This window comes from Rheinheimera sp. SA_1 (assembly GCF_001669775.1).
In the GTDB taxonomy this organism is placed as follows: Bacteria; Pseudomonadota; Gammaproteobacteria; order Enterobacterales; family Alteromonadaceae; genus Pararheinheimera.
Genome location: NZ_LXWK01000015.1, coordinates 461,167 through 518,837, shown reverse-complemented (window position 1 = coordinate 518,837; position 57,671 = coordinate 461,167). Strand labels below are relative to the sequence as shown.

The 57,671-nt window shown below is 45.4% G+C and carries 55 protein-coding genes and 1 pseudogene (2 of these 56 only partly in view); 51 read left to right on the top strand and 5 right to left on the bottom strand.

The annotated features are described in order from the left end of the window. The 44 genes from A5320_RS09600 to A5320_RS09385 all read left to right on the top strand — a co-directional run. On the top strand, positions 1 to 207 hold the end of the coding sequence (locus tag A5320_RS09600) for a protein-glutamate methylesterase/protein-glutamine glutaminase (protein ID WP_068063816.1). It extends 933 nt beyond the left edge of the window; only the last 207 of its 1,140 coding nucleotides appear in the window; the start codon falls outside the window, past its left edge; the stop codon is at positions 205 to 207. After that, positions 200 to 943 (top strand): flagellar motor protein, encoded by a 744-nt coding sequence (locus tag A5320_RS09595; protein WP_068063814.1) that lies wholly within the window; start codon positions 200 to 202, stop codon positions 941 to 943. Before A5320_RS09600 ends, A5320_RS09595 begins: the two co-directional genes overlap by 8 nt. A gap of 4 nt (positions 944 to 947) precedes the next feature. Next, the gene (locus tag A5320_RS09590; RefSeq protein WP_068063812.1) at positions 948 to 1,937 is read left to right on the top strand and encodes an OmpA family protein; all 990 of its coding nucleotides are present in this window, start codon (positions 948 to 950) and stop codon (positions 1,935 to 1,937) included. Next, positions 1,938 to 2,726 (top strand): ParA family protein, encoded by a 789-nt coding sequence (locus A5320_RS09585; RefSeq protein ID WP_068063811.1) that lies wholly within the window; start codon positions 1,938 to 1,940, stop codon positions 2,724 to 2,726. It begins immediately after the preceding gene. Beyond that, entirely contained in the window at positions 2,719 to 3,516 is a 798-nt protein-coding gene (locus A5320_RS09580) for a chemotaxis protein CheW (protein ID WP_068063808.1), read from the top strand. Before A5320_RS09585 ends, A5320_RS09580 begins: the two co-directional genes overlap by 8 nt. Positions 3,517 to 3,550: 34 nt before the next feature. Beyond that, the gene (locus A5320_RS09575) at positions 3,551 to 4,045 is read left to right on the top strand and encodes a chemotaxis protein CheW (protein WP_068063806.1); all 495 of its coding nucleotides are present in this window, start codon (positions 3,551 to 3,553) and stop codon (positions 4,043 to 4,045) included. A gap of 13 nt (positions 4,046 to 4,058) precedes the next feature. Further along, positions 4,059 to 4,511 (top strand): DUF2802 domain-containing protein, encoded by a 453-nt coding sequence (locus tag A5320_RS09570; RefSeq protein WP_269454635.1) that lies wholly within the window; start codon positions 4,059 to 4,061, stop codon positions 4,509 to 4,511. 177 nt (positions 4,512 to 4,688) lie between these two features. After that, positions 4,689 to 5,819 carry a non-hydrolyzing UDP-N-acetylglucosamine 2-epimerase gene (gene wecB, locus A5320_RS09565; protein ID WP_068063803.1) on the top strand — a complete coding sequence of 377 codons (1,131 nt, stop codon included), beginning with the start codon at positions 4,689 to 4,691 and terminating at the stop codon, positions 5,817 to 5,819. Positions 5,820 to 5,882: 63 nt separating this feature from the next. Next, positions 5,883 to 6,896: an SDR family oxidoreductase gene (locus tag A5320_RS09560; RefSeq protein ID WP_068063801.1), complete on the top strand. Its 1,014-nt coding sequence runs from the start codon at positions 5,883 to 5,885 to the stop codon at positions 6,894 to 6,896. A 35-nt stretch (positions 6,897 to 6,931) separates the two neighbouring features. Next, positions 6,932 to 8,272, top strand: coding sequence for a UDP-glucose dehydrogenase family protein (locus tag A5320_RS09555; protein ID WP_068063800.1), 1,341 nt, complete (start codon positions 6,932 to 6,934; stop codon positions 8,270 to 8,272). 269 nt (positions 8,273 to 8,541) lie between these two features. Then, positions 8,542 to 11,331, top strand: a complete 2,790-nt coding sequence (locus A5320_RS09550; protein WP_068063798.1) for an SLBB domain-containing protein — start codon at positions 8,542 to 8,544, stop codon at positions 11,329 to 11,331. 8 nt (positions 11,332 to 11,339) lie between these two features. Next, on the top strand, positions 11,340 to 12,299 hold the full coding sequence (locus tag A5320_RS09545; RefSeq protein ID WP_231916721.1) for a Wzz/FepE/Etk N-terminal domain-containing protein: 960 nt from the start codon (positions 11,340 to 11,342) through the stop codon (positions 12,297 to 12,299). Position 12,300: 1 nt separating this feature from the next. Further along, entirely contained in the window at positions 12,301 to 13,578 is a 1,278-nt protein-coding gene (gene tviB / locus A5320_RS09540; protein ID WP_068063797.1) for a Vi polysaccharide biosynthesis UDP-N-acetylglucosamine C-6 dehydrogenase TviB, read from the top strand. 54 nt (positions 13,579 to 13,632) lie between these two features. Continuing rightward, entirely contained in the window at positions 13,633 to 14,703 is a 1,071-nt protein-coding gene (gene rfbB / locus A5320_RS09535) for a dTDP-glucose 4,6-dehydratase (protein ID WP_068063795.1), read from the top strand. Then, a complete protein-coding gene (gene rfbA, locus A5320_RS09530; RefSeq protein ID WP_068063793.1) occupies positions 14,700 to 15,563 on the top strand; it encodes a glucose-1-phosphate thymidylyltransferase RfbA in 864 nt (287 codons plus the stop codon). The genes rfbB and rfbA overlap by 4 nt, the downstream gene beginning before the upstream one ends. After that, a complete protein-coding gene (locus A5320_RS09525) occupies positions 15,563 to 16,648 on the top strand; it encodes a DegT/DnrJ/EryC1/StrS family aminotransferase (protein WP_068063791.1) in 1,086 nt (361 codons plus the stop codon). The genes rfbA and A5320_RS09525 overlap by 1 nt, the downstream gene beginning before the upstream one ends. A gap of 1 nt (position 16,649) precedes the next feature. Next, positions 16,650 to 17,069 (top strand): hypothetical protein, encoded by a 420-nt coding sequence (locus A5320_RS09520; RefSeq protein ID WP_068063790.1) that lies wholly within the window; start codon positions 16,650 to 16,652, stop codon positions 17,067 to 17,069. A gap of 16 nt (positions 17,070 to 17,085) precedes the next feature. Then, a complete protein-coding gene (locus A5320_RS09515; RefSeq protein ID WP_082971653.1) occupies positions 17,086 to 18,603 on the top strand; it encodes a lipopolysaccharide biosynthesis protein in 1,518 nt (505 codons plus the stop codon). Continuing rightward, positions 18,596 to 19,546, top strand: a complete 951-nt coding sequence (locus A5320_RS09510) for a glycosyltransferase family 2 protein (protein WP_068063787.1) — start codon at positions 18,596 to 18,598, stop codon at positions 19,544 to 19,546. The genes A5320_RS09515 and A5320_RS09510 overlap by 8 nt, the downstream gene beginning before the upstream one ends. Further along, positions 19,539 to 20,510, top strand: coding sequence for a hypothetical protein (locus tag A5320_RS09505; RefSeq protein WP_068063785.1), 972 nt, complete (start codon positions 19,539 to 19,541; stop codon positions 20,508 to 20,510). Before A5320_RS09510 ends, A5320_RS09505 begins: the two co-directional genes overlap by 8 nt. Next, positions 20,511 to 21,605, top strand: a complete 1,095-nt coding sequence (locus tag A5320_RS09500) for a glycosyltransferase family 4 protein (RefSeq protein WP_068063784.1) — start codon at positions 20,511 to 20,513, stop codon at positions 21,603 to 21,605. A gap of 96 nt (positions 21,606 to 21,701) precedes the next feature. Then, positions 21,702 to 23,642: an asparagine synthase (glutamine-hydrolyzing) gene (gene asnB, locus A5320_RS09495; RefSeq protein WP_068063783.1), complete on the top strand. Its 1,941-nt coding sequence runs from the start codon at positions 21,702 to 21,704 to the stop codon at positions 23,640 to 23,642. A gap of 41 nt (positions 23,643 to 23,683) precedes the next feature. After that, on the top strand, positions 23,684 to 24,838 hold the full coding sequence (locus A5320_RS09490; protein WP_068063781.1) for a glycosyltransferase family 4 protein: 1,155 nt from the start codon (positions 23,684 to 23,686) through the stop codon (positions 24,836 to 24,838). Beyond that, positions 24,839 to 25,975: a glycosyltransferase family 4 protein gene (locus tag A5320_RS09485; protein WP_068063780.1), complete on the top strand. Its 1,137-nt coding sequence runs from the start codon at positions 24,839 to 24,841 to the stop codon at positions 25,973 to 25,975. After that, a complete protein-coding gene (locus A5320_RS09480) occupies positions 25,965 to 26,933 on the top strand; it encodes a UDP-glucose 4-epimerase family protein (RefSeq protein WP_068063779.1) in 969 nt (322 codons plus the stop codon). Before A5320_RS09485 ends, A5320_RS09480 begins: the two co-directional genes overlap by 11 nt. Further along, entirely contained in the window at positions 26,927 to 27,943 is a 1,017-nt protein-coding gene (locus tag A5320_RS09475) for an MraY family glycosyltransferase (protein ID WP_068063778.1), read from the top strand. The genes A5320_RS09480 and A5320_RS09475 overlap by 7 nt, the downstream gene beginning before the upstream one ends. 222 nt (positions 27,944 to 28,165) lie before the next feature. Further along, positions 28,166 to 29,005, top strand: coding sequence for a glycosyltransferase (locus A5320_RS09470; RefSeq protein ID WP_068063776.1), 840 nt, complete (start codon positions 28,166 to 28,168; stop codon positions 29,003 to 29,005). Positions 29,006 to 29,042: 37 nt separating this feature from the next. Next, entirely contained in the window at positions 29,043 to 29,444 is a 402-nt protein-coding gene (gspG, locus tag A5320_RS09465; protein WP_068063775.1) for a type II secretion system major pseudopilin GspG, read from the top strand. Next, positions 29,441 to 31,099 (top strand): GspE/PulE family protein, encoded by a 1,659-nt coding sequence (locus A5320_RS09460; protein WP_197490052.1) that lies wholly within the window; start codon positions 29,441 to 29,443, stop codon positions 31,097 to 31,099. Before gspG ends, A5320_RS09460 begins: the two co-directional genes overlap by 4 nt. Beyond that, positions 31,099 to 32,301, top strand: coding sequence for a type II secretion system F family protein (locus A5320_RS09455; RefSeq protein ID WP_068063773.1), 1,203 nt, complete (start codon positions 31,099 to 31,101; stop codon positions 32,299 to 32,301). Before A5320_RS09460 ends, A5320_RS09455 begins: the two co-directional genes overlap by 1 nt. Before the next feature lie 2 nt (positions 32,302 to 32,303). After that, positions 32,304 to 32,756 (top strand): type II secretion system protein, encoded by a 453-nt coding sequence (locus tag A5320_RS09450; protein WP_068063772.1) that lies wholly within the window; start codon positions 32,304 to 32,306, stop codon positions 32,754 to 32,756. Next, positions 32,753 to 33,187 (top strand): PilW family protein, encoded by a 435-nt coding sequence (locus A5320_RS09445; protein ID WP_068063771.1) that lies wholly within the window; start codon positions 32,753 to 32,755, stop codon positions 33,185 to 33,187. Before A5320_RS09450 ends, A5320_RS09445 begins: the two co-directional genes overlap by 4 nt. Then, positions 33,180 to 33,857: a PulJ/GspJ family protein gene (locus A5320_RS09440; protein ID WP_068063769.1), complete on the top strand. Its 678-nt coding sequence runs from the start codon at positions 33,180 to 33,182 to the stop codon at positions 33,855 to 33,857. Before A5320_RS09445 ends, A5320_RS09440 begins: the two co-directional genes overlap by 8 nt. Then, positions 33,854 to 34,747 (top strand): type II secretion system protein GspK, encoded by an 894-nt coding sequence (locus tag A5320_RS09435; RefSeq protein ID WP_157605758.1) that lies wholly within the window; start codon positions 33,854 to 33,856, stop codon positions 34,745 to 34,747. Before A5320_RS09440 ends, A5320_RS09435 begins: the two co-directional genes overlap by 4 nt. Continuing rightward, entirely contained in the window at positions 34,737 to 35,885 is a 1,149-nt protein-coding gene (locus A5320_RS09430; protein WP_157605757.1) for a hypothetical protein, read from the top strand. The genes A5320_RS09435 and A5320_RS09430 overlap by 11 nt, the downstream gene beginning before the upstream one ends. Continuing rightward, positions 35,872 to 36,417, top strand: coding sequence for a hypothetical protein (locus tag A5320_RS09425; RefSeq protein WP_068063766.1), 546 nt, complete (start codon positions 35,872 to 35,874; stop codon positions 36,415 to 36,417). Before A5320_RS09430 ends, A5320_RS09425 begins: the two co-directional genes overlap by 14 nt. Beyond that, a complete protein-coding gene (locus tag A5320_RS09420) occupies positions 36,414 to 36,896 on the top strand; it encodes a hypothetical protein (protein ID WP_157605755.1) in 483 nt (160 codons plus the stop codon). The genes A5320_RS09425 and A5320_RS09420 overlap by 4 nt, the downstream gene beginning before the upstream one ends. After that, positions 36,893 to 38,992 carry a secretin N-terminal domain-containing protein gene (locus tag A5320_RS09415; protein ID WP_068063762.1) on the top strand — a complete coding sequence of 700 codons (2,100 nt, stop codon included), beginning with the start codon at positions 36,893 to 36,895 and terminating at the stop codon, positions 38,990 to 38,992. Before A5320_RS09420 ends, A5320_RS09415 begins: the two co-directional genes overlap by 4 nt. A gap of 176 nt (positions 38,993 to 39,168) precedes the next feature. Further along, positions 39,169 to 40,533, top strand: coding sequence for a hypothetical protein (locus A5320_RS09410; protein ID WP_157605753.1), 1,365 nt, complete (start codon positions 39,169 to 39,171; stop codon positions 40,531 to 40,533). 314 nt (positions 40,534 to 40,847) lie between these two features. Further along, positions 40,848 to 42,113: a lipopolysaccharide biosynthesis protein gene (locus tag A5320_RS09405; protein WP_157605751.1), complete on the top strand. Its 1,266-nt coding sequence runs from the start codon at positions 40,848 to 40,850 to the stop codon at positions 42,111 to 42,113. Then, positions 42,100 to 43,695 carry an asparagine synthase-related protein gene (locus tag A5320_RS09400; RefSeq protein WP_068063758.1) on the top strand — a complete coding sequence of 532 codons (1,596 nt, stop codon included), beginning with the start codon at positions 42,100 to 42,102 and terminating at the stop codon, positions 43,693 to 43,695. The genes A5320_RS09405 and A5320_RS09400 overlap by 14 nt, the downstream gene beginning before the upstream one ends. Beyond that, positions 43,652 to 44,803, top strand: a complete 1,152-nt coding sequence (locus A5320_RS09395) for a nitroreductase family protein (protein ID WP_231916700.1) — start codon at positions 43,652 to 43,654, stop codon at positions 44,801 to 44,803. Before A5320_RS09400 ends, A5320_RS09395 begins: the two co-directional genes overlap by 44 nt. After that, positions 44,793 to 45,965 (top strand): polysaccharide pyruvyl transferase family protein, encoded by a 1,173-nt coding sequence (locus A5320_RS09390; protein ID WP_068063755.1) that lies wholly within the window; start codon positions 44,793 to 44,795, stop codon positions 45,963 to 45,965. The genes A5320_RS09395 and A5320_RS09390 overlap by 11 nt, the downstream gene beginning before the upstream one ends. Before the next feature lie 105 nt (positions 45,966 to 46,070). After that, positions 46,071 to 48,044 carry a polysaccharide biosynthesis protein gene (locus tag A5320_RS09385; RefSeq protein ID WP_082971650.1) on the top strand — a complete coding sequence of 658 codons (1,974 nt, stop codon included), beginning with the start codon at positions 46,071 to 46,073 and terminating at the stop codon, positions 48,042 to 48,044. Between the two features lie 127 nt (positions 48,045 to 48,171). Here the strand turns inward: A5320_RS09385 and A5320_RS09380 are convergent, their stop codons facing one another. After that, complete coding sequence (locus A5320_RS09380; protein WP_068063753.1) at positions 48,172 to 48,762, bottom strand: thymidine kinase; 591 nt, start codon at positions 48,760 to 48,762, stop codon at positions 48,172 to 48,174. 165 nt (positions 48,763 to 48,927) lie between these two features. On the opposite strand from A5320_RS09380, the gene A5320_RS09375 reads away from it, so the two are divergent. From A5320_RS09375 to A5320_RS09345, 7 genes are all read left to right on the top strand, one after another. Then, positions 48,928 to 49,344, top strand: coding sequence for an MAPEG family protein (locus A5320_RS09375; protein ID WP_068063751.1), 417 nt, complete (start codon positions 48,928 to 48,930; stop codon positions 49,342 to 49,344). Positions 49,345 to 49,347: 3 nt separating this feature from the next. Continuing rightward, complete coding sequence (locus tag A5320_RS09370) at positions 49,348 to 49,803, top strand: YqaA family protein (RefSeq protein ID WP_231916699.1); 456 nt, start codon at positions 49,348 to 49,350, stop codon at positions 49,801 to 49,803. A gap of 48 nt (positions 49,804 to 49,851) precedes the next feature. Continuing rightward, the gene (locus A5320_RS09365) at positions 49,852 to 50,742 is read left to right on the top strand and encodes a peptidylprolyl isomerase (protein ID WP_082971649.1); all 891 of its coding nucleotides are present in this window, start codon (positions 49,852 to 49,854) and stop codon (positions 50,740 to 50,742) included. A 206-nt stretch (positions 50,743 to 50,948) separates the two neighbouring features. Continuing rightward, on the top strand, positions 50,949 to 51,347 hold the full coding sequence (locus A5320_RS09360) for a DUF2750 domain-containing protein (RefSeq protein ID WP_068063749.1): 399 nt from the start codon (positions 50,949 to 50,951) through the stop codon (positions 51,345 to 51,347). Positions 51,348 to 51,534: 187 nt separating this feature from the next. Beyond that, positions 51,535 to 51,747 (top strand): bacterioferritin-associated ferredoxin, encoded by a 213-nt coding sequence (locus A5320_RS09355; RefSeq protein WP_068063747.1) that lies wholly within the window; start codon positions 51,535 to 51,537, stop codon positions 51,745 to 51,747. A 168-nt stretch (positions 51,748 to 51,915) separates the two neighbouring features. After that, positions 51,916 to 52,842: an aspartoacylase gene (locus A5320_RS09350; RefSeq protein WP_068063745.1), complete on the top strand. Its 927-nt coding sequence runs from the start codon at positions 51,916 to 51,918 to the stop codon at positions 52,840 to 52,842. A gap of 338 nt (positions 52,843 to 53,180) precedes the next feature. After that, entirely contained in the window at positions 53,181 to 55,463 is a 2,283-nt protein-coding gene (locus A5320_RS09345) for a putative bifunctional diguanylate cyclase/phosphodiesterase (protein WP_068063743.1), read from the top strand. A 62-nt stretch (positions 55,464 to 55,525) separates the two neighbouring features. Here A5320_RS09345 and gloA read toward each other — a convergent pair whose 3' ends face one another. The 4 genes and pseudogenes from gloA to darT all read right to left on the bottom strand — a co-directional run. Beyond that, positions 55,526 to 55,927, bottom strand: coding sequence for a lactoylglutathione lyase (gene gloA, locus A5320_RS09340; RefSeq protein WP_068063742.1), 402 nt, complete (start codon positions 55,925 to 55,927; stop codon positions 55,526 to 55,528). A 61-nt stretch (positions 55,928 to 55,988) separates the two neighbouring features. Next, a pseudogene (locus A5320_RS09335) lies at positions 55,989 to 56,234 on the bottom strand (endonuclease III); the annotation flags it as partial. Between the two features lie 58 nt (positions 56,235 to 56,292). Beyond that, positions 56,293 to 57,357, bottom strand: a complete 1,065-nt coding sequence (darG, locus tag A5320_RS09330) for a type II toxin-antitoxin system antitoxin DNA ADP-ribosyl glycohydrolase DarG (protein ID WP_068063740.1) — start codon at positions 57,355 to 57,357, stop codon at positions 56,293 to 56,295. 14 nt (positions 57,358 to 57,371) lie between these two features. Then, on the bottom strand, positions 57,372 to 57,671 hold the final stretch of the coding sequence (darT, locus tag A5320_RS09325; protein ID WP_068063738.1) for a type II toxin-antitoxin system toxin DNA ADP-ribosyl transferase DarT. 306 nt of this gene lie beyond the right edge of the window; 300 of the gene's 606 nt are visible here — the last part of the coding sequence; its start codon lies off the right edge, out of view; the stop codon is at positions 57,372 to 57,374.

Sequence of the window (57,671 nt, the reverse complement as noted above, 5' to 3'; positions counted from 1 at the left end):
GCTATTGTGCTTACGGGCATGGGGTCGGACGGGCGGGATGGTTGTCGGTTACTGAAACAATTTGGCTCTAAAATCTGGTCACAGGACGAAGCAAGTTGTGTGGTGTACGGCATGCCCCAAGCTGTCACCAGTGCCGGATTAGCCGATGCTGAGATAAATCTGGCCGATGTTGCCAGCAGATTGATCGCGGAAGTCGGGCATGGATAAGCTTGCATTTGCCGGGTTAATTCTTGGTTTGTTTTCAGTTGCCAGTGGTTACACTTTACATGGTGGCTTGTTGTCGACCTTGTTTGATTTACCGGCCTTGGTGATAGTGTTAGGTGGTACCTTTGGTGCGGTGATCTTTCAAACGCCGTTACCGCAATTTACCGTCGGCATCAAAATGTTGGGCTGGGTGTTTAAAGCGCAATATGTGCCGCTGAACGCCACAGTTGAACGTTTGATCAACTGGGGCACTGCAGCGCGCACCAACGGCTTTTTATCGCTGGAAGCCGAAGCGTTACAGGAAACTGATCCGTTTTTGCATAATGCATTGAATTTGTTAGTGGATGGTGTTGAACCCGCAATTTTGCAGGATGCGCTGGACGCGGAACTGACACTCGAACGCGAGCGGTTATTACGTTCTGCCAGAATTTATGAAGCAATGGGCGGCTACAGCCCGACGATTGGCATTATCGGTGCCGTGCTTGGCCTGATCCAGGCAATGCAGAATATCGACAAACCTGAACTGCTGGGGCACGGTATCGCCACCGCTTTTGTTGCGACAGTGTACGGCGTTGGTTTTGCAAATCTGGTGTTTATCCCGATTTCCAATAAGCTGAAAAGTATTGTGATCCAACGCACCTTGTACCAGGAATTAATTGTTGAAGGTGTTGTTTCTATCGCCAATGGCGAAAACCCGCGGGTGATTGAACGTAAACTTGCGGCTTACCGGGTCGGGTGATCTGATGTATCGCAGCAGAGATCGTTTTCAGGAGCATCAGGACAAAGATCCTTTGGATCGGTGGCTGGTGTCTTATGCTGATTATGTGACGCTGATGTTTGCGTTGTTCGTGGTGTTATATTCGTTGGCGATTGCCAAAGAAGAAAAATTTAAAACAATTTCCAGTACCTTATCGCAAGTATTTGAAAAACCAGTGAAGCCCGAGACTGGGGTCAAAGGCGATGATGTGTTAACTGACAATCAGCCCCGCAGCGATTACCAAAAGTTCGGCTCTTCTCTGGAGACGCCAACCGGCCCGGAAATTATGGCCGATGCCACCGAGCAGCCTGTACTTAAACAACCAGAATACGGTAACCCATTGGTTTCGTTGCAGGAGCAACTGACGCAGTCACTGGCTAATTTGATTGAGGAAGGCGTCGCGAAAGTTGAAAACGATGAAGACTGGCTCACTATTCAATTAAACAGTGGTCTGTTATTTCCAAGTGGCAGTGGCGTGCAAACTTCGTCAGCCTCGGTGTTGCTGGCCGAAATCGTGACTATCCTTAACCAGACCAATAACATTGTACGGGTACGTGGTTACACCGATAACCAGCCGATGAGCAATGAAATTTATGCGTCGAACTGGGAGTTGTCGATGGCAAGAGCCACGGCAATTTTAAGGGATTTACAACGGCTTGGAGTCCGGCCTGAACGACTGGCGGCGGAAGGTTACGGCGAATTTGCACCTTTTGCCGACAATGCCACCGCACAAGGTCGTGCCGAAAACCGCAAAGTGGTAATCGCTATTTCGAAATTTGCAGCCAGACCACTGCATGCGGCAAATTCTGTATCAGAAGTAACCACTATGCAGCAGGCGGCGGAAATTCTACAGGCTCCAGCTCAGACCGACGATGGCACTATCAAAGTCATCCGGCTGCCGCATGGCGGTATTAAGATTACTTCAGCAGCAGATGCTGAAGTTGATGCTACGAAGAAAAATAACGGGAATAATTAATTGGTCGTTTGGACTATTGCAAATCAAAAAGGTGGCGTCGGTAAGACGACCACAACGGTCACACTGGGTGCTCTGCTGGCAGGGCGCGGTCATCGGGTATTGCTTATTGATACCGATCCACATGCGTCATTGACCTACTACTTTGGCATCGATGCTGAAGAGCTGGAGAACAGTGTTTACGACATTTTCATCCGTGGCAAAAGTATTAGCAAAGAAGAGATCATGCAGTCGTTGTGTCCGAGTGGCATGACCGATTTGGATATTCTACCTTCATCAATGGCGTTGGCCACGTTAGACCGTTCCCTCGGTGATAAAGGCGGGATGGGGCTCATCCTGAAAAAAGCGCTGGCGAAAATCAGTGATGAATATGATTATGTGTTGATTGATTGTCCGCCGGTGATTGGCGTACTGATGGTGAATGCAATGGCGGCGTGCGACCGAATCCTGATCCCGGTGCAAACCGAATTTCTGGCGTTAAAAGGTTTAGATCGGATGCTGGCAACAATGCAATTAATGCAAAGTAATACCCAGCCTGGTTATCAGTTTACGATAGTGCCGACCATGTACGACAAAAGAACCAAAGCATCGCTGGAAGCCTATAAAGAGCTGAAAAGTAAATATCAGGATTTAGTCTGGTCGGCGGTGATCCCTATCGATACCAAAATGCGTGATGCCAGTCTGGCGCAGACGCCACCACCGGTATTCGCCCCGAAATCACGTGGGGTGTTTGCATACAATACATTGCTCACTTATTTATTGCAGTTGAACCCGGAGTCAGGCAATGAGTGAACTGGTCGCCAGTCAAAAAGTGATGCGGAATTATTTAAACGCATTGCTGACGGAAGAACAGGAACCCGAAGTCAGTGTGGTGGCTGAGGTTAAGAAGCAGCAGTTAAATCAGTTGCTTGCTACGGTTCAGCCAGAAAAACCAACAGTCGTGACCAAGGTCGCAGCGCCAGCATCGGTCAAAACTGAGCCGGTTCGGGCGAAAGTAATACCTGAAACCATTGTGGCAAAACCGGTTGTAGTTGTACCTTCGCCAGTACCTAAAGTTGTAGCTCCAGTGAGCACAGCAGCGGTGATTACGACGCCACCGCCAAAGGCCCCGGCGGCGACTGTGGTCAAAGAATACCGCTCCGGCCGCTTTCAGGCGCTGTTTTTCTCAGTGGCTGGATTAAAAGTAGCGTTGCCGTTAAAAGAACTGGGTGGCATTCATAAAATAACCACCTTAAACACCTTGCCTGGTAAACCAGCCTGGTACAAAGGTGTCATGTTATATCGGGAACAAAAGATTAATGTCGTCAACACGGCGATGTGGGTCATGCCAGAAAAATATGACCAAAATCTGGCAGAAACACTAAACTATCAATATGTTATTATGTTGGGTAAGAGTTCATGGGGCCTGGCCTGCGAATCATTGGTCAACACCGTAGCGTTAGAACAAGATGATGTGAAGTGGCGGGCCACTGAAGGGAAAAGACCCTGGTTAGCCGGATTGATAAAACAGCATATGTGTGCTTTGTTAGATGTAGAAGCGATGATTGCGTTGTTAGCGCAAGGCGCTGGCAGTTCTGACTGAGCATGGACCAAGGTTTGAGGTAGAGGAGCGATACATGAGTAATTTATTGGCGCAATCAGTAAAGACCAAAGAACAAAATGATCTGGTTTTACAATGGGTCACTTTTAAACTGCAGGAAGAAACGTACGGCATCAACGTGATGCAGGTACAGGAAGTACTGCGTTACACCGATATCGCCCCGGTGCCAGGCGCGCCGATGTATGTGATGGGTATTATCAATCTGCGTGGTAACGTTGTTACTGTCATTGATACCCGCGCCCGTTTTGGTTTACCGCCAACCGACGTTACTGAGAACAGCCGGATTGTCATTATCGAAGCTGATAAACAAGTGATCGGTATTCTGGTTGATAGCGTTGCTGAAGTGGTTTACTTGCGTGGTTCAGAAATTGATACGGCGCCAAACGTCGGTACTGACGAAAGTGCTAAGTTTATTCAGGGTGTATCAAACCGCGATGGCGAATTGTTGATTCTGGTTGATTTGAACAAACTACTCAGTGACGAAGAGTGGGACGAAATTACCAATATTTAACCGGTCGTATCCTGTGCCTCTGACGTTTGAATGGTTAACCATGGTTGTGATCCCGGCAGTAGCGATACTGCTGGTTGTTTTTGTTGTCTGGCAGCATAAATTGCAGCAGCGGCAAATTAGACAGCTGGCAGAACGTATTGCCAGTGTCAGTGCCCAGCAGCCCAATCAAAGTGCTGAACTCGATGAATTGCGCAGCGGGGTGATTGGCGTTGGCCAGCGTATTCTGCAATTAGAACAAGCTCTTCAAACCATTGAGTTTAATCAGCAAGCTCTGGCCAGTGAGCTGGAACAACTAACTGAACATCAGCAAAAAATCCAGTTATTTGACCCCGATTCCAGGCTCTACAGCCGTGCAGTGAAGATGGTGCAATTAGGTGCTGGTCTCGAAGAAGTGATGCGCGAATGTGAATTACCGCGCGCCGAAGCCGAACTTTTGATCAATCTGCATCGCCAGCAAACCAGTTAGCTCAAAGATCTCCGGTGAACCCTAATGAATAATGTTCAAATAGCAGAATTTTGATCTGAATCCTTCGATATTTTGACTCGCCTCCCAGTTACCCCAGAGTTCATCGGCAATGCTGTTACTTTTAACCGAGGTTTGATAAGCTGCAGGCTGTTGCAAGCTAAGCTATGGAATCTGCTTATGTTAAAAGTGCTGAGTGTGTTCGGAACCCGTCCTGAAGCAATTAAAATGGCCCCTTTGGTCAATTTGTTAAAACAAGATCCTGCGATAGAGAGCAGGGTCTGTGTGACAGGCCAGCATCGTGAAATGTTAGATCAGGTGCTGAAATTATTTCATATCGTCCCCGAATATGATTTGGCCATTATGAAAGCTGGCCAGGATTTATATGATGTTTCCACCAGTATCCTATTGAATATCAAGCCGGTACTCCGTGATTTCCAACCCGACATCGTGTTGGTGCATGGTGACACCAGCACCACTTTTGCTGCGGCACTGGCTTGTTATTATGAAAAAACCGCGGTTGGGCATGTAGAAGCAGGTCTGCGTACCGGCAATATCTACAGTCCATGGCCAGAAGAAGCCAACCGTCGTTTAACCGGTGCTATCACCACACTCCATTTCGCACCGACTTCAACTTCTGAACAAAATCTGTTATCTGAAAATGTCGACCCGGCCAAAGTGTTTGTCACGGGTAATACCGTCATCGATGCACTGCATCAGGTGGTTGCAAAAATTGATGCTGACAAAGCATTGTCTGCTGAATTTGCCAGCCGTTTCCCTTATGGTGCAGACGGCCGTCGGTTAATCCTGGTCACTGGCCATCGCCGCGAAAGTTTTGGTTCAGGTTTTGAAAACATCTGCGCCGCGCTTAAAACCATCGCCGAACGTTTCCCGGATGCTGATGTGGTGTATCCGGTACATTTGAACCCGAATGTGCGTGAGCCGGTATTCCGTTTATTAAGCAACTCGCCAAACGTGCATTTAATTGAGCCACAGGATTACCTGCCGTTTGTCTACTTGATGAGCCGCAGTTATCTGGTTTTAACCGATTCTGGCGGCATTCAGGAAGAGGCTCCATCTCTGGGCAAGCCGGTGCTGGTGATGCGTGATACCACAGAGCGGCCGGAAGCCGTCGCTGCTGGCACAGTGAAACTGGTTGGTACCGATGAAGCCGTGATTGTCAGTGAAGTCAGTAAATTGATGACCGACAGCCAATATTATCAAAGCATGAGTTTCGCCCATAACCCATATGGCGATGGCCAGGCTTGTCTTCGGATTACGGACGCCATTAAGCAGTATTTTAAACGTTAATCACCGATTGTTTCTGAACCGCACCGGCCTGGCCGGTGTTTTGGGTTTTTCTGGAAGGATTGTATGAAATATCAACAACAACAGCAGCTGTTACAAGCATCACCAAAAACTTGGTTGGTGACAGGCTGTGCCGGCTTTATCGGTTCAAATTTATTAGAAACTTTGTTAAAGCTGGATCAGACGGTCGTTGGACTCGACAATTTCGCTACCGGCCATCGGCATAATCTGGCTGAAGTGCAGAGTTTAGTCAGTGCTGCACAATGGCAACGTTTTACCTTGATTGAAGGCGATATCCGCGACTTATCTGCGTGTCAGCAAGCAGTGCAGGGTGTCGATTACGTGCTGCATCAGGCCGCTTTAGGATCGGTTCCACGGTCCATTAATGACCCTATTACCAGTAATGCCACCAATATCAGTGGTTTTCTGAACGTGTTACAAGCTGCCAAAGAAGCCGGTGTGAAAGGTTTTGTCTACGCAGCTTCCAGCTCCACTTATGGCGACCATCCGGCATTACCTAAAGTCGAAGCCAACATTGGCAAGCCGTTGTCTCCATATGCGGTGACCAAGTACGTTAACGAACTGTATGCTGATGTATTCTCGCGTTGTTATGGCTTTCACAGCACCGGCCTGCGCTATTTTAATGTGTTCGGACCGCGCCAGGATCCAAATGGCGCCTATGCGGCGGTGATCCCGAAATGGACAGCGGCGATGATCGCAGGCGAAGACGTTGCCATTAATGGTGACGGTGAAACCAGCCGTGATTTTTGTTTCGTTGCAAATGCGGTACAAGCCAATATTCTGGCAGCGACCACGCAACTGGACCAAAGTGAAGTGTTTAATGTAGCAGTTGGTGATCGCACAACGCTTAATGACCTGTTCCGATCCATTCAGCAAACGCTCAGCAAAAATGGTGTGTCATACGCGTCTTTGCCGGTTTACCGCGAATTCCGCGCCGGCGATGTCCGTCATTCGCAAGCTGATGTCAGTAAAGCAGGGCAGTTGCTTGGATACGTGCCAAGTCATACTTTAAGTGCCGGTTTAGACATCGCAATGCCGTGGTATATTAGCCACAATTGATTTATAGGCGTAGGCCTTCATACACAGGAAAGTTCATGAAAGTTACTGTTTTTGGGATTGGTTATGTTGGACTAGTGCAAGCCGCAGTGCTGGCTGAAGCTGGTCATCAGGTCTGTTGTGTTGACGTCAATCCCAAGCGGGTCGCTGATTTACAAGCCGGTATTATTCCGATTTATGAACCCGGCTTATCGGCTCTGGTGCAACAAGGTGTCGCGCAAGGTTTGCTGCAATTCACCACCGATGGCGCCGCCGGCGTCGCTTTTGGCGAATTGCAGTTTATAGCCGTGGGTACGCCGCCTGACGAAGACGGTTCTGCCGATTTAAAATATGTGTTAGCGGTTGCCAGTACCATTGCCACTCATATGGCCAGCCCGAAAGTGGTGATTAATAAGTCGACAGTACCAGTTGGCACCGGCGATAAAGTCAAAGCAGTGCTGACAACGACGCTTAAAGCCCGGCAGCAGGATATTCAGTTTGCGGTAGTTTCTAACCCGGAATTTCTCAAAGAAGGGGCGGCTGTCGCCGACTGCCAACGTCCGGATCGGATTATTCTGGGTACCGATAATCCTTGGGCAGAAAAACTGCTACGTGAGCTTTATATGCCGTTTAACCGCAATCACGATAAAATTATTGTGATGGATATCCGCAGTGCTGAACTGACCAAATACGCCGCTAACTGTATGCTGGCGACAAAAATCAGCTTTATGAACGAGATGTCGAATTTAGCCGAATTGCTGGGTGCTGACATCGAACAAGTCCGCCATGGTATCGGTTCTGATCCACGGATTGGTTATCATTTTATCTATCCTGGTTGTGGTTATGGTGGTTCCTGTTTCCCGAAAGACGTCCAGGCGCTGATTAAAACCGCAGAGCAAACTGGTTACAACACCCAACTGCTTAAATCAGTTGAAGCAGTCAACAACCAGCAAAAACACAAGCTGTTTGGCTTTTTACAGCAGCATTTCGCCGGTGATTTGCAAGGTAAAACTGTTGCTATCTGGGGTTTAAGTTTTAAACCCAATACCGACGATATGCGGGAAGCTTCCAGCCGGGTACTGATGGAAAGTTTATGGCAAGCCGGTGCAACAGTGCAGGCATTTGACCCGGAAGCGATGGAAGAAACGCAGCGTATTTACGGTTCCCGTGCTGACTTAAAGTTGGTTGGAACTAAAGAAGCTGCCTTGCAAAATGCCGATGTACTGGTTATTTGTACCGAATGGAAAAGTTTCCGTTCACCTGATTTTTCTGTGTTAAAACAACAGTTAAAGCAACCTGTGATCGTCGACGGCCGTAATTTGTTCGAACCATCGCGCTTAAAAGAGCAGGGGTTTATCTATTATGCGATTGGCCGTGGCGATAGTGTGATGCAGTTCTGAGCCCAATTTGATAAAAAAGCATGACGCTGTTAAGCGCATTACAATTAGCGCTGAATCTCATTGTAATAATTTAGTGTTTTTGTTGTTGAGTAATCTTTAACCGATAACAAAAGGTAACATGGAAAAGGCTCGCCTATCACTCGCTAAGGCGTGTAGAATGGCGGTCCTTTCTGAAATGGCAGGTATAGCCGTGATGCGCTGTGAAGCAGTGTGTTCAATATTTTGGCTGTGACTTTTCGGGAAAATGAAGATAGATTCTGGAGTAAAGCGTGTTGGATTTAGTTAAAAAGTTGATGCTGGTATTGGTTTTGCTTGGTTTTACGGTTCCTTCATATGCAGCCACACCGTCGCCGGCCATGATTGCGCAGTTGAAAAAACTGCCAAAATCTGAACAGATGAAAATCGCCAAACAATATGGTTTTGATCTTAATCAACTGGACGACAAAGCTAACGGCATTAAAGACGAAATAACGCCTGAACAAGAGTTGCCTGATCAACTTGAACCTGCCAACAAGTCTGACGACGAAAAAGAAGAGAAAGAAGAAAAAGACCCGACCATACCAGTGCGGTATGGCCTGAGTTTATTTGATTCAAGTATCAGTACATTTGCTCCTGTTGGCAATATACCTGTACCAGACTCCTATTTACTCGGTGCTGATGACGAACTTCTGATTCAAATTTTTGGTAAAGAAAATGCCGAAGAAAAGTTGGTGATTAACCGCGACGGTAGCATTCAAATCCCTGGGTACAATCCAATTCAAATTGCTGGTCTTTCATTTGCAAAAGCCAAATCATTGATTATCGACCGTGTTTCCAAACAAAATATCGGTGTTGATGTCGCGGTGAGTATGGGTAAACTCCGTACAATCACGGTGTTTATTGCCGGTGAAGCCAAATTCCCAGGAAGCTATACCGTATCTGCATTGGCTACATTGACGCAGACGTTGTTTGTCGCGGGTGGCGTTAGTGATATTGGCTCGTTGCGGGAGATTTCCGTGAAGCGAGCAGGGCAGGAAGTGGCAGCATTTGATTTGTACAAGCTGTTACTTAAAGGCGATTCAACTGCAGATATTCACCTGAAGCATGGTGATGTCGTATTCATCCCAGCTATAAAATCAATGGCTGAAGTGAATGGTGAAGTGCAACGACCGGCCTTGTATGAACTAAAATCGGGTGAGACCGTCGCTGATTTAGTTGAAATGGCAGGCGGCAGCAAAGCCGGCGCCTTTCCACGAAATGTGGTTATTGAAAGATTCAATGAACAAAACGTTCGCAGTTTGTTGAATCTGGATTTAACGAAGACAGCCGACAGACAGGCCTCTGTCCGTAATGGTGATGTATTGCGGATCGGTCAGACTTCAAAACGTGTTGAGCATCTTGTGACTGTTGCCGGTGCAGCAGTGCGGCCTGGACAATATGCCTGGGTGCCTGGGATCCGGGTTAATGATATTTTACGATCTTTGTGGTCTGATTTACATTTGACCGTAGATCTTGATTATGCACTGATCGTGCGTGAAAAATCAGAACTTGGCGATTTGCAGGTCATTCAATTTAATCTTGGTCGCGCTATTACAGAGCATGGCAGTACCGATAATATTGAATTATCAACCCGCGACCTGATCTTGGTATTTCATCATGGTGAAGAATCGTATAATCGGCCTGAACTGGACAAACTTCTTTATAGCCGGTTGATTAAACAGTATCCGGAGAAAAAGCTTTTTGCCAAAGTCGAACCTATATTTGACGACAAATTGCCACAGCCATTTTTGGTCGACGTATCAGCGCTTACAAGTCAGGCTTTTGCTGCAGTTTCTGAAAAATTACCCGTTGCTGTGAATCGTCCTGGTGTTTTGGTTGAGAAAACCAAAGAGCCGCAAAATTCGGCGCATAAAGCTTATTTGAAGTTTTTGATGCAGGATTTATTAAACAATGTGTTCAACGACGCTGAAGCGTTAAAACTTTCAGTGCACCTGACGCGAACTGAACTACTGTTTCCATTATTGCAAAGACTAAAACAACAAGCTCGCTTTAATGCAGCAACACAAATCGCAGCGGTATTTGGCGAAGTAAAACTGCCAGGTGAATATCCATTGCCGGTGAATGGTTCCGTAACTGATTTACTGATCGCAGCGGGTGGACTAAACGACAGTGCCTATTTAGAGAGAGCGGAACTAACCCGTTCCGTCAATCAAAAAGATGACCAGTCAGGCGTTCGTGTTCAGCATATTAATGTCAATCTGCTTGACGCTCTACAAGGAAGTTCTGAAGTCAAATTGTCTAGCCGTGACCGGCTGACTGTTTTTGCAGTTCCAGACTGGAATATAGAACGAACAATAACCATTAGCGGTCAGGTAAAATTCCCGGGGACTTATACTATTCAGCAAGGCGAGAAACTGTCACAAGTATTGGCCCGAGCTGGTGGTTTAACCAATGACGCTTTTGCAAATGGTTCAGTATTTACCAGAGAACAAATTCGTGAACAAGAAACGATGCAGCTTAACAAGCTGATGCAACAACTTCGATCAGATATAGCTGCAAAAAATTTGTCGGCAGAAAGTGATACCGCGCAAACAAAACCTGAAGATGCCATCGTAATGATCTCGGAAATTGAGAAAGCTAAGCCGATCGGTAGATTGGTCATCGATTTACCTTCTGTGTTAGTTGGCGATCCGGAATACGATTTGTTGGTTGAAGAAGGTGACGAATTATATGTGCCTTCAAATCAAACTACAGTTGCTGTAGTTGGAGAAGTTCAACATGCGTCAAGCCACCGTTTCCGAAATGGGATGACCGTACACGACTACCTCCAATTGGCCGGCGGGTTCAGAAAGCGTGCTGACGATGAGAGAGTTTATGTTATTCGGGCTGATGGCTCTGTGTTTGTACCAAATCAGTCGTCTTGGTTCGAGGTCTCCAATCAATCATTACAAGCCGGTGATACCATCGTTGTACCATTGGATACTGACTACACTACAAGCCTGTCATTGTGGTCTAAAGTCACCACGATTATTTCGCAAAGTATTGTTGCACTTGCTGCAATCAACAACACGGTTAATTAAGATTGGAAGTGTATAAAGTGGATGTAAAAGCGACTGCACAGAATAAGATCCCTCTTCAAATCGGTTTCTCGGAAATACTCGGCGAACTGTGGCGCTTAAAATGGTATGTAGTAATAGTGATGTTTTTCACTGCTGCTGCTTCGGTTTATTTCGCTTTACAAATGCCAAACATTTATAGAACTACCGTTGTTTTGGCGCCAGCTACAGAAAAAAAAGCCGGATTAGGTGGTCTTGGTAGTCAGTTAGGTGGTTTAGCTTCGCTTGCCGGCGTGAATTTGTCGGCATCTGGTGGTATCGATAAAACTGACTTAGCTATTGAGCTGTTAAAATCCAGACGGTTTTTGAGCCAATTTATCACCGAATATAAGCTGCTGATACCGATTATGGCTGCTAAGAATTGGGATCTGACTTCAGGTACTTTTATCTATGATGAAGATATTTATGATACCAAGAATAAACTTTGGGTTAGAGCCGCCATACCTCCGCGCAAACCAGAACCAAGCTTTGAAGAAGCGGCAGTTGAGCTGAGTGGATTGATGGACATCAGCAAGGATAAAATAACCGGAATGGTGAAAGTATCTATTGAACACCTGTCACCGGAGTTAGTGCAGTTATGGACGCAGCAGTTAATTATTGCGGTGAACAATGATATTCGCCAACGTGACATTCTGGAGGCGCAAAGTAGTTTAAAGTACCTGTCAGAGCAACTACAGGATACCAAAGTCGCAGAAATCAGAAACTCATTAGCGCAACTGATAGAAGAACAAACGAAGACTCTGATGATGGCGAATATTCGTGAAGAATATGTTCTGAAAGTTGTTGATCCTGCGTTTTTACCAGAGGAAAAAGTCAAACCCCGTCGGTCGATGGTAGTTTTGGTGTCAATGTTCAGTATGGGATTATTATTAATGATGGTGGGCTATGTGCGCATATTGTTGGCTGGCCGGGCAGAGTTAAAAGGGAGTTGATATGTATAATGTTGCACAGTTGAAAATCGCCATTATCGGCCTTGGTTATGTCGGATTACCACTGGCTGTGGAATTTGGTAAAAAGTTCTCCACTTTGGGTTTTGATATCAATAAAGGACGCATCGCCGAGCTGAAATCTGGTCAGGATCATACGTTGGAAGTAAGCCCGGAAGAACTGGCTGAATCAACCCAACTTACTTATAGCGCCGATTTAGAAGATTTACGGCATGCGAATTTTTATATCGTCACAGTTCCAACACCTATTGATCAGCATCGCCAACCCGATTTAACACCCCTGATTAAAGCTTCAGAAACACTTGGCAAAGTGATCAGCGCCGGTAATGTGGTGGTATTTGAATCAACGGTTTATCCAGGCGCGACTGAAGAAGATTGTATTCCGGTGATCGAACGGATTTCCGGTTTGAAATTTAACCAGGACTTTTATGCCGGTTACAGCCCGGAGCGAATTAATCCTGGTGATAAAGAACACCGTGTCACCACGATTAAAAAGGTCACTTCCGGTTCTACACCGGAAATTGCTGAGTATGTGGACGAAGTCTACCGCAGTATTATTACCGCGGGTACCTACAAAGCCTCCAGCATTAAAGTTGCTGAAGCTGCAAAGGTGATTGAAAACACGCAGCGTGATTTGAATATTGCATTAATTAACGAGCTGGCCGTCATTTTTAACCGGATGGGTATCGACACCGAAGAAGTGTTATTAGCTGCCGGTACCAAGTGGAATTTCCTGCCGTTCCGGCCAGGTCTGGTGGGTGGGCATTGTATCGGAGTGGATCCGTATTACCTCACGCATAAGGCGCAAGCCCTTGGTTATCATCCGGAAGTGATCCTGGCCGGACGTCGTATTAACGATGGTATGGCCAAGTATGTGGTGTCGCAGTTGGTGAAGCAGATGATTAAACAACAGATTACTGTTTCTGGAGCCAAAGTGTTGGTTCTGGGTCTGACGTTTAAAGAAAATTGTCCGGATATCCGTAATACCAAAGTGGTGGATATTTTGGCTGAGCTTAAAGAATACGGTATGCAGCCTGATGTGTTTGACCCTTGGGTAGATGCGCAGGAAGCACAGCATGAATATGGTCTGACACCGGTCGCCGCGCCTGTGCAAGGTAGTTACGACGCAGTGATTCTGGCCGTGGCACATCAGCAATTCCGTCAACTGGCAGCCAGCGGCATTCGTGCTTTTGGTAAAACCGACCACGTGCTGTACGACTTAAAATATGTGCTGAGCGTTGACGAAAGCGACTTACGTTTGTAAGAACAGGTAACAGCAGACTTACCGTTGTAAAGCTTTGACAGAAAGAGAGTAAATTTGAAAATTTTAGTGACGGGCGGAGCCGGTTTTATCGGTTCTGCACTGGTTCGGTATATCATTCAACAGACGAATGATTCAGTGATGAATCTTGATAAGCTGACTTATGCCGGCAATTTGCAGTCGCTGGCCGATGTTAGCAGCAATCCTCGGTATAGCTTTGTACAGCTTGATATCACACAGAGCGCCAGCGTGTCAGAAGTGCTGCAATCTTATCAACCGGATCTGATGATGCATCTGGCCGCAGAGAGCCATGTTGACCGCTCTATTGATGGCCCGGCTGACTTTATTCACACCAATATTGTTGGCACTTACAGCTTGCTTGAAGCGTGCCGCCAGTATTGGCAGAGCCTCAGTCCGGAACGCCGTCTGACATTTCGTTTCCATCATATTTCGACCGATGAAGTGTATGGCGATTTGCATGGCAGTGACGATTTGTTCACCGAGCAAACACCTTATGCGCCAAGCAGCCCGTATTCTGCTTCAAAAGCGGCCAGTGACCATTTGGTTCGCGCCTGGCACCGGACTTATGGTTTGCCAGTGGTCATTACCAATTGTTCAAACAATTATGGCCCTTATCATTTTCCGGAAAAACTGATCCCGCTGATTATCCTGAATGCACTGGCTGGTAAACCGTTGCCGGTATATGGCAAAGGCAATCAAATCCGCGATTGGCTTTATGTCGAAGATCACGCCATAGCTTTGTATCAGGTAGTGACACGCGGCGGTATTGGCGAGACCTATAACATCGGTGGCCATAACGAAAAGCAGAATATCGAAGTGGTTGAAGCAATCTGTAGCTTATTAGAAGAACTCGCGCCGCAAAAACCTGCTGGTATCAGCCATTATCGGGATTTGATCACCTATGTCACTGACCGGCCAGGCCATGATCTGCGTTACGCGATTGATGCCGGCAAGATTGAATCCGAGTTAGGCTGGAGACCGCAAGAAACATTCGAAAGTGGCTTACGCAAAACCGTATTGTGGTACCTGCAGCACCCGGCTTGGTCACAGGCGGTGTTAAACGGTAGTTATCAGCTTCAGCGGCTTGGTGCAGGAAATCAACAATGAAAGGTATCATTCTGGCAGGTGGCTCAGGCACCAGGTTATATCCGATTACCCAGGGTATTTCCAAGCAGTTGCTGCCGGTGTATGACAAACCGATGATTTATTACCCGTTGTCGGTGCTGATGTTGGCCGGCATTCGCGATATTTTAATCATTACCACACCCGAAGATCAGGCTTCCTTTACCCGTTTGCTCGGTGATGGCAGCAATTTTGGTATTGCACTGACCTATGCCGTGCAGGACAGTCCTGATGGATTGGCGCAAGCTTTTCTGATTGGCGAATCCTTTATTGGTAACGATGCGGTTTGTCTGGTGTTAGGCGACAATATTTTTTACGGTCAAGGGTTTAGTCCGAAATTGCAGCGTGCGGCCAGCCGTAAGACCGGCGCTACTATCTTTGGTTATCAGGTCAAAGATCCGCAGCGCTTTGGTGTGGTGGAGTTTGATAAAGACCAAAAAGTGTTGTCGCTGGAAGAGAAACCGCTGAAACCCAAGTCAAATTATGCGGCGACCGGTTTGTATTTTTATGACAATAACGTCATTGATATTGCTAAATCAATCCAACCTTCGGCGCGTGGCGAGCTTGAGATCACCTGCGTGAATCAGGCCTATTTGGATCTCGGACAATTACAGATGGAAATGCTGGGGCGTGGATTTGCCTGGCTGGACACCGGCACACATGAAAGTCTGCTCGAAGCCAGTATGTTTGTGCAAACCATTGAACACCGCCAGGGATTTAAAATTGCCGCGCTGGAAGAAATTGCCTACAACCAGGGCTGGATTGATCTGCAGCAGTTGCTCGTTCGCGCCAATCTGATGGCAAAAAACAGTTATGGCCAGTATTTAATGGATTTAGTGCAGTGATGAATATTCCGGTAAACCGACCTTATCAGCCGCCTTTTGCAGAGTATCAAAAATACCTGGAACAAGCCTATGCCCGTAATTGGCTGACCAATAATGGCCCGCTGGTGCAACAGCTGAAAGAACGGCTGGAGGATTGGCTCGGCGTCAAAAACTTGTTGTTAGTTGCCAATGGGACTCTGGCCATGCAACTGGCTTATCGGGCGTTGCAGGTTAAGACTGCCGCATTGACCACACCTTTTACCTTTATTGCCACCAGCAGCTCGTTACAGTGGGAAGGGATCCGGCCGGAATTTGCCGACATTGAACCTGGTAGTTTCAATTTAGATCCCAAAGATGTACTGGCACGTTTGCATCATGATATTACCGCAGTTGTCCCGGTTCACGTGTACGGCAATCCCTGTGATGTGCATGCTTTTGAAACAATCCGCAAAGAGCACGGCCTGAAAGTAATTTATGATGCTGCGCATGCCTTTGGTATCAAAGTGGACGGCCAGAGTGTGCTGAATTTTGGTGATGCGTCAACGCTCAGTTTTCATGCGACGAAAGTGTTTCACACCATCGAAGGTGGGGCCGTAGTCTTTGCCGACGCTGACGCCTATGCAGCAGCAGAAAAAATGACTAATTTTGGCATTGATACGCGAATTGGCAGCATTGGCGGTCCTGGTATCAATTGCAAAATGAGTGAAGCACACGCAGCGATGGGTTTAGCAGTACTGGATAATATTGACACTGTGCTGGAGAAACGTCAGGCAAATTTCTGTTTATATCAAAGCTTATTGAAGGACGTAGTCACACTGCCACTCTGGCATACTTCAGGTAATTTTAACGGAGCCTATTTCCCGATTTTGCTGCGAAGTGCCGGGGAAGCGACCGTAGTTTTCAACGCCCTTGCCGCAAAAGGAATCGCTGCGCGCCGTTATTTTTCGCCTTCAATCAACACCTTAGCGGATTATCAATATCCAGGTATGAAAACTTGTGTGGTGTCGGAAGATTACGCCAGCCGTACCTTGTGTTTGCCGTTGTATTTCGATTTAGCGGCAACTGAAATAACATACATCTGTGATGCCGTCAGGCAGAGCCTCTGATATGGCTTTGTCAACCTGCGAACAGTTGTCGGCAAAGGGGCTTGCCCGCCTAGGCGATCCGGTGCATATTTCAGATAAAGACAGTTTTTATGATTGTAGCCAGATCACGATTGGCAATCATGTCCTTACTGACGATTTTGCCGTGCTATTCGCCGGGGAGGGTTGCATTGAACTTGGCAACTATTCCCATATTGCCCTGTATAGTAAAACCAATCTGGCAGATGATTTTAATTTCACATCCCGAGTCTTAATTCATCGCTTAAGTGATGACTATCCCGCTGTGACCATGTTTGAAAGCGCCGCTACGAAGGTTGTTAGTCACGATTGTCAGACGTTTTCACTACCTGCGTGTTTTTTTAAACTGCGTAAGACTGGTTTATTCGCTTTAAGCCAAAAATTCGAAAGCATTGGCGACAGCTAATGAGCTTTTTAAGTTGATGCCGATGTCTACAAAAATAATGAATTCAGTAATTTGGAATTCTGGAAGCCAACTGTACATGGCTCTGGTAGCCATCATGGTTATCCCGGTATTTACAAACTTTTTCGGACCTTCAGTTTATGGCCTGATCGCATTTTCAGTTCTGCTTCAGTCCATAATGAATATGTTGGATTTAGGTTTTTCTGCGTTACTTAGCAGAGAATCTTCGAGATACCGCTCTGGGATAGGCGAAGCTGCATTTTTTAAGTCACTTCTTCATCATTTAAAGAAAATTTTCCTGATCTTAGCTGTTTTTATTTTTTCCTTGTTCTTTTTTGGATCCGATTTTGTTGCAAAGGTATGGTTAAATTCTGATGATTTAGAACCGCAACTTGTAAATCATTGTATTCAGTTAATCGCCTTAATTTTGTCCTTGAGATGGATATGTATTTATTATCGATCTCTGGTTTTTGGTTTGGATGCGCTACGTTGGCTAGCTGTTTTTAACGTTAGTATCACTACTCTGAAATTTTTGGTGATAATTCCTCTCATGTATTTTTGGGATTTCACGATTGTTGAGTATTTTGCTTATCAACTCATGATCCAGTTATTCGAATTAGTTTTGTTAGTTGCCAAAACAAATAAACTTTTAAATTTTGCGGATTCGATTGAAGTTCGACCTTTGTCAAAAGCTGAATATGCTCAGACGTTTAGCTTTTGTATCGCAGTTGGCGTTTCGACATTACTGTGGATTGCAACCACACAGGTCGATAAAATTTATGTTTCCGCTATGTCTGAACTTGCTGATTTTAGCTTTTTCTACATCGCGGTTACTGTCGCCGGAGTGATTACAGTCATGACTGCTCCAATGATTAATGCCGCCTTACCAAAGGTAACGATACTTTATTCCAGTGGCAGCTTCGAGGCAATTAGTCATATTTTTGGAATTTTACTCACTTCTGTGACTGTCCTCGTACTGCCTACTTGCGCCATAACCTTTTTGTATGGTGCAGAATTGTTATCCATATGGTCGAATGAACCGGACTTTGTGGCTCAAGTTAATCCGATACTTAAATGGTATGTGTTAGGTAATTCCGTATTGGCAATAGCATCAGTTTCTTATGTACTTAATTTTGCCGCTGGCGATTTGCGATTACGCAACCTTAGTTCACTGTTCTTGTTGGTCTGTATTGTCGTCTCTGCTCCAATAGGGATTTATTTTGCAGGTGTAGAAGGTTGCTCATGGGCCTGGTGTATTTCTGTTATTATTTATTTCTTCGTTTGGCAACCGGTTCTGATTGGTAAGTTTTCCAAGTTTGCATTTCGTAATTACGTGTTTGTCGATTTTGTCCCAGCGATTTGCGCGGTCACGTTGATAAGTTATGTTCTTGAATATTCAAACCTTGCTTTAAAAGGAACTGCTGAGGTTGTAGTTACAACTAGCGCAATTTGGGTTTTTCTAACTTTGATTGCGGCATTGTCTTCGAAAACATTTCGTAAATTTATTGAACATTGGATCAAATCACATTATGCATAAACCATTGATTAGTATTTGTATTGTCACTTATAACCAAGTCAATTATATCCGGCGTTGCATTCAGAGCATTGTTGAACAGGTGGTTGACTGTGATTTTGAAATTATCGTTGGTGATGATTGCTCAACGGATGGGACCAGTGATGAACTGCTATCAATGCAAAAAGAGCATCCGGAACTCATCCGGGTTATTCGGCACGAAGTGAATGTTGGTCCTATAGGCAATTATTTCTCTGTGCATAACCCAGCCCAAGGTAAATATATTGCCCATTTGGATGGCGATGACTATGCACTGCCAGGCAAACTTCAAGCATTAAAATCCTATCTCGATGATAACTCTGACTGTAATATCGTTTGGCACCGGATGGTGGTCCTTAATGAGAAGGGACAAACTGCACTGGGTATGCCAGTTGTGCCCTTGAAAGAAATCACAGGGCAAGATCGATTTTACTTTGCGGATTTAGCTAAATTTTATGGAATGACCGGTTGTCATTCCGGAAGTATGTATCGGGCAAGTGCAAAATCGCTCACCGTCTGTGATAAGCCGACCATCGATTATTACATCACTCTCACCTTTGTAAAAAATGGTGGTTATGCTGCCTACATTGATGAACCTTATGGTGTTTACCGTTTCTTCAGCCAGGATCAGACGCTAACTCGTCAAAAAGGCGGAATGTATGTCGGTATTGCAAAGTTAGACTTTATGACATTGATGTTGAAGGAAAATCCGGAACTTAAACGCGCATTTGCAGCACAGGCTCTTTTTGAAGTGTTCACGCGATTATATTTAAGACATCCATTAAAAATGAAGTTTATAAAGTTATTTATCTCGTGCAAGGCGCTGCCTCGATTTACTGATTTGGTCTTGATTTGGAAGATTTTTGATTCGAGTCGAATTAAAAATCTGAATAAAGCTTTTGAACGTGGTACGGATTTAAATGTATAGCGTTTCGCAAGAGTTTGAAAAAAAATTCTTATCTTTTGTTGCAGCATTTATTTTTGCAACGGCATTTTTGCTTATAGATTGGGAAGCGCTTCAGGGAATTCGGTTTGAAGACCGTGGCATTTATTTTTACATGTTTCAGGGTAAACCTGATGTAGAAGTTGATTTTAGCAAAGAAACCTTTTTCTTCTTCCTATTTAATGAGCAACTCTGGAACAAAGGGGTTCGTTGGTTAAACACGTCTGTTGGGCTGTCACTCAATGAAATATTTGGTGCCGTTACATTTTTAACTGCATTCTCCTACAGTTATTTTATAGCTTCCAGAGTCGGTTTGTTAGGTATTATTTTTTTGATTAATCCTATCTTTGTCGATTTGGCATGTTCGCAGCTTCGAATGGCTGCGGCAATGGTTCTTTTACTTTTTGCTTACAACGTTAAGGTGCGATTTTTAATATTTTTATTAGTTTGTGCAGCATTCTTTATCCATACTGCAACATTTTTATTCGCTTTTATCGCATTTGCGGTTTACTTAGTTATTAAATGGTCGGAAAAGTATGAATTTCAGAACATCGTATCATGCATGTTACTCGTGTTTACTGGCTTTCTTGTTGCCTTAACTGTAGGACCGCTACGCGGTTGGATTTTAGGTTATTTGGGCGATAGACGTGTGAATTACGATGTAGATGCTTCGAATTGGTCTTACGCTTCGATATGGGTTTTTATCCTGGCTATGTGTTATTTTCAGGAAAGAAGATTCTTCCGAGATTACTCTAATGCAATAGCAGTAACATTTCTGTCAGTGTTCGTGTTTTGTACAGTGTTTTCAGTCTATGGTTTACGCTTTTTGTCTGCAGCTTTGCCTTTCATTTTTGTTTCATTATTTAGATTTGGTTCTGTTGAAAAACCTTTGGTTATTCTCACATTTATGGCTTTTTCAATAGTCCAATGGATTTATTGGGTACGTTAAATGAATATTATGTTTTTGGTTAGCTCACTCCAGTTTGGCGGCGCCGAGCGTGTTGCAACAACACTTTGTAATGCTTGGGTCAAGCGTGGGCATCAGGTGACGTTGGTCGCGACTTATGCTGGGGTAGACCCATGTTTTTTCACTCTGGAACCTGCCATCGAATTAAAGTATCTGGCCAATGACCTTCACTGTATGTTCGGTAAGTCAACACTGTCATTTGCAAGGCTATACAAATTACGGCAAATGATCCGTCACGCTCAACCGGATGTTGTGGTGTCTTTTTTACCCAGTGCAAATATAATGGCAATATTGGCGACAGTCGGGCTTCGAGTACCCGTCATTGTCAGTGAACGGACCGACCCAGAGTTTTTTCCACAGCCGTTATTGTGGAAAAAGCTCTGTAAGTATTTGTATCAGTACGCAGATGTGCTCACAGTACAAACCGATGCTGTCGCCAAAAAAGTGCCAAAGTTATTCAATAACATTAGCCAAATCAGAGTTGTCGCAAATCCGCTACCGTTCTCACGCTCAGAGTATCGGAAATCCGCATTATCAATCGGCAAGACGGTTGTCAGCCTAGGGCGACTGACCGCAAGTAAACAGACAGAACACGTGATTAATGCATTTGCTGCTGTAGCTGAATTATTTCCGGATTGGCAGTTAAACATCTACGGTGATGGCCCATGTCGACAAAATCTAGAAGATTTAATCCGTCAGTCTTCATGTCAGTCGCAAATCAAGCTCTGTGGAGATACTAAGGAACCATGGAATAAACTTGTAGACGCCGATATTTTTATGATGACATCGTGTTTTGAAGGCTTTCCAAATGCCCTGCTGGAAGCCTTGGGTCTGGCGGTTCCAGCAATTGTTTACGATTGTCCAAGCGGACCTGCCGAGATCACTGAACGCGGATTAATTGCTAGGTTAGTACCTCTAAATGAACAATCAACACTCACTGAAGTGTTACGTGAACTGATGGCTAATGACGATACTCGGATCCAATTAGGTGTCGTTGCAGAGGAGGCTGTCCATGGTAAATACAATTTGGAAACAGTGGTGCTAGTCTGGGAAGAGATTTTTCAAAGCCTACAGTAAACAGCTGGATGCTCGGTTTTCCTGAAGATCCTTTGCTTTTCTGGATAATACTTTAATACAAAAGTGCAGTGGGAATACTGTGGAGTTGAATTTTTTATGTGTGGATTCGCAGGTTTTCTGAGCAAAATGCAAGATGCAGAAATTGCCAATAATTGGTTGATAAAAATGGGAAATTCCATCTCCCATCGAGGACCTGATGACCAAGGGCAGTGGTACCATCCTGCAGATGGTATTGGACTCTCTCATCGACGTTTAGCGATTGTTGATTTATCGCCTGCAGGCCATCAGCCTATGGCTTCTTTATCCAAACGTTATGTGATTGCGTTCAACGGCGAAATCTACAATCACTTGGCGATCCGTGATGAACTGGCGGAAAAATGCTCTTTTGCCGTCTGGCGCGGCCATTCTGATACGGAAACTATTCTGGCTGCTTTTGACCATTGGGGCATTGAGCAAACAGTCGAAAAACTAGTCGGAATGTTTAGTATCGCGGTATGGGATTTACAGCAAAAAGAACTCGTACTGGTTCGTGATCGGATGGGAGAAAAACCCCTTTATTATGGCTGGTGTCAGGGCGTTTTTTTATTCGGCTCAGAGTTAAAAGCACTGCGATGTCATCCAGCGTTTGACGCCGAAATTAACCGCGATGCGCTGGCGTTGTATATGCAGTACAGCTATGTACCAGCGCCTTACTCAATCTACAAATCTGTGAGTAAATTGCAGCAGGGGTGTATGTTGAAAGTGAGTTTGGAACATCCCGGCGATGTTGAGGTGAGAACCTACTGGAGTTTGCAGCAAATTCACGCTAGAGAGCTTAAGCTGTCAGCACATTATTCGGATCAAGAAATAATTGAACAACTGCATCAGATGATCAAAGGTTCTGTTCAGGCACAGCTGATGTCCGATGTGCCCGTTGGCGCTTTCTTGTCGGGTGGTGTGGATTCTTCGTTGATAGTTTCATTAATGCAGTCTCTATCTTCGTCACCAGTGAAAACCTTTACCATTGGATTTGACCAGCGCGAGTTTGATGAAGCGCATTTTGCCAGTAAAGTTGCGTCTCACCTTGGTACTGATCATACAGAACTATATTTAAGTGATCAGGATACCTTAAATGTCGTTCCCAAATTGGCATCTATCTATGACGAACCATTTGCGGACTCGTCACAGATCCCTACTTTTTTAGTGTCGATGTTGGCGAAAAGTAAAGTTGCCGTCGCGCTTTCCGGTGATGCCGGCGATGAGCTGTTTTCTGGATACTCCAGATATCAACATTGTGCTGATACCTGGAGACGATTGCAGGAAAGTCATCCTGTTACCCGCAAGTTGATGCCCCTAGCAAGATTCGTATCACCCTTTGTATGTAATCAGATCAGTCATTTATTTCGTATTCAACCTGAAGGCCGCAATGCTGGACATCGACTTGCGAAAATGGCCAACGTCAGTAACGCTGATGACTTTATAAGCTATTACCAGTCGATGCTTTCGCACACAACACTGGCGCACCAGTTAGTTATATTCAGTAATCCAGTGAGTACGGTGTTTACGGACTGCAAATTTCTACCACCCAAATTAGAATCGTTAATGTTGGTTGATGGTTTGACTTATCTTCCTGACGATATTTTGGCCAAAGTAGATCGCGCCTCAATGGCTGTTTCACTTGAAAGCCGGATCCCGTTGCTGGATTATCGAATCGTTGAATTTGCGCAACAAATGCCGCAGCATCTGAAAGTTAACGCAGGTCAAAATAAATGGTGTCTCCGGCAGATCCTGGATAAGTACGTACCTAAAAAACTTATTGAACGTCCAAAAAAAGGATTCGGGGTACCGCTTGCTGCCTGGCTCAGAGGCCCGTTAAAAGAGTGGGCTGAATCGTTGTTGGATCCAGAGCTGATTTACAACCAAAAATATCTTGATCCTAAAATCGTCCGACAAATGTGGATGCAACATCAGAGTGGCGTTGCTGATTGGCATTTTCAGCTTTGGAATGTTCTTATTTTTCAACACTGGCTTAGTGACCAAAATCATCACAAGAACTAGAGATTGTTAAATGGTTCCAAGAGCTCGTTAGGACTTGCGAAATGACAAAGAACGAAATTTGTAGTAGTGCTCATAAAATATGCCACATCATTACTGACCTTGATGTTGGCGGAGCGGAATTTATGTTGAAGCGCTTGCTTGAACAACAAATTGATGAAAGAAATTCAATTTTGGTTATTTCGCTAACAGGAATCGGCAAAATTGGTGAACAGTTAATAGCACAGGGTTTTTCTGTTTATGCTTTAGACATGAAAGGGAAGTTGGCTTTCCCTGCCGCGTTTTGGAACTTAAGCCGATTACTCCGACAGTTTAAACCTGATTTGGTGCAAACTTGGATGTATCATGCCGATTTACTTGGCGGGTTAGCTGCTTATTATTGTGGGATCCGCCATATTGTCTGGGGGATTCATTGCAGTAAATTGCCGATTGGCCGACCGTTGACAAAGCTGGTGATGCAGTGTTGTGCCAGATTGTCTGCTTGGTTGCCAGCTAAAATTGTATGTGTTGCTGAAGCGGCGAGGCAAAATCATATTGAGTACGGTTATGTCGACCATAAGATGGTGATAATCCCAAATGGGTTTTCAGCGGCAACTTTACAGAAAACAATCTCACAACCGAAGCCAATCCTTTCAGCTCATGGGATAACCATGTCGATGTTTGTTGTGGGATGTGTTGGTAGGTTTCATCCCGATAAGGGGCAGGATATTCTGGTTCAAACCATCAAATTGGTGTCACAAAAAGTTCCACACGTTAAATTTGTTCTGGCTGGACGAGGTTGTGATAAGCACAATGTGGAATTGATGGAATTGATTGCAAGTTGTGGTGTTGTAGAGCAAATGGTGTTACTTGGCGAACGTGATGACGTCCCATACTTGCTGCCAGAATTTGATCTTTTTTGCATGCCGTCGCGAAGCGAAGCTTTTCCGGTAGCGTTAGGGGAGGCAATGTTAGCTGGTTTACCATGTGTTGCGACTAATGTCGGCGATTCTAAAGCGTTAGGTGGCCCAGACACAGTTTTTGTTGAGGCGTGTGACGTCAACGCACTCGCGAATGCCATCGTTGAGATGTCGCAACAATCGCCTGATGAACTAGCACAGAAAGGTTCGCTTGGGCGTAAGCGCGTTGAGCAGTTGTACTCTATTGAAAACGTGAGTCAGCACTACAAAACTATCTATTGCGATTTATTGAGTCATTGAATGAAAAAAGTTCTGATTGTCGTTAACATACCAAAATTTTTCATATCTCATTGGCTGAACATTGCACTGACCGCTCAGACTGCTGGATATCAAGTACATGTCGCCACAATGGATGGACCCGAAATTGACCAAATCAAAGCTGTTGGACTGATACATCACCTAATTCCTTTGAATCGTAGTGGTCGAAACCTGTATCAGGAACTTACTAGTTTGTGGGCGCTGTGTAGACTTTTTCGTATACTGAAGCCAGAGCTCGTCCATTTAATCACAATTAAACCAGTGATTTATGGCGGAATTGCTGCTCGTGTTACTGGTGTACGAGCCGTATTGTCAGCAGTCACTGGGCTTGGTTATGTTTTTATCAATCAACAAGGCAAAACTTCTGGTTTGAAAAGACTCGTTTCGGGTATGTATCGTTATGTTTTTGGTCATCCCAATATTCGGGTTTTATTTGAAAATGAAGCTGATTGTCATAATTTTTGCCAAAGCGGCATTGTTCAGCCTGATAAAACAGTTGTGGTCCATGGGGCCGGTGTTGATCTTGAGAAGTTTGACGTTTTACCTGAGCCGCATGGGCGCATTAGAGTTGTGTTTGCCGCGCGTTTATTAAAAGACAAAGGGGTCGTTGAATTTCTATCGGCCGCCGCAAAATTGGCGCACCTTGACCACGTGGATTTTATCCTTGCCGGTGACACAGACCATGACAATCCTGCATCTTTATCTGAGAATGAGCTTATGGATATCAAATCCACAGGTAAAGTACAGGTATTAGGGTATTGCCATGACATAGCTAACTTATTTAAGTCTAGCCATATCATTGTCTTACCTTCTTACAGGGAAGGTTTACCTAAAGTGTTAATTGAGGCTGCTGCATGTGGAAGAGCGGTCATTACTTCTGATGTGCCAGGTTGCCGGCATGTGATTGTCGCTGGACAAACCGGGCTGTTGGTACCGGTAAAAAATGCCGATGCTTTGGCAGAAGCAATCGTGACATTGGTGGCAGATGATACCATGAGGCGACAGTTCGGTTTGGCTGGACGACAGTTGGCAGAGAGCCGATATGGTCAAAATCAAATTGGTCATATTTACATGGAGCTTTATAGCCAGTTACTTACGGAGTCAAAAGTTGCAGAATAATGTAGTCCGGATCTTGTTAACCGGTAGCCATGGCTTTGTTGGGTCTGCGTTGCGCCAGCATCTGTGCGCTTCAGAGCAATATGAATTAGTTACCATTGGTCGCAGGGCATTAGCCGAACAATCACATTTTGTGGTCGAACTTAGTCATGAAAGCGATTGTAGCGTGGCGATGTCGGGGATTGATGTGGTGATCCATACGGCGGCACGTGTTCATATGATGAATGATAAAGCAGCAGATCCATTGGCGGCATTTCGCCAAATGAATACAGAAACAACACTGACTTTGGCACGTCAAGCCGCAGTGGCTGGCGTAAAACGCTTTATTTTTTTAAGTTCGCTTAAAGTGATGGGTGACGCCAAGGCCAATCAACAGGCATTTGATGCCAAACAATCACCAATGCCGAGTGATCCTTACGGTATTTCAAAATTTGAAGCTGAGCAGGGGCTTATGGAGATTTCCAGCCAGACCGGTATGGAAGTTGTCATTATTCGTCCGCCGTTGGTCTACGGTCCTGGTGTTAAGGCAAATTTCCGTCAACTTATCGCGTTAATGTCACGGCAACTGCCGTTACCGCTAGGCTCTGTTGACAATAAGCGTAGTTTGGTTGCATTGCCTAATTTGGTTGATTTAATCCTGTGTTGCATAAATCACCCAGCAGCCGCCAATCGCACCTTTATGGTGAGTGATAACCATGATTTGTCGACTCCGGAGTTAATGCAGTTGATTGCAGAAGCACTTGAAAAACGCGCTTGGTTAGTGCCGGTACCAGTCAGTTTGCTGAAGTTTATAGGCAATATAACCGGAAAATCGGCGGTTATTGACCGACTATGCGGTTCGCTACAAGTTGACATGACGGACACTTTGAAAACTCTTGACTGGCGGCCTCCTGTATCGGTGAAGCTTGGTATTACCCAAACAGTTGCGGCATTTTTAGCCGAAGGAAAACGCCGATGTTAAAGCCATGGGTATATGTGCTCCTGATATTTCTAAGCTGGTTGCTAACCGCAATCCTGCGTGCTTACGCCGTGAAGCGGAATGTCCTTGACGTTCCAAATCAACGTAGTTCTCACAAGATACCGACTCCGCGCGGTGGTGGACTTGCAGTCGTTATTTGTTATTTGGCGTTTACATCAGTCATTGCTGGCTTAAATTTCATGTCATGGCCGATGGCTTTGGGATTAGTCCTGAGTGGTATACTGGTCGCGTTTATCGGTTTTCTTGATGATCACGGTCATGTGAAGGCATCATTGCGCTTGATGGTACATTTTACAGCTGCATCAATAGTGGTTTTTGTGGCAGGGCCATTGCCAGAGTTGGTGATGTTTGGCTATCAAATTGATTTTGGCCAACTCGCCTATATTCTGGCAGTACTTGGTGTCGTTTGGGTGCTTAATCTTTACAATTTTATGGATGGTATTGACGGTATTGCAGCAATTGAAGCCGTGTCTGTTTGTATCGTTATGGTATTGCTGGTTTATTTTGGAAATCGTCATGATTACTTGCTGCTGCTACATCTGGGTTTAGCGAGTTGTGTCACCGGTTTTCTTATCTGGAATCATCCGCCAGCAAAAATATTTATGGGGGATGCTGGTAGCGGTTTTGTCGGCTTGAGTATTGCGGCGCTGGTTCTGTTATCGGCGAATGTATCTGCTGACTTGTTGTGGGCCTGGCTCATTATGCTGGGTGTTTTTATCGTTGATGCTACCTACACCTTAGTCGCACGTTCAATGCGGGGAATGAAATTTTATCAAGCCCATCGTTCTCATGCATATCAACATGCTGCATTGCGTTTTGGGAAACACTGGCCTGTCAGTTACGGGGTTTGCCTCATTAACCTGTGCTGGCTGGCACCTTGGAGCTGGTTGGTAGTTTTTTATGACTTAGATGGTGCAATTGCCCTGATATTGGCATATTCACCGTTGTTGTATTTGGCACATCATTATCGAGCAGGTAAGGACAGTTGCTGAAGTGATGTGGTATAACGTAATTTTTCGGGACTTAAGTGTCTGTGTAGGTTCACAGGCTGGCGAGCAAGGTTTGATATTGCTACTTCGGTTGCAGAATCTCGAGATGGCAGTAGAATAGCGCCCCCTTGCGAAAGTAATTTTTTAATAACTTCCAGAGTAATTGCTAGTGAAACATTTAATCGTGGCACGGTCGTATACTGGATCTGGAAGTCAGGTTTCAAGATGCCGTTAGTGACAGTCTATATTCCAACCCGTAACAGATACGATTTACTCAAACGTGCGGTGCTCAGTTGTCTGGCACAGACGCATAAGAACCTGGAGATAATCGTCGTCGACGATGGTTCAGATGCCGTTATCCAACAGCAAGTGATGCAGCTTTCTCAATTAGACCCGAGAATTAGTGTCATTTTACAAAACGAACCCGTAGGTGCTTGTGCGGCGCGTAATCGCGCCATAGCGATAGCCAGTGGCGAGTTTTTGGCAGGTCTGGACGACGATGATGAATTTACACCAGAGCGAATTGAGTCGTTACTCGAACTGTTCCAAAATAATCCAACCCGGTCGTTTGTGAGCTCCGGATACATCATCAAAACTGCCAGCGGTCAAATCCTTACCAGCAACAAAGGTGCGCGTGAGATTGACTTGAACGCTTTGTTATTTGCTAATGTTGTTGGAAATCAAATTCTTACGAAAACATATTATTTGCGAGACATTGGCGGCTTCGACATTAATCTGCCGTCTTGTCAGGATTATGACACTTGGATCCGGCTGGTGGAACGTTTCGGGTCTGGTCAGCGCTGCCATCAAACAAGTTATATTGTTCATCAGGACCATGGTTCAGAAAGGATCTCTAATCATATGCGTCGTAGGCAGGGTTATGAGTACTTATTTAATAAACATCAGCATTTGATGAACGAATCTCAAAAAGCTAGTCAAAGGTTTTATCAGTTGTTATACACTCAGCGGCCAGGATTGCTGGCGTTATTGAAAGCAGCGCCTTATAGCCAGATGCTGGTCGCGTTAAAGGTGTATTTACTGCGTAAAATTGGTTACGATATTTAGTGAATTTTAGCTTGAATCCTGCAGAATGAGGTTATGAATGAAAGTAAGTAAAATGAAAGGTTTTACCTTGATTGAGCTGTTAATAGTCCTGGTTATCCTTGGGTTACTTGCTTCCCTGGTAGCACCAAAAATGTTTTCAAAAGTTGATTCGTCAAAGATTAAGACGGCTGAGACTCAGTTAAAATTAATCGAAACTGCACTGGATACCTATCGTCTTGATTTAGGCCAACATCCGGAAAATCTCGACGAATTGATCAAAAGCAGTAAGAAAAACTGGGATGGTCCTTATTTGCCAAAGGACATTCCGTTGGACCCATGGGGTAATCCTTATGTTTATACAGTGCCTGGCATCGACGGCAAGACATTCTCTTTAATGTCTTATGGGAAAGATGGCCGAGTTGGTGGCGCCGATGACAATGCGGATATTGTTTTGCAATGATAGATCTGGCATCCCTGCTTGAAGAACAATTTGGTGTTTCCCGGGCTGAAGTGGAAAAAGCCAAAAGTTATCAGTTGAAGTACAGTGGGCAGCTGGAAAATATTCTGATCAGTATGGGCAGTTTATCAACAGAGGTTTTGCCAGAGTTGTATGCAAAACTGCTTGATTTGCCATACTTAAATGATGAAGATTTAGCTGATTGGGTTTTTCCTGAACGTTGTAAAGCACTGGCCCTAGGTGAATTGTATGACCGGGGCTGGTTACCTTTTAGTGTTGAAAGTGATCAATTTTGTTTTGCAACCTATGCGCCGTTTAACAAGGATGCACAGGAAATTATTACGGCGCATAACATTGATTTTACTATCAAAATAGTCAATCAAGATCAATTTAATCTGTTGCGTAGTAAGTCTGAGCTTTCCGACAATTTTGCTGATTCCGCAGCCTTAAATTCGGTCGAGGAAGCGCGTCTTCGCGAGCTCGCTGCTGAAGCTCCAACAGTAAACCTACTGAACTCTTTGATCACACGAGCTCTACGTATGCGGGCGTCTGACATGCATATAGAGCCAAATCAGGGCAAAGCGAAAGTCCGCTTCCGTATTGATGGGGTGCTACAGGATATTGATACAGTTCCAACGCACCTGGTATTACCTGTCACCACAAGATTAAAAATTCTTAGCAGTATGGATATTGCCGAAAAGCGCAGGCCGCAGGATGGAAAAATCGAAATGCGGATTGGTGGTATCGATCTGGATATCCGGGTGTCAGCGTTGCCGTTGAATGATGGTGAGAGCGTTGTAATGCGTTTTTTGCGTAAAGATGCGATTAATTACGACATGAAAGTTTTAGGCATTTCTGCGGACATTGAACAGAAAATTCTTGAAGACATTAAAACAACTGCAGGGGTCGTGTTATTAACAGGTCCTACAGGCTCGGGTAAAACAACCAGTCTCTATACGTTTTTGAACCGACTGAATAGCCCGGAAGTTAAGATTATTACCCTTGAGGACCCGGTTGAGTATCAGCTTACCGGGATCAACCAGGTTCAGGTTCAGTCCGATATTGGTTTTGATTTTGCGGCTGGTTTACGTAGTATCGTCCGGCAAGATCCGGACATTATTATGCTGGGTGAAATCCGTGATAAAGAAACGGCCAGCATCGCTATGCAATCAGCGCTCACCGGACATTTGGTCTTTTCGACGGTACACACCAATGACGCGCCCAGTGCTTACACCCGATTGTTAGATTTAGGCGTCGAAGAGTTTTTGCTTAATGCCGCTTTAGTGTCGATCGTGGCGCAGCGGCTCGTTCGGTGTCTATGTCCACACTGCAGTGTTCCGGCAGCTAATACGGAAGAAATTGTAGATAAATATCGACTAGCCAATATAGCGACAAAATTTGAAATCTCGCCGGTTAATGTCAGAACAGCCGTTGGTTGTGACTTATGTAACCACACTGGTTATAAAGGTCGTTTGGCGATGATTGAGTACCTACGCTGTGATGATGAAATCCGCCATATACCCAAAGACGAAAATTTTATTCTGAAAGCCCGCGAAGTAAATAAAAATCGTGGAGGCCGCAATCTGCTCGAAGACGGTATGTTAAAAGTACTGCAAGGCTCAACAACCATTGAAGAAGTTTTGAGGGTCGCAGGCTAATGGCATCTTTTACTTATCAGGGATTTGATCAGTCCGGTGCCAAAGCTTCCGGTGATATTGACGCTGCATCAATAGCGGAAGCAAGAGCAACCCTCGGTGCGCGTGGGATTATGGTGAAGTCGATTACTGCAGTCAGCGGTCAACAACAACAGTCGATATTTGGTGAAGAAAAACTTGGTTTGGCTGATATTGAGTTCCTGACGTCTGAGTTATCAGTGTTGCTGGATGCAGGTCTTAAGATAGACAAAGGGATTGAGCTACTGAGGAAAACCAGCAAAAAACCTGCCCTGATCAAGCTCCTTACAAAACTTAGCTCTGAACTGAAAAGCGGCAAGCAACTGTCGCAAGCACTCGCAGCCACCGGTAGCTTATTCGATCCGCTTTACATTAATCTGGTGGGTATCGGTGAAGCAACCGGGAATCTTGCAAACGTATTTCGTGAGCTGGCTACTGACCTGGTCTTCAGGCGCGAATTGCAGCAGAAAATAATTACCGCATTAATGTATCCAATGATCATCCTCGTAGTTTGTTTGTTGTCAGTGGTGTTTATTTTTAATTATGTCGTACCAAATATGTCTGGTTTATTTGAAGGTAATCTGGAACTGCCTTGGTACACCTCGATGTTGTTGGGAATGTCGACTTGGCTGATTAATTATCAATGGTATCTTCTACTTGGACTGATTGTGACTGGTATAGCTTCAGCGTCGTTAATGCGACAACCCGCAACTCAGGCCGCTTTACAAAAAATTATAATCCGCTTGCCAATGTTCCGCACTGCAGTGCTGTTGGTTGAGCGAATTCGTTTTAATTCTGGTTTATCGATGATGCTTAACGCCGGAGTCGCTATCGATCGCGCACTGGATCTTTCGAGTAATAATATTAAAAATGGCGAGGTTAGACGTGAGATTAATATTGCCATTTCGAAAGTAAAACAAGGCGAGTTATTGTCAGTTTGTTTAAGGCAAAGTGCATTGTTCCCTGATTTTTTTGCGTCTTTGCTTGCTGTTGGTGAGGAAAGTGGGCAGTTGGGACGCATTTTTCAGGAAATTGCCCTACGTAGTCAGCGCGAGTTTTCGCAGTGGGTAACCCGTCTTACCAGTTTACTGGAACCTTTGTTGATTGTGGTGATGGGCGGTTTAGTTGGGGGTGTTGTGGTGATCATGATGCTTAGTATCACGACTGTTACCGACATTGGGATCTGATCTTGTTTATTTCGCCTCAGCTACACAGTAAAACCCTACTTTTTAGTAAAGGCAGCCGTGGTTTTACGTTGATAGAGCTGATCGTGGTCATGGCTGTGATAAGTGTAGTCATGATGTTGGTTGGCCCATTGTCTCAGACTCAGGTTGAACGAAGTAAAGCTTTTGCGGAATGGATGGAAGTACAACGGGTATTCGAGTTGGTCGCTAAAGAGGCCTATCTGGACGGCGAAAGTTATATTTTGCACCTCGATGGTACCGAGCTAAGCCTTACCAAGGGGAATGCTACGAAAGAAAAAACTTATCAGTACACTTATGTATTTTTCCCTAAACAAGAAATTCATTTTAATCATCATGGTTATGTAATGTCCGCTGGGGTGGATGCTTTTATTCGGTCAAAAAAAGTGGAGTACCGGTTTAATACCAACCGCGAAAGAACAGGTACGAATGTATTATGACGAAGTCAAAGGGTTTTACTTTGGTGGAAGTATTAATAGCTTCAGTGATTCTTTTGACGGTACTTTCTTTAACGGCAAATACATTTAGTCAATCGAGAATCAACAGTAAGCAAGCTGAAAATGTGGTGTTGTTACATGCGCCATTGCCTTTTATTCTCGATACGATCCGACAGCAAATTCGGGACAATCCTATCGCAGAACTTCATGGTGATGGTGCTTTTCAGCAGGTCGAGTTTCGCTGGTCTGCAACAACAGAACACTTTCTGCCGCCGCCTGAGTCGATGATTGTCGAAAATTTACAAACTGTGACTTATCAACCACGGTTTAGACTTTATAACGTCAATTTGCAGTTGCAGTACCTTAGCAAAACGCGAGAATTTAACTTCAAAGAAATAGCTTGGTTAAAAATGGCGGTGCCACAAGATGAGTAAGCACCAACAAGGGTTTACTCTGATTGAATTGTTAATTGCGACCAGCATCATGTTGATGATGTTGGTGATGGCGATGTTCGGCTACCAACTGTACGACAAACAGTGGCGGAAGGAAAAAGACAACGTCAGTATTGCATTTACCCAACTCAAAACTTTTGATTTATTTAACAGCGCATTACATGGCATCGTGCCGTATTTGGTTAATGAAAAAGAAAAAGTTGGTTTTTATTTTCTCGGCAAGCAAGATGGATTTACCGCGATAACGACCAATCCAATCGTCAATACTGGCTATCCGGCAGTGATTAGAATTTTTACTGAATTGGATGATGTAGGACAATATCGTCTTGTCTATGAAGAAGCTAGCCTGAAAAATACATGGCTGGTTGGGGCAAATCAGCGGTTAAATTTTTCAGAGCGACTGGTCGTTTTGCGTGATATTAAAGATATCGAGTTTCAATATTTTGCAATTCCGAATGCAAGCGAACCAGTCGAAATGGATGAAAATGATCAAATAATTGACCGGCGCAGGTGGCTTCATGTGCACGACGGGTTAACAGCTTTTACTCATCCTGAAAAAGTACAGATCAACATTGCCGGTTTTCCAATATATGCCAGCATTGCAAGCCGGGCAGAGGCTGTTGCTGCAAAAGTTGCGACGGAGGCTTTTTGACTACTTCCATTGACGTGGGGCGACACCGTGGTGTAGCGCTGATACAGGTATTATTGCTAAGCGTGATGTTGTCGGTACTCATGATTTCAGTGGTCTTTAATTCAAAGTCGCAACTCATCGAAGCTGAGAAAATTCAAGACCGAGCTGACGCGATGGTTAGACTGCACAGTCAGGAATCTGAGCTGTTGTTTTCGTTACTGACACATAGTCGCAAGCAGCAAAGCAGTGTGCTGGAGTTGCCAAATCGCTGGAATTTTTATGGGGAGTCTATTGCTATCCCACATGGTGAAGTTCAAATACGTGATGTAGCGGGTTTTTTTTCTATTTATAATATTAAACAAATGAAATATATATTTGATTTGCATGGTATTAACGCTGCCGAAGCCACGAAGGCGTCAAATGATTTGAATGTACTTATATTGCCTCGTGCTGTTATCCCTGAATATATGCAGCGTTATATTGAATCTACTGAACCACTCCCGATCAGAAATGCCGGTCTGCAATTAGTCGACGAACTTCGGTTTATTCAAGGTGTAGATGACACGATTTTTCGGCAGTTAGCTCCGAATCTTACGACTTATCCATCAAAAACTCTGAATCCAGCTGCGATGACAGCTGAACAGATGGCGTTGTACATTAGCGAACCTTCCTTGTCGCTGGTTCTTTCTTTGAGAAACGAAGGCAAATTGACCCCGGAAAGTTTTTTGGAACTGACGGGGTTGGAATATGATCAGGGTTTCAGTCCTTTGCCCGGCAACGCACTGGAGCTAAGCTTCACAGCCGTTCTTAACGATGTTAAGCTAACGCGTAAATTGACGGTTGTCATTAATCCTTACGAAACAATTCCGTTTTATTTCTGGGAATATCAAAAATATAGCCATGTCAACTAATCCAGATAGATCACCGATGTTCAGCAGTAAGTTGGCTGGCATTGTCGCTCGTTTCATCACTCCAATGCTTCGATTTCAAACACTTGAAGATTGTTATGTATTTGCTGTCGAATCTTATAAGTGGCGCATCGGCACCCAGGCCAGTCCCAGTAAAGGCCTGGTCTACATTGCGGCGCGTCGATCATATCTCGAGTTTGAAAAAGTGTATCCAATCGAAAGTAGCTCTGACTTAAAGGCTGTGTTAAATCAACAGTTTGAAGGGCGTGACTGTATTCATCTAATTCAGAAGACAGCTAATCATCAAAGTTTGGTGAAAACCTTTATTTTTGACACAAAATTAATATCTGCATTACCTGCCTTTAGTATTCTGCTGCCTGAGTCCGTGGTTCTCCATGCAGCTTTACAAGACCGGCATTGTAAGTCGGTCATTAGAGACGAGGGGCAGTCGTGGTTTTTGTATGTCAGGGCAGCACATTTCAGCTCACAAATTTCAAACATAATTTGTGGAGATCTTGACACCTTTTCTATGGTAAATGGCGTCCCGCAAGATATTGAGGAAATTGACATTCAGCCTAGCGATAAACCTGCATTGTTGATGAAAGGGCTTAAGAGTATATCTCCTACGTCGTTGCTGAATTTCATCCGCTATAAACGACAGCAAGCTCAGCCATTACCGTGGCGAGAAATTGGAGTATCAACTGTTGCAGGTTTGCTTTGTTACCTCTCACTTTCAAGTTTTTATCTGCATTGGACCGAGAGCTCAGCTTCAAAAATAGTAGCAAGTTTTGGTTCGGATGTAGATCTGGTTATGACTGAAAAACAACAGGTCGAAGAATTACAATTAAAACTAAATAAGGCTCAGCAGCTGTTGTTGCAGCATGAAAATACCTGGCCTGTGTGGTCAACATTATTGCATTTGTTAGACAATGGTGTGAGCCTTTCCTCATTTCAGTGGCAAAATGGCCATCTGATTGTAAAAGGCACAACACCAGTAGCTACCGGACTTATCGAAGCGCTCACGAAGTTATCCTATGTGAGCAGAGCAACCTTTACTGACCCAACTCGCCGAGAACGCGATTTGGACTCGTTCAGTATTAAAATTGAATTCCGATTAGAGGCCGAAGATGCTAAAAAATAAGCCTTTGATGATTGCAGTTATTCTGGTTTTGGCGAGTTTGCAGTTTTTGTGGGTACCTTGGTATGACGCCCAACAAGAGAAAGTTCTGGAAACAACTACCGTATTAACACGCCAGATGAAAATTGAACGTTTGCTGGAGCAAAAAGAGCAGGTCAGCACTGACCTAGTGCAACTCAAAAAGGTGTATAGTGACCAGCTTGCTTTATTGCTGGTTGCCGAAGACGAACAGACACTAGGCTTGCGCATACAACAGGATTTCAACAAAAGAGTTGCGGATCACAACCTGCAGTTGGAGTTTTTTAACTGGGGTGTGCAGGGAAATGATCAGCCCTCTGGCTTACAACGAGGTCTTTTTACGTTCCGTGTTTCGGGAGCGTTAACAGACATTGTATCTTTTGGCCACCAGTTAGATCAGCAACTCGGGTTAAAGGTTATCTCGATGAATTTTGACTGGCGTGGCAACCTGGCTCTGGATAAAAAAACGAATGTTACTTTTAATATAGAGCTTCTCTATCAAGTGGTGGCACCGTGAATAAGTCTGCAATCTTCATTACGATTTGTATATTGTCGATGATTTTCAGTGCTGACTTTTTCAGCCGAATTTATCTGGATGTCGATGCAAAAGACCTGCAAATGACTGAAGCATCGATACCAGAAGTCGTAGTTCCAACAGCCATACCTGCAGAATTGAAAAAACTGATCGCAAATTTTAAATCGTCAACAAAGGGTGAAAATGCGCAGAGCCAAAATTTTGATTCCGCTGTTCTGGCACAATATAAATTTACTTTACTGGCGATTTTCTTCAAATCGGGGCAGTACACTGCTGTGATGTCCGCTAAGGACATTAAAAACAATAAAGATGAAATTATTAAACTGATGGAAGGCGAACAATATTCCGGCATCTCTGTTTCTCGCGTGCAAGGCAAACTAGTCGAGATGCAACATCATGATCGATCAATAAAATTGCGTTTGTTTGACAATTCAAGCCCACAGGAAAGAGAGTCATTATGAGTTTTTTGGTTTCAGAGGTAATTGGTTTCCGTCGTCGCATCGTGGTTGCGATTGCGCTGTCGTTTTGTCTCGGCGGTTGTGTAAATTCCGATCCAAAAACCTATTCAGTTCAGCAATCCAGAATTGCGAATGGTGATGACTTTGCCGAACAGACTAACCAGCCGGTAGTTTCTGAAATTGAAAACTCCAGTACGCTTGGTTATCAGTCGTTGACGCCGCTACAACAACAACAAAGACGATTTGCAGGTCAGATGGATTTAACCAGTAAATTCAGCCAACAAGGTGAGCTTGAACTCGCGGCTGAAAATATGGAACTGGCTCAGTTTATCCACCTCGTTTTTGGTGATTTACTTAAAGTGAACTACGTTATTGCTGACGATGTCGCAGCGACCGGACAAAAGGTCAGTCTGCAGGTACAAACGCCGGTGGGTGCGCGGAAGCTTTTTACCATGGCCATGCAGATCCTCGCTGATAAACAAGTGGCAATCACCGAGCGGGAAGATGTTTTTTATATTCACAAAGCTGAACAGGCGAAGACCGCGAGTATCGCCCTCGGTTTTGGCCGAAACCCAAATGACGTGCCGCAAATGCCAGGTACACTCACCCAAATAGTCCCTATTTTATATAACCGCGATTTGTCAATTGAACGGGTGTTGACCGAATTGACCAATACCAGAGTGGAAGAAGTTCAGGGGCAAAGTGCTTACTCAATTCAGGGCGAGCGCACAGAGATATTGCGCGCCCTTGATTTGCTCAACATCCTTGATGCGCCAGCAGCCAGAGGTAAACACGTCGGTTTGTTACGGTTAACTTATATTTCAGTCGAAGAGTTTGTTAAACAACTGAATGAGCTGTTATTGAGTGAAGGCCTACCAGTCGATATTGGTAAACCGGGCAACCGCAACATGGTGGTGATCCCCCTTGAGCAAATTGGTGCTGTAGCGCTGTTTGCTGCCGACGATCTTTATATTGACCGCGTGCAATTTTGGGCAAGTAAACTTGATCAACCGAGCCAGGGTAGCGCCAGAAGTTATTTTATCTATCATCCACGTTATGCCCGTGCCAGTGACTTAGGTGAGTCGGTAGGCGCGTTATTCGGCCAACAGAATAGCAGCGCAAACCAAACCCGAGATACGCAGTCGGCACAAGAAATGCCAGTGACGACACCTCAAAATAGCGCCAATGTGCGACCAGGTGCTGGGACAGGTAGTCAAAATGATATTCAGGTCAGTACCGATGATCTGATGATGACGGTGGATAGCCGCTCGAACTCATTGATTTTCTACACGACAGGTAAAAAGTACCAAAACATTCTGCCTATGGTAAAACGCCTTGATGTGATGCCAAAACAGATCTTGTTAGAAGCGACTATTGCCGAAGTAACATTAACCGATGAGTTTGCAATGGGAGTCGAGTTCGCAATTCGAAATGGCATGCTGGGTATGGGAACTTCCGGGGCGTTAGGCGTCGCCAAAATAGGCGGCTTGAATATTGGTTACAATAACGGCTTAGATAAAATTCTTTTGCAACTCACCGCAACCGATAGTCGGGTTAATTTGTTGTCTAGCCCTTCGATTGTCGTGCGTGATGGTGTTAACGCGGTCATTGGTGTTGGTTCCGATATTCCAACGGTTGGTACCACTACGATCAACCCTGGTACCGATACCCAAAGCACCACAGTTGCTTATCGGAAAACCGGTGTTGAGTTTTCAGTGACGCCGACGATCAGCGCGCAAGGGTTGGTAGTGATGGCGATTGAACAGAAAATATCGAACACGGTCGATGGTGGTGTACAAGTTGCGGGTAGCCCATCTTTTTTTGAACGTAGTATAAAAACTGAAGTCATAGCGCAGAGTGGTCAAAGCATCCTGTTAGGAGGCCTGATGTCGGAGAATAATACCAAATCTCACTCTAAGGTGCCGTTTCTAGCAGACTTGCCGATATTAGGTAAGTTATTTCAAAGTGAAAAAGATAACGTGACTAAGACTGAGCTTATTATCTTGATAACGCCAAAAGTTTTAGATAATACTACTCAGTGGCAGGCGATCAGTGATAAGCTAAGTCAACAAATGTCGTTGTTACGGCTTACTGAGTAACTTCTATACAAGTTGCTGTGATTTTCTTGAGGTTTTTTAAAAATTTATCGTTGACAATCTCTGTCGCGGTAATAGAATGTGGGTTAGAAATTGGGTTGCCCCAGCTTCTTTATAAAACAAGAAACTAAGGCAAGATGCCGATAAGTTTCAATTTCATGAAATTGGAGAATGTTCTAATGAAGACAATGTTCAAAAAGACTCTCGTAGCTGCAGCATTAGCCGGCTTCGGCTTCTCGGCCTTCGCAGCTGACGTAACTACAAACGTAGTAAACGTATCTAAACAAGGTTCTACTGCTGGTGATTTGACTGCTGGTAACGTAGTTGTTGCACTTGAAGCTGCTTACGCAGTAGGCGACACAATTACTTTTACTTTCACTGGTGGTTTGAAAACTGCTCCTCTTAGCATCACGTCATCTGGCGCAAACGCTGTGACCTTGGGCCGTACAGGTCAGACAGCTACTTCAGCTACTTATCGTGTAACTGAAATTACAGGCGCTGGTGCTGTTCATGGTTCTTTCACCTTCACTGGCGCTACAGCGCTCGTGTTCAAGGGTGCTGACGTAGTAGCACTGGGTAAAGTGAACGTAACTTATGGTGCTACTCTGGGCACATCTACAAGTGCTTTAGATACACCAGTTGAATATAACGCTGATGCTGATCTGACTTCAGGCGCGTTGTTTAACGTTCGTGACCAGTTTGTTGCTGCTGTCACTGCTGTAAACCGTTTTGACGGTGTTTTAGATGTTGCTGCTGACCGTGAGGCTTTCACTGGTGCTGTTACTACTGACGTGCTGACTATTGGTCTGACCAACAACTCAGGTGACACCAGCGCTGTTGCTAAAGGCACAACTACATTTGTAGTAAATGGCGATTTCTCTTGGGCTGAAGACGCAACTGTTGCTGCTCCAGTATGTACAGCTGGTGCTGTTGTTGGAACTCCAGCAATCACTGCAACGAGCTATACGTTTGCGTGTAATGCTGCTACAACTGGCGCAACTCTTACTTTAGATATCGATCAGGGTGCTGACACTGTTGCAGTTAACCCAACTTCGTTCTCTTTAGTTGCTACACATGGTTACGGTGCATCTACTGCTTCATTAACTCAAGCTGCTCTGAATGCTGGTGCTTGGACTGTAAACGGTTCAGTAGTTACTGTTCCATACATGGTGTACGGTACTGTTGGTGAGAAACTGTTCAGTCAAGTTGTTAACCTGACCAACAACGGTTCACAGACTGGTACTATCTATGCTGACGTATGGGCTACAGATGCTGTTACTGGTAAATCAGTTCCAGTTCTGTCGAACGTAACAGTTGGTACTTCTCACCCGAAAGCAACTGCTAAACTGGCAGGCGTGATTCGTCAGAAGATGGCTGAAGCTGCTACTCCATTCATCAATGGTACAGTTGCTATCCGTTTAATCACTGATGTAAAAGCTGATTCAGTTTCTGTATACTCTGCTTATGTTGACAATGCTACTTCTGAGCGTGCAATCGTGAACAACGATTCACCAGTAGTTGCTACTAAAGTTGTTAACCCATAATTATATGAGTTGCTAAAAACGGGCCATCAGGCCCGTTTTTTTTTACCTATAGTCCTATGCTGCCATATTATTTTGCGTAGAGGCATCCACTCTTTTGTCATATTTGTTACTTACTACATCTGCAGATCATGCATGAAAGGCAGTTACTTGTTTTTATTGGTTTAATTAAGCAAAAATAGTTCAAATAAGTTGGGCTTTTTTGCGACGGTTGTTATAGAATAAAAGTTGACAGAATTCAATTTCATTTATGAGCTCGACAACCGTTTGTTGAGCTTTTTTTTTATCAGAAATTTGACCTTGAGGTACAGTTACTGTTGTTCAGCCTGTTCAAACGTCAAGCCGTTTTAATGGTTGGAGTGGCGCTGTTTAGTCAGCTGTTACAGCTGGCTAGTTACCTGGTTTTAACCCGCAATTATAATGCAACAGAGCTAGGGGCGTTCGCTCAGTTTAATGCAATCATGTTGTTGTTTTTACCTTGGGCTTCACTCGCTTTTCCTTCAGCATTAGCGCTCGTAAATAACGAAGCTCAACGACTATATCTTTCAAAACTAGCCGTCTTCGCCACAATCACCACAGCCACTCTCGTGCAGCTATTGTTTTGGGGGTATTGGTTTTATTACCAGAATGCCAATCCGCTTTTTCTGTACGGCCCTTTTATTGCAATATGTGGCGCCGGGATTGCTAGCCTGGCTGAGCAGAGATGTTTGTTGGCTGGCCGTTTAAAACAGCAGGCTGTGGTCGTGCTGTCGGTGGCATTTTTGTTTTGTATGAGCCGTGTCTTATTAGGGCTTTATCAAGCAGATGCACATTGGCTGCTCGTGACGGCCATATTGCAACCCGTAGCTTTGGCGTGTTTATATTATTTGGCGGCAGCCAAAACTACTGAAAAAAATTTATGTTGGCGCTGGTCTGATCTAAAGCAAACCTACCAGCAATTCTCGGTTTTTCCAACGTATCAGGCAAGTCAGCTGGCGTTTAATGCCTGGTCACAAAGCATTCCGTTATTGCTATTTAGTTACTGGTTTGGGCTTGATGTTCTCGCTTTTCTAAACATCGCTGTATTATTGTTGGTCGCGCCATCTATGCTGGTCAACAAAGCTGCTGGTGATGTTTATTATCCACTTGCCGCTCGATTGCTTGATAATAGAAGGGTATTGTGTAAGTTTTTGTTACAATGCACCGGAGCACTATTTATAGTATTGTTGTTGCCATTTTCATTGTTGGGGCTTTATGCAGAAGCTATTTATGCTTTCTTGTTTGGTGACGAATGGCAATCTGCTGGGCACTATGCTTTGTGGTTAGTGCCATGGTATTTCCTTGTATGCCTCAATGCACCGGCATTAAAGACACTGATGGTGTTGCGTCAGCAAAAAGTTAGTTTTTACCTCAATATTTTTACCTTTATCATCAGGTGTTCGGCTATAGCTGCCGGGGCAATTGTTTTCAAATCTGTCTGGTGGGCGTTGGGATTGTACGGTGCGGCAGGCTGTATTCATAATCTTGTTATTATTGGGATAGCTTTTAAGGCTGTCGCCAAAAACTCTAGTCCACAGGTAGTCCCCGACAATGCTGCAACCTAATATCAACATAACCCATAAATATACAAAATATCAGACTGTTGACTGCAGTTTTACCTGTGCAGGTCAAGCGATACGAGACGGCAAGTTGTTAAGTCCACAAGCTCTATTGAATCAACTTCAATTATTGTCAGAAAAAACGCTTACTTCATATTTAGAATCTCTTGATGGATTTTTTTCTTTTATATGGTGCACCGCGACCAACGTCTATCTTGTCAGTGATAGATTACGTAGTTATCCACTCTTTTATGTTTCTACTGCTGTCGATTTATGGATATCGGATGATATTGAACTGCTTGTGGCGCAATTGGGATTAAATTCACCAGATACGCTATCCAGATCTGAGTTTTTACAATTGGGTTATGTCACTGGTGCCGCAACGACTATGGCTGGTGTGTCACAAGTTCCTGCCGCAAGTTGTGTAGATTGGAATGGTAGCGCAGTCACGATAGAAAGTTGCTTTGAATTTTTGCCGACGCCAGGGCGGCAATTGACCAAGCCAGACCTTAAACAAGAATTATCAGCCATCATGTGTTCGTTAACCCAGCAATTAATGAGTAAAGCAGCCGGCCGGCAAATTGTCGTTCCGCTCAGTGGCGGATTGGATTCCAAGGCGTTATTGCTGAGTTTGTTTCAAGCTGGGTATACCAACATTTGTTGCTTTACGTTTGGTGCCGCTGATAGCTGGGAGTTGGTCAATGCTCGTAATCTCTGCAATCAATTGGGTGTGACTTGGTATCCGGTTTATTACGACTCGCTGACTTTCAGTTCACTCCGCTTCGATGCCGAGTTTGAGCAGTATTCGTTATTTGTTCATAGTGGCGTATCGGTGCCTAATATCCAAGTCTTTCCGGCCGTTCGCATATTGTCAGGCCAAGGTATTATTCAATCGGATGCGCTGATTATCCCGGGACATACCGGGGACTTTGTCAGTGGTGCACATCGTCCACATACAACCTCGCTCAGTTCTACGATAGAAGATGTTGCTATGAACTATTTGTGGAAAACTCATTATCAGCTCAGACGATATTGTCCTGATAAACTAAAATTACAAGCAAAACTACGCGACCAGTTAATACAGATTTCCGAACAACAATCTGGTATCGACGCTGCAGATCTGGCTGAAGCTTGGAATTTTAGGGAACGCCAATCGAAACTAATAGTGAATTCAAATCGTTATTATGAGTTTTTTCAGCTTGAATGGTGGATGCCATTCTGGCAACGCGATTTTGTCAATTATTGGCAGGCAGTTCCGCAGCAGTTCAGGCTAAATCAGATACTGTGGCAGGAATGGGTTAACGAGTTTTCGTTACAATTATTACCTGGCTATCAGGCTCCACCGAAAAAGCCCAAACGTCATAAAACTTTGGAAAGGGTCGGTGCTGTACTGGATTATTTTACTGACAGAAACAGACTGTTGACTGTTGTTCCTTTCCATCGTTGGTTGCTTTATCGGCTCCGTCTTACAAAACACAGCGGCAATTTATTCGGCTATCTTGCGGAGAAAACGCTTTTGCTTGCTGACAGGCATCGTTACCATAATGCCCACCAACGAGAATGCGGCAGAGACCTTCAAGAGAAATAAAGCGCGTTGGCGCAATTTGGTGTTCATGAGAAAACTTCTGGTGAGTCTGTTCAGCGAACAGCAAAAAGTATCCATTAAACAAAAACTCGAGACTGTTTCGGCAGCTTTTAGTTATTTTTTTGCCAGCCATCGTTGGCTAGCCTCTTTTTACTATTTTTTGCTGAGCAGTCAGTTCCATCGTGAACATCTGGCGATATTAAAAGGTCGGTCAGCTTATCGGCAGAAGCTGAATCAGGTGGTGAACAGTAGCGCTTTGTTGAGACGGAATATTCATCGTCTGGAGAAAGGCCTGATCATGCAGCCTCGCAGACCCGTTTTTGCAAGTGATTATATCGGCGAAACTGTTCATCATTATGCTGATCTTCATCGTTATCCCGACTTCGATCAGGCCGAGTTAAATTGGGCATTTCAAGTTCTGACGTGTTACTTTTCTGTGGTGAGTGACGGTCGGAACAAGCTGGTTGATTTGGCCCGACAGCAATTTATTAACTTGCCTGTCGTCGCCGCAAAGGACACGACGCAAGCGTCACCATATACCAAACGTGAGGCGGTACGTGCCGAAGTAAGCTTTGCGTCGTTATCTAAGTTATTTAGACAACGAAGGTCGGTACGTTGGTTTTTACCAACGGCTGTAGACGTCACAATCATTCGCCAGGCGGTAAATATCGCAAATCAGGCACCTTCAGCTTGCAACCGTCAACCGTTTCGGTTTGACGTGATTAATGGTAGCAAGAATGCTGCAAAAATTGCCAGTCTGGCAATGGGCACCACAGGTTTTGCTGAGAATATTCCTTGTCTGTTGGTGGTCGTCGGAGATTTAAGTTGCTATCCAGCTGAAAGAGATCGTCATGTAATTTATATTGATTCATCCCTTGCCACCATGCAATTGATGCTCGCGCTGGAAACATTAGGTTTATCGACTTGCCCAATTAACTGGCCGGACATTGAGTTTCGTGAAAAATTGATGCAGCAGAAATTAGAGTTGGAAATCTATGAACGGCCTGTCATGTTATTAGCGGTTGGTTATGCCGATCCCGACGGTGGTATTGCGTATTCTCAAAAGAAAGATGATCAATTGTTAGTCAGGGAAATTCAGCATGTTGATTGAAATTCGAGGTGTGCAATTTGTCAACAAAGGTGCTGAGCTCATGCTGCATGCTTGTTTGGAGCAAATTCAACAACACTGGCCACAAGCGCAGGTTGCATTGGCGCCGAATAAAAACTCGCCTTATCAGGCCAGAGCATTATTAGGTGCGCTGCAAAAACTGCCGTTACGCTTTAAAGGTTATGATTTTAATGCGCTGAGTTACTGGCTGCCAAAACGTTTTCGCAGTTTCCTGCGCCATTGGCTTGGAGTGGTGTTTGAAGTCGATATCGACTGGGTGTTGGATGCGTCTGGTTTTGCCTATGGTGATCAATGGGGTGGACGTAACATCAAGGTGTTGACGGATGAGATCTTAAGACTGCAGCGGCATCACAAAGGTTATGTGTTGCTACCACAGGCCTTTGGACCTTTTACTGGTCAGAGTGAACAACTGCAGCTGCAAACTGCCTTACCAGCTGCCTGGCTGGTCTGCCCAAGAGACGATGCCAGTTTTCAGCATTTGCATCCATTGTTGGGCGGCAGTGCAAACCTGCAGCAGTTTGCAGATTTTACCAATCTGGTAAAGCCGCAGCTGCCTGAAGAACAGCCTGAAAAACCGCTTTGCCTGATCATTCCGAATGCGGCGATGTTAAGTAAAAAAAATCTCAATCTGCAATGGCAGGCAAATTATCTACGGGTGTTGGAATTAGCGGTTAATACAGCTTTTAGCCAGCAACTTGAACCGGTGTTACTGAACCATGAAGGTATAGCGGATGCCGCCATCTGTCAGTTGATAGCAAGCAAATATCAGCCACCACTACGAGTGATTAACGAGCCGGATCCGCGTCAAGTGAAAGGCTGGATTACTGTCAGTAAATTGGTGGTTTGTTCACGTTTCCACGGTTGTGTCAGTGCGTTATCGTCCGGCGTACCATGCCTTGGTACAAGTTGGAGTCATAAATACGAAGCTTTGTTCAGCGAATATCAGCAGGCAGGTTGTCTGTTACAGCCAGATGTTGACGCGGCGCAGCTGGAAGCTTTATTTTTACTTGCAATAGCCTTGGCAAACACCGAACAAGCTCAAGCTGCCATCAACTATTATCAAACCCAAAGCAAACAATTATGGCAACAAGTCGTCGTTGCCGTTGCTAATGGTTTGAAAGCAAGTTCAGAGCAGGTTAAGTGACAGACTGTAGCATTCGATGGTGTAACAATAGCGTTATCCGTTATACTAGCAACGATTTCCGTTGTCTTCAGTTTGTAATCATCGCGGAACCAGGGAGTTTAATGAATGCTTGAATGGCTTTTGTCTTTGCCACGTTATGCCAAACGTGCAATTTCAGTAATTGCTGATGTTGGGTTTTTGACATTCTCAATGTTGGTTGCTGTTTACGTTACTCAGGAAATTCCACTCGCAGCTTTGTTGCAAACCTTCCCAATTTTTTTGTTATCTGTACCTGCTACGATTCTGGCTTTCACCAAATTGGGTTTATATCGTGCGGTTATTCGTTATATCGGGCAGCATGCACTTGGCGCGGTGCTCGCGGGTATTTTGAGTAACGCGATGATCCTGGTGATGTTATTTCAGCTGGTTGGTATTGCCGATAAGGGTAATCTGGTGTTTGTGTATGCCATTCTGGCGTTAGTGACCAGTGGTGGCTTACGCCTGGTGGCTCGGATGTTTTTATTCCAGCGTCATAATGGTCACAAGCAGCGCGTACTTATTTATGGTGCTGGGTCTTCAGGTCGCCAACTGGCACAAGCGCTTTTGAATGGCGAACAATTTCATCCTGTAGCCTTTGTGGATGACGATGCGACCTTACAACGCTCAACCATCCTCGGTATGCATGTTGGTAGCCCGGCGCAAATTGCTGCTATCGTAAAATCAAAAAATGTCAGTCGAATTTTATTGGCGATGCCTTCGGCCAGTCGTGCGCGGCGCAGAGAAGTACTTGAGTCCTTAGATAATTTACCAATTCCAGTACAAACCGTGCCCGGTATGAGCGATATTGTGGATGGCTCGATGCGGATTGATGAACTGCAGGATGTCAAAATCGAAGACTTGCTCGGCCGCGACCCGGTCGCGCCAAAATTAAAACTGATGCACGCTAATATTAAAGAAAAAGTGGTAATGGTCAGTGGTGCCGGTGGCTCGATTGGCTCGGAATTATGTCGCCAAATCGTCCAGTACGAACCGACGATGGTGGTGTTGTTTGAAGCGTCAGAATTTGCACTTTACAGCATTGAGCAAGAGTTAGCCGCTTATATTCAAGAACTTGGCGTCGATGTAAAGTTAAAACCTATTCTTGGCAACGTACAAAAACAAGCCAGAGTACAGGCAGTGATGCAAAGCTTTAAGGTGCAAACGGTGTACCATGCTGCAGCTTACAAACATGTACCGTTGGTTGAGTACAATATCGTTGAAGGGGTCAGTAACAACGTGTTTGGCACCTGGTGTGCGGCAGAAGCAGCAATTGCCGCCGGTGTTGAAACCTTCGTGTTGATTTCGACCGATAAAGCGGTGCGGCCAACCAATATTATGGGCGCGTCTAAACGCCTGGCAGAATTGGTATTACAAGGGTTGTCGACGCGTCAGCATCACACCCGTTTTTGTATGGTGCGTTTTGGTAATGTGCTGGGTTCTTCTGGTTCAGTGGTGCCGTTATTTCGCGAACAAATTCGTAATGGTGGGCCGCTGACGGTGACCCATCCGGAAATTATCCGTTATTTCATGACCATCCCGGAAGCTGCCCAGTTGGTGATTCAAGCCGGCGCTATGGGCAAGGGCGGTGATGTGTTTGTGCTGGATATGGGCGAGCCAGTACGGATCGCTGATCTAGCACGACGCATGGTGCATTTGATGGGGCTTGAAGTCAAAGATCAGCAACATCCGGATGGCGACATTGAGATTTCGTTTTCTGGTTTACGACCAGGTGAAAAATTGTATGAAGAGTTGCTGATTGGCGAAAATGTCCGGCAAACCGCCCATCCGCGGATTATGGCCGCCGATGAAGTGTCGATGTCGTGGAAAGAAATGGCGGAATTACTACGGCAGCTCGAGCATCATTGTGAAAACTTTGCCGTGACGCAAATTGTGCAGCTTATTACCGAAGCGCCGACCGGGTTTAATCACAGTAGTCCGATCAGCGATTTGGTGGATGCCGGGCATAAAACTGCCGACAAAAACAGCGATAAAAACCATAGTCCGGTGCGCCCGGTATTTAAGCCGGTTAGCGAAGTGCCCGCAGTGGTGCGCGCTAGTTAAAAGACTTAATGAACTGATGTCAGGATCGCTACAGCTTTGTTTAAAGGCTGTGGCGATTTGCTTTGTATAACAGCGGTGTATCCGTGCACCAGCTTTCCTCATGCCATAACAACCTACTGCAACTAAATTAACTTTCCGAAGGTTGCCACACCAGCTGTTTAAAGTGGTTGCGACACATGGAAACGTATTTGTCATTGCCGCCAATTTGTACCTGCGAACCCGCTGTTGAAGCTTGTCCATCTTGATCCAGTCGTACCACAAAATTCGCTTTGCGGCCGCAATGACAAATGGTTTTGAGTTCAATCAGTTTATCGGCCCAGGCCAACAGCGCCTGACTGCCGGCAAAGGTTTCTCCGAGAAAATCGGTCCGTAAGCCAAACGCCAGCACCGGTACATGTAAGCTATCAACCACATCGGTTAACTGCCGAACTTGTGCCTTTGATAAGAACTGTGCTTCATCAATCAGCACACAATCGAGCCGTCCTTGTTGTTTTAAGTTCTGACATTGCGTCAGGAAATTCAACTCGGCGTCAAATAACAGCGCATCCATCGCCAGACCAATCCGTGAACTGACTTTGCCAATACCGTACCTGTCGTCCAGCGCGGCGGTAAAAATAGCCGCATTCATGCCACGTTCCTGATAGTTATATGCACTTTGTAATAAGGCTGTGGATTTGCCGGCATTCATCGCCGAATAATAAAAATACAACTGTGCCATGGTGAGCCCGTACTTGCTGGAAAAGACCACAGTATAACCGGTTGCTCTGCCAATACAGAAGTGTTGTCAGCGGCTTTCACCAGGCCACCAAACAGACAAATTTTGCAGTGGAGTCAACGGGCTGAATGCATTACTCTGAGATCACAAACAGAAGGAGAGCAGATTGTGGATAAACTTTTAGTGTTAACTGTGGTGGCCGAGGTGCTGTTAATCAGCGTCATTATGGTGATTATGGGGCGGCGGCGTTTCAGCGCTGCCAGAAATAAAGAAATCAGTCTGGGCGCCTTTCGCACCATGGATTTGGCTGGCGCCAATGAAGGGGTGATCACCGCCAGCCGCAATTTCGACAATCAGTTCCAGATGCCGATGTTGTTTATGTTCGGCGTGTTGTTTGTCCTGCACTTTCAACTGGCCGATCTGGTGTTTGTGCTGCTAGGTGCGCTCTATATGGCTCTGCGCTTGTTACACAGCATCGTGCATATTACCTCCAACCATGTCAGAAGGCGGTTTAATCTGTTTTTAATCAGCTGTGTGGTGTTATGGGCATTCTGGGTCCGTTTTATATTAATGTTATTGGTGTAGCGGGTGACTGATTGGTTTATATGGCCCTGGCTGTTACTACTGGTCAGCGCATTTACCTCGGCGACTTTGTTGCCAGGTAGTTCAGAAGTGGTGATGGCGGGCATGTGGTGGCATGGTTTTACCCCTGTTTTATTATGGGGAGTGGCCACTTTTGGTAATGTGTTGGGATCATGTGTTAATTGGTGGTTAGGATCACAGGCGCTACGCTTTTCGGACCGGTCATGGTTTCCGGTCAAAGCGCCGCAAATGGCGCGCGCACAACAATGGTTTGGCCGGTTTGGCACGCCAGCCTTGCTACTGAGCTCTTTACCGATCGTTGGTGATCCACTGACCATCGTCGCTGGGGTGATGCGGATGCGCTTGCCGTTGTTTGTGCTGATGGTATTTGTCGCCAAAGGCGGCCGTTATGCGGTGTTGTTGCTGGCTGCCGATCAGTTGTTGCCTTTGCCAGCCGGTTGATGTGTGTTACGTATTTCAATGAAGTCTTAGCGAACAAGGAATTAACGGATGAAGTTAATTGGTAAAGTGAGCAGGTTGCTAGCTGGTGTTAGTTTGATGACCAGCTTTTGTATGATGGCGCAGGCGAATGCCGCAGAAGTCGCAGCAAAGGAAATCTGGCTGGATATACCCCAATCGGAACTGGTTTATCTGCAATTAGAGCATGGCATTGTGGTGTTCAAACTGGCTGACCAATTTGCACCACGCCACACTGAACGGTTCCGGCAATTAGTTCGGGCTGGTTTTTATCAGGGACTCACGTTTTACCGGGTGATTGATCAATTTGTGTTGCAAGCCGGTTTGCCGGAAGATGAAAAACATCCAACACTGACCAACCAAAACTGGCCTGGGGTCAAAGCTGAATTCAGCTGGCCGGTGAAAGCCGCCGATCGCTATACCTTAGTGCAAAAACCTGAAATGTTTGCCGCTGAAACGGGTTTTAATCAGGGGTTTGCGGTGGGAAGGGACAATGGACAGGAATGGCTGCTGAGTTGCCCATTGACCGTCAATATGGCGCGCGACACCAATGCCGATAGTGGCACCACCGATTTTGCCTTGATGCGTGGTCAGGCACCGCGGCATTTGGATCAGAATATGTCGGTATTTGCCAAAGTCGTGTGGGGCGCTGAGCTGTTAAACGGCGTCAAGTATGCTCCGGCACAGTCCGGCGGGATTATCACTGATCCGAAGGCGCGTAGTAAGATTATCAGCGCCACGCTGGGCAGTGATTTACCCGAAAGCGCTCGTTTAGCTTTGCAATGGCAGGACACCAGCAGCCCGGCTTTTATCGACGCTTTGGCGCAGCGTCGGACGCGCGGCAATGACTTCTTTAAACACAAAGGGAACGGTGCGCTGGATATTTGTTATAGCCAGGTGCCAGTGCGGTTAAAGCCGCGCTGACATCGACAAAAAACTAGGCGAAAGTCCGAGTTTGGGTCATCATAGCGGGTATCTATACCCAAAATCATTGAAGATGCGGGTAGGCGCCGAATGAGTGCGTCCCTGGGAGCATAGCTGTCTATGTGACCAGGGCGGACGAGAGATGGCAACAACCCCGCATCTTCAAGGATGACGGGTATACCAATAACCAAGTGAAAGGTAAAATTATGGAATACACATTGTCTGCGGACGAACTGAAAAAAGTGACCCAATTGGACGCTGAACAGCGTTACGATTATTTTATTACCGCAGTAGCTGATTTGGAAAAAATCTGGATCCTGACCGATGAAGAAGGTTTTGTCCTGGTTACTGCCGAAGACGAGCGTTGTATTCCGGTGTGGCCACATGCCGAAGTGGCGCAGCTGTGGATTGAAGGCGATTGGGCAAATTGTTCAGCGCAGGCCGTTGATATCAGCACCTGGCTCGACAAGTGGACCTCTGGTTTAGACGGCGATGAGCTGTCCATCGCGGTATTCCCGCATGCGGATGAACCAGGTATCGTGATTTCTCCGGTCGAACTGCAGGAAACCCTGCTTGAAGCGATGGAAGAAGATAGCAGCCACTAAGCTGTAGATAGCTGGCCACTTGAAGTGGCGGGTGACAACAACAGCAGAAGCGACAAAAAAGCGAAATAGTAACAACTGTTTCGCTTTTTTATTGGCCGGTCAGCCACTTGCAGCAATTTTGTACGACAGTATTGATAATTGTTCTTAATTAGATTAAGATGACGGCGATTTTCAGGAGTAGGCTGTTATGTACATTTGTGTTTGTAAAGCTGTGACCGACAAAGCGATCCGCCAACACGTGGCAGAAGGTGCTTGTTCGATGCGTGAGCTAAAACAATGCTTAGGTGTTGGCAGTCAATGTGGCAAATGTACTTCAGCAGCGCAAGATCTGTTAAACCGCAGTCTGACTGAGCAAATGCGCATCCCTTGCAACGTGCTGGAACAACGTCCAGCGGCTTGATGTCGTTTGGGTGTTTAACGCAAAATTCTTATTTATATCCACATTATCTGCATGAATATCTTATTTCCATTCAAAAGCAACGATAGCTAGGGCATAATGGCCGTCTTTGTTGATGCCAACATACTCCCCGGCATCACCCAATGTTTCGCCAACATGCCGGAGCTTTTCATGTCAGATTTTTCAGCCATCGCTGCAACCAAACCTATCCGCACTGTCGCTATTGTTGGCGGCACTCATGGCAATGAATTCTCAGGTATTTATCTTGAAAAACGTTACCGTGCAGCACCAGAACTGAAAACAAGATCCAGTTTCAGTTGCCGCACTCTGTTGGCCAATCCGATGGCGCATCAGGCCAATAAACGATACCTCGACAGCGATTTAAACCGGCAGTTCAAAACCGTTGATTTAGCCAATCCCGCACTTGCTAATTATGAACAAAGCCGTGCCAAGGTCATTAATGCCGAGTTGGGCCCAAAAGGCGCCGCCAAAACAGATTTTCTCATTGATTTACATAACACCACCAGCAATATGGGAGCCTGTTTAATTCTGACCCAGCCCGGTGCCATTTATAATTTGCTGGCCGGTTATATTGCGCTGAAAATGCCGGAAGCGGTGATTTCACGGGATGAAGACCATTTCAAAGCTGAAGATCATGCACTGCTCTGTACTGTCGGTACTTTCGGGGTGATTGTCGAAGTCGGACCCCAGCCGCAGTCGGTGATACGTCAGGACGTGCTGGAACAAATGCATGAGATGACCCAGCATATTCTGGATTTTATCGAGCATTACAATCTGGGTACTCTGCCACAATTACCAGCGCGGGTAGAGGCCTTTCGATATCTGCATAGTCTGAAGTTGCCAGTAACCGCCAATGGCGAACGACTTGGCATGGTGCATAAAAATATCCAGGACCGCGATTATCAGCCGATCCAGCCTGGGCAACCGCTCTTTACGCTTTTTAGCGGCGAAGAAGTTGCTTATGACGGCAATGAGGTGGTTTATCCGACCTTTATCAACGAAGCTGCTTATTACGATAATAATCTGGCGATGTCGCTGAATGAAAAAGTCTGGATAGAGGTTTATCCGGAGGTGTAGTTGGCCTGTTCGGCGTACTACCGCTAACGCCGTGAGTACGCCCTACGGTTTTCTATTTTAATAACAATATGTTAAGCGTATCCAGAGCGTAGGGCGGACTCACCGAAGGTAGTCCGCCGCAGGTCACCAATTAAAACGACTATTTGGCTTCCTGCCGCTGTCGACTCTAATTTCAACAGATCTAGACTATCGTTGCTTTCATCATTATTTATTTTTGTTTTTCCAGCTTAAATACTTGCTGCCATACAGTTTTAGTTTGAATATCAGTTTATTATCATCGAACTTGTTGTGGCATTGCTGTCGCATGCTTTTTCCCAAAGTTATTCCCGGAGCCTTTAATGCAGGATATGGCACTGGTTTCCTTTGTAGTGGATGTACTCCTGAGTGTGTTGCTGATTTTCCTTTGGTGGCTGCAGCGGCGGGATTTTCATGCACTGTATTGGGGGCTTGGACATCTCAGTCTGACCTTCATGGTTTTATACTGGTATTTACCACAGCCGTTGCTACCGGGTTATGCCTGGCGTTATGAAATTGTCACGCTGTTGGCGTTAGGCGGTTGGTGTGGTTATTGGTTTGGCAGCCGTTGGGCGCTGGGCGCAGATTTAACCCACTGGCGGCGTGAACTCTGGGTGTTGCTGATTGCCGCGCTGGTGCTGCGTTCCACTGTGCAATGGGGCGATCCTTTTGAGTCGTTGTTGTCTCCGATGGCACTGCTGCATTATGGGGTGATGGCGGTATTATTCGCTCTCAGTGGCTATTGGTTTTGGCGTCGGTTGCCTGAGTACCGTTGGCTCGGTGCTATTTTACTAACGCGCGCACTGGTGACCCTGGTGATGCCGCTGGCCAGTGAATATCAATGGCATCTGTCTTCGGTACTGGCGGTGGCGGCCGCCGCCAAAATTGCCTGTCTGTTTGGATTTTTTTATCTGGTGCTGGATCAAATCCGCCAGCGTTACCGCGCGACGCTGGATAGCCTGAGTCATGGTTTTATGATCCGGGATAAAGCCGGATATATCCGAACTGCCAATACCCGCGGTGCCAGATTGTTGGGCTATAGCTCCCGCCAGCAATTGCAGGGTAAACATGTCACTGAAGTGTTGCCACGACTCACCAGAGCGATGGCGGACCAATACTTTCAACGGTTGGCAGCAGCTGATGCCAAACCTCCTTATATCGATGAAGCGGAACTGTTGCTACACAATGGCCAGACCTTGCAGGCCGAACTGATTAGCTCTCCTTATGTTGAGCGCGGGCAACTGTTTTGTCTGGTGCAATTGCTGGACGTCAGTGAACGTAAGGCGCAGCAGGCGGCTTTGCAAAAGGCTGCAGCAACCGATCGGCTGACCGGCTTGCTCAACCGCAACGCTTTTGGTCAGCACATTGACTCGCTGTTACCGAAACTGGCTGTGGCGGTGTTGGTATTTGATGTGGACCATTTTAAGCGGATCAACGATAACTTTGGCCCGCAGATTGGTGATCAGTTGCTGGTGGAAGTTGCCAGGCGGCTGCAGCAGGAATTTGCGGACTTATCATTGGCTCGCCTTGGAGGTGATGAATTTGCGTTGGCGCTGTCATTTGCAATACCAACCGCAGATCCGGCAGAAACCGACACACCTCCTTTCCTGTTGCAACAAATAACCAGCAGATTACTGCAGCTGTTTAGTCAACCATTTCAGTTACAGGGGCTGGTATTGCCGCTGTCGATTAGCATCGGTAGCTGCGAGTCCACAACAGATGGTTGCGACAGCGACACCTTGCTCAAGCATGCCGATATCGCGATGTACGAGGCGAAACAACAAGGCCGGCAGCGCTGGGTGTGTTTCCGCCAGCCGATGCTGGAACGCTCCAGACAACTGTTGTTTATTGATACTGAGTTAAAACAGGCGATTGTGCGCCAGGAATTATCCTTGGTTTATCAGCCGATTTATCAAAGCGGCACCCCAACCTTTACCAAGATGGAAGCTTTGCTGCGCTGGAATAGTCAAAGTCTTGGGGTGGTGGGCCCGGATCGGTTTATTCCGGTGGCCGAAGAAAGTGGTTATATCGTGCAGCTGGGGCATTGGGTGTTGCAGCAGGCTTGTCTGCAGCTGGCGTTGTGGCAACAACATCACCCGTCGTTGTTAGTGATGAGTGTGAATGTTTCGGCGCTGCAGTTGAACCAGCCGGGTTTTGCTGATGTTGTCGAGCAGTTGCTGCAGCAGTATCACTTACAACCAGCCCAGCTGGAACTGGAGATCACCGAGCGGGTGTTGCTGGATGACAGCGCCGAAGTCAGCGCGGTTTTGCAAATGCTCACGGTCATTGGCGTGCAAATTTCGCTGGATGATTTTGGTACCGGTTATAGCTCGCTTAGTTATTTAAGCCGTTTTCCGCTGCAGACTTTAAAAATCGATCGCTCCTTTGTACAGGCGATGGGCGACAACGATCGCAGCCGTGATTTAGTGCGGGCTATTGTCGCGATGGGACAAAGTTTGCAGCTACAACTGGTGGCGGAAGGGGTGGAAACGCAGGAACAAGCCGCGGCGTTAACCGGGCTCGGTTGTCAGTTTTTGCAAGGCTATTATCTGGCCAGGCCGCAGTCAGCAGACGTTATTACGCAGCAGCTGCAGCAAGTACCGTGATACCTGTCCGAGTACTTCATACATAGCCAGGTAGTTTCATACTAAGCAACGCTCAGACGTTGTTACAACGCCTGATAGTTTGATTTTTTCTGAATCAGTTCAATGGCGTAATTATCCGGATCCCGCACAAAGGCGATCTCGGTGGTGCCACCTTTGACCGGTCCCGGTTCGCGGCTGACCACGCCACCACGGGTCTTAATGTCGGCACAAGCCTGATAGATATCATCCACTTCCAGTGCAATATGGCCAAAAGCCGTGCCTAATTCATATTGCTCGACGCCATAGTTATACGTCAGCTCCAGTACCGCGCCTTCACGCTCATCGCCAAAACCAACAAAGGCCAGGGTGTACTTATATTCAGGATTATCTGACTGACGCAGTAACTTCATGCCCAGCACCTGGGTATAAAAGTCGATGGAGCGTTGTAACTGCGTCACGCGCAGCATGGTGTGTAAAATACGCATGGCAATGTCCTGTTTATGGTTGGTATGCAAGCCGATGGTGGATATGTCGGCTGCTATGTTTCTATTCGGCTTTTTCTTTATATTCGTACAAATCTTCCACCAGACAGCTGCCACATTTTAGTTTGCGGGCGTCGCAAGTATAACGACCATGCAGAATCAGCCAATGATGCACATCCAGTTTGAATTCTGCCGGCACCACTTTCAGTAATTTTTATTCGACCTGATCAACATTGGCACCAGGGGCAAAGTTCATCCGGTTGCTGACGCGGAAAATATGGGTATCGACAGCGATGGTTGGCCAGCTAAATATCGCAATGTCGCCGTCGATACTGGAAAGTGTCGGCTTGAACCAGAGCCGGTGCAATTTACACTTGGGCGCTCTTATTTAACCAACCTTTCGAATTCAAAGTTTCCCAGGCGGTTTTGATATGAGCTGGCTTCATTGCCTTCTTCCGATCACTCCAAGCATGTATTGCTTGAACAATAGCATCAAGGTCGTTTTGTCTGTCTAATAGCTCTTGGGTTGCAACCCAATGGACGGTAGACAATAGCTCCATACCATATGGTGATTCAAATCCTTCAACTAAATCAGATACTTGTTCAAATTTATTGAGAGTTTCTTTGTTTTCAAATAGAAATTCACGTGCTTGATGGGCAGCATCAGGGAATAACTCGATCGACGTATCAGGTTTGTTTTGGCCATCGGCATAACCGCTAATAAAATGCCCTTCCATTTTATTCAGCACATGACGCAAAACGTCAGCATATGGGCCATAGTGATGCTTAGTAAAAGTTACTTGGTTTAGGTGCTCGCCTGATGCTGTCAAAAAATAAACGAGTTTTTGAACTTCTAATAAAGATAAGCTGTATGCGAGCCCTTTATTTAAGTACCTATCGATTAAACTCAATACCGCAGCTCTGCCAACTGTCATGTTCGGCTTTTTGGTCTTGTTAGTCATTGATTTAGCATCTGGGGCAGCCTGCGGAGGAAAAACGCGCCATTCGATTTCTGGAACTTTAGACAGTTTTTCTACAATTAATTTGTTTACAGAATCCCACTTTAACCCTCCTAAACCACTTCCAAGCGCAGGAACAGAGACCGAATGTAAGCCTAATCGTTTTGCTTCATTTATTAGCGCGTCTAAGCCTGATTCGATGTACTCAATTTTTGAGTCACCTTTCCAATGTGCCTTTGTTGGAAAATTAATTATATAAAAAGGAGGATTCATACTTTCCATAGAGACTGAAAGAACTGAACCAGTAACAAGCGATTTCTGGTCACATGCAGCCTTATAAACCTCAAAGTTTCTAGGGAAAGCTTTTTTAAATTGAAGAGCTAAACCTTTACCCATAACACCTACGGTATTAACTGTATTTACAATAGCGTCAGACTGCTCATGTAAGATACTTCCTTTCTGATAAGTTATCATTTAGTTGCCTCCACTCAGTAGTACCAGTTTGTGCGAACATTTACGGGAGGTCGGTGTGGAACTACAGCAAGGATCTGATTTACTCTTTGCGCAACTTGTTGATTCATTACACCTATCTCCTTAATTGTAGTCCAAGGTACATGCTGAAATGCTAAAAACTCAGCTTGCTTTTCTTCTTTAACGGCAGTCCAATATTTCTGATTAATGGAATTCCAGTTAAGTTCATTCAAACGGCTGAAATCCGAAATTTGTTCTGCATATCCTAGATCTGCATGTATATCCGTGAAAAAACAGTCTGGATTCATGTGTCTGAC

Bases quoted from the DNA above. Each gene is read 5' to 3' on its own strand.
- A5320_RS09595 (WP_068063814.1), top strand. From the start codon at position 200: ATGGATAAGCTTGCATTTGCCGGGTTAATTCTTGGTTTGTTTTCAGTT.
- A5320_RS09590 (WP_068063812.1), top strand. From the start codon at position 948: ATGTATCGCAGCAGAGATCGTTTTCAGGAGCATCAGGACAAAGATCCT.
- A5320_RS09580 (WP_068063808.1), top strand. From the start codon at position 2,719: ATGAGTGAACTGGTCGCCAGTCAAAAAGTGATGCGGAATTATTTAAAC.
- A5320_RS09575 (WP_068063806.1), top strand. From the start codon at position 3,551: ATGAGTAATTTATTGGCGCAATCAGTAAAGACCAAAGAACAAAATGAT.
- wecB (WP_068063803.1), top strand. From the start codon at position 4,689: ATGTTAAAAGTGCTGAGTGTGTTCGGAACCCGTCCTGAAGCAATTAAA.
- A5320_RS09560 (WP_068063801.1), top strand. From the start codon at position 5,883: ATGAAATATCAACAACAACAGCAGCTGTTACAAGCATCACCAAAAACT.
- A5320_RS09555 (WP_068063800.1), top strand. From the start codon at position 6,932: ATGAAAGTTACTGTTTTTGGGATTGGTTATGTTGGACTAGTGCAAGCC.
- tviB (WP_068063797.1), top strand. From the start codon at position 12,301: ATGTATAATGTTGCACAGTTGAAAATCGCCATTATCGGCCTTGGTTAT.
- rfbA (WP_068063793.1), top strand. From the start codon at position 14,700: ATGAAAGGTATCATTCTGGCAGGTGGCTCAGGCACCAGGTTATATCCG.
- A5320_RS09525 (WP_068063791.1), top strand. From the start codon at position 15,563: ATGAATATTCCGGTAAACCGACCTTATCAGCCGCCTTTTGCAGAGTAT.
- A5320_RS09520 (WP_068063790.1), top strand. From the start codon at position 16,650: ATGGCTTTGTCAACCTGCGAACAGTTGTCGGCAAAGGGGCTTGCCCGC.
- A5320_RS09515 (WP_082971653.1), top strand. From the start codon at position 17,086: ATGCCGATGTCTACAAAAATAATGAATTCAGTAATTTGGAATTCTGGA.
- A5320_RS09510 (WP_068063787.1), top strand. From the start codon at position 18,596: ATGCATAAACCATTGATTAGTATTTGTATTGTCACTTATAACCAAGTC.
- A5320_RS09505 (WP_068063785.1), top strand. From the start codon at position 19,539: ATGTATAGCGTTTCGCAAGAGTTTGAAAAAAAATTCTTATCTTTTGTT.
- A5320_RS09500 (WP_068063784.1), top strand. From the start codon at position 20,511: ATGAATATTATGTTTTTGGTTAGCTCACTCCAGTTTGGCGGCGCCGAG.
- asnB (WP_068063783.1), top strand. From the start codon at position 21,702: ATGTGTGGATTCGCAGGTTTTCTGAGCAAAATGCAAGATGCAGAAATT.
- A5320_RS09490 (WP_068063781.1), top strand. From the start codon at position 23,684: ATGACAAAGAACGAAATTTGTAGTAGTGCTCATAAAATATGCCACATC.
- A5320_RS09485 (WP_068063780.1), top strand. From the start codon at position 24,839: ATGAAAAAAGTTCTGATTGTCGTTAACATACCAAAATTTTTCATATCT.
- A5320_RS09475 (WP_068063778.1), top strand. From the start codon at position 26,927: ATGTTAAAGCCATGGGTATATGTGCTCCTGATATTTCTAAGCTGGTTG.
- A5320_RS09470 (WP_068063776.1), top strand. From the start codon at position 28,166: ATGCCGTTAGTGACAGTCTATATTCCAACCCGTAACAGATACGATTTA.
- gspG (WP_068063775.1), top strand. From the start codon at position 29,043: ATGAAAGTAAGTAAAATGAAAGGTTTTACCTTGATTGAGCTGTTAATA.
- A5320_RS09460 (WP_197490052.1), top strand. From the start codon at position 29,441: ATGATAGATCTGGCATCCCTGCTTGAAGAACAATTTGGTGTTTCCCGG.
- A5320_RS09455 (WP_068063773.1), top strand. From the start codon at position 31,099: ATGGCATCTTTTACTTATCAGGGATTTGATCAGTCCGGTGCCAAAGCT.
- A5320_RS09445 (WP_068063771.1), top strand. From the start codon at position 32,753: ATGACGAAGTCAAAGGGTTTTACTTTGGTGGAAGTATTAATAGCTTCA.
- A5320_RS09440 (WP_068063769.1), top strand. From the start codon at position 33,180: ATGAGTAAGCACCAACAAGGGTTTACTCTGATTGAATTGTTAATTGCG.
- A5320_RS09430 (WP_157605757.1), top strand. From the start codon at position 34,737: ATGTCAACTAATCCAGATAGATCACCGATGTTCAGCAGTAAGTTGGCT.
- A5320_RS09425 (WP_068063766.1), top strand. From the start codon at position 35,872: ATGCTAAAAAATAAGCCTTTGATGATTGCAGTTATTCTGGTTTTGGCG.
- A5320_RS09415 (WP_068063762.1), top strand. From the start codon at position 36,893: ATGAGTTTTTTGGTTTCAGAGGTAATTGGTTTCCGTCGTCGCATCGTG.
- A5320_RS09410 (WP_157605753.1), top strand. From the start codon at position 39,169: ATGAAGACAATGTTCAAAAAGACTCTCGTAGCTGCAGCATTAGCCGGC.
- A5320_RS09400 (WP_068063758.1), top strand. From the start codon at position 42,100: ATGCTGCAACCTAATATCAACATAACCCATAAATATACAAAATATCAG.
- A5320_RS09395 (WP_231916700.1), top strand. From the start codon at position 43,652: ATGCCCACCAACGAGAATGCGGCAGAGACCTTCAAGAGAAATAAAGCG.
- A5320_RS09390 (WP_068063755.1), top strand. From the start codon at position 44,793: ATGTTGATTGAAATTCGAGGTGTGCAATTTGTCAACAAAGGTGCTGAG.
- A5320_RS09385 (WP_082971650.1), top strand. From the start codon at position 46,071: ATGCTTGAATGGCTTTTGTCTTTGCCACGTTATGCCAAACGTGCAATT.
- A5320_RS09380 (WP_068063753.1), bottom strand. From the start codon at position 48,762: ATGGCACAGTTGTATTTTTATTATTCGGCGATGAATGCCGGCAAATCC.
- A5320_RS09365 (WP_082971649.1), top strand. From the start codon at position 49,852: ATGAAGTTAATTGGTAAAGTGAGCAGGTTGCTAGCTGGTGTTAGTTTG.
- A5320_RS09360 (WP_068063749.1), top strand. From the start codon at position 50,949: ATGGAATACACATTGTCTGCGGACGAACTGAAAAAAGTGACCCAATTG.
- A5320_RS09355 (WP_068063747.1), top strand. From the start codon at position 51,535: ATGTACATTTGTGTTTGTAAAGCTGTGACCGACAAAGCGATCCGCCAA.
- A5320_RS09350 (WP_068063745.1), top strand. From the start codon at position 51,916: ATGTCAGATTTTTCAGCCATCGCTGCAACCAAACCTATCCGCACTGTC.
- A5320_RS09345 (WP_068063743.1), top strand. From the start codon at position 53,181: ATGCAGGATATGGCACTGGTTTCCTTTGTAGTGGATGTACTCCTGAGT.
- gloA (WP_068063742.1), bottom strand. From the start codon at position 55,927: ATGCGTATTTTACACACCATGCTGCGCGTGACGCAGTTACAACGCTCC.
- darG (WP_068063740.1), bottom strand. From the start codon at position 57,357: ATGATAACTTATCAGAAAGGAAGTATCTTACATGAGCAGTCTGACGCT.